Here is a 55,131-nt window from a genome sequence, read left to right on the forward strand (position 1 = left end):
CGGAGGCGATGTCCTCGAGACCGTCGACGACAGCCTCGCCGCCGCCTCCGGTCCTGCTCTGCAGGGTTGCCACGCCCAGGGCATGGCGATCGGTGGGCACAGACATTTCCATCTCCGATAATGTGGGATCGTCACGCACCGCCGAAAGCGACCAAGTCGCTATGCGCGCCGGCTTGCCGCATGACGGCCAGCGGCGCGTACTCCGGCGACGACAGCAAGCCGCGGACGGCGGACATGCTGGGGAACTCCAACAGGATCATGTTGCGCGGAGCCCAATCGCCTTCGAAGTACACGGGCGTCGCGTCGATCGCGAGCGGCTTGCCGCCGAACCTCTCCACCAGCGCAAGAGCCCGACGGCGGTACTCCTCGATCGCGTGCTCGTTGTGTATTTCGACGTTTCCAACCAAATAGGCGGCCATGGCGGCCACTCCTCTATGTCGGCAGGGGCTTACCGCTGCCGGTAAAGCACCATTCCAGCGTGATACAGGACGCCATCGACAAAGTCGCCGTCCGCCGTGAAGCCGGTGTCGTCGACGTAGTCGATGTGATCGCCGGTGACGGCGTAGCGGCCTCGATAGGCGCTTTGCTTGCGGCCCCGCGCCTCGTCGTAACGGCCGTCCGCCGACAGTTCATGGCGGATGTAGCCATCGGCAGTGACCCAAAGGCCCACGTAAGGATGCGTCTTGGCTGCTGGATTCGGCTTCGTCATCGGGACCTCGGTAAGGGCTGGCGGTAGGGCGGTCGAGCGGTGCGCTGACATCGACGTCGTCGGGCGGACCGACGACATCGGCAATGGCTCGGGCGGTGGCCGTGGGTGCCAAGACCACGCGACGAAAGGCCTCGATGACATCGCGCGCGCGGCCATCGCAGACGGAATCGGCCAATCCGGACTCCCCGACGCCCGGCGAAACGACGGCCGCTCGGATTGTGCGAGCGGTCGCCCGGCGACATCGCCGATGCCGCCGCCGGCGCCGATGGGCGGCACGGCGTTGGGCGGAATAGGAGTGTTCCTCAGGGCGTTCATATCGGCAGCGTCGTTGTGGCGGGGTGGCGCCCGGCCGTTCCACCAGGTGCAGCCATCCTAGAAACGCCGCCCCCGCGCGCTAAGACCGGAACGTCTGCGGTTCTTGCCTATTTCTGTCACCGGGGCTGCCGATCAGCGCGCGGTGTGGTGATATATGACCCTCGGGACCGTCCGGAAATCGTCCATGGGCTCATCTTTTTCTCCACCGAAAGGCTTAGTCCGCCAAGCGCGGATGGCCGAGCTTATCGATCAACTCGCGCCCTCGGAGGGGTACACCCGATCCGTGCTCGACGGGGTGACGCTGATGCGATCCAACCAGCCTCTGGCCAAGACGCCCGCGCTGTACGAGCCCAGCATCGTCATCGTCGCTCAAGGCCGGAAACTCGGCTTTCATGGCGGGCAAACCTACATCTACGATGCGCAGCATTACTTGGTGCTGGCTGTGCCGCTCCCCTTCGACATCGAAACTGTCGCCAGCCCGCAAGAGCCCATGTTGGGAGTTGCGCTTAGAATTGATCCGGCGACGACCGCGGAGCTCGCGCTGGCGATCGACCAGAGCGAACCCGGCCGAGGGCCGAAGCCTCAGACGATGTTCGCGACCCCTTTGGATGATCAGATTGGCGACGCCACGGTACGCCTCCTGGAAGCACTGACCCGCCCAATCGATGCGCGCTTGCTGGGGCCCGGCGTCGTGCGCGAAATCACCTATCGCGTTCTTGGCAGCGAACAGGGCGGCAGCCTGCGCGCGGCCCTGACGCAAGGCAGTCACTTTTCGCGAATCGCCAAGGTGTTGCGCCGCATCCACGACCACTACGACGGCGATTTGGACGTAGCCACCTTGGCGAGCGAGGCCAATATGAGCGTTCCGACTTTCCATCTCCACTTCAAGGCCGTTACCGCGACCTCGCCGCTGCAGTACATAAAGGCCATGCGCCTGCATCAGGCCCGCCTTCTGATGATCCGCAAGGGCTTGAGCGCGAGCACCGCATCAGAACGCGTCGGTTACGAAAGCGCCTCGCAGTTCAGCCGGGAATTCAAGCGCATGTTCGGCCGTAGCCCCGCGGAGGAGGCTCGGCATCTCAAGGATGTGCTGAACATCGCGCCGCCCGTCCGGCAAGCCGCGAGCGGACGGCACGCCCTGGCGTCCTGACCGAGCCGCGCTCCGCTATGGTCGCCGGTATACGCCAAAGCTCCTCTGAGGCGCTCGACGAACTGGTCCCCGGCACGCGCGTGGCGGCGGCCAAGGGACGAGCGTGGAAAGACCTTCTGGTTCAGGTATTCGAGCGCAACCCAAGCCAGGATTGCCTGCTGATCCCGGCGGTACCGGAACCGCTCATCGTCTGGATTCTATCCGGCGCGGCCTTGGTGGAGGAGCGAGAGTTAGGAGGGCAGTGGATCGGAAACCATGTATCTGCGGGCGATTTCTTCTTAACCAACGCGCCCGAGCCCTACGAACTCAGATGGGCCGTCCAGGGAGACGAACCCTTCGCCGTCATGCACTTGCACCTTGGACTTCAGTTGCTGCAGCGCGCCACGGCGGAGGTCCTGGGAAAGGACGCCGCGCTGGAACTACGCGACGTTTCCGGTGCCCAGGACCGGATTCTCTCCGCGCTGCTGGAACCGCTTCGCGCGGAACTGATGTCCTCCGGCGAGCCCAGCGCCCTGTTCGTGCAAGGGATAGCGCAGAGCCTGGCGGTCCACCTGATACGCCGCTATGGCAGCGCGACCGGTGCCCAGACGCGCCCTCGCGGCGGCTTGCCCGCCTTCAAGTTGCGCCGCGTCACCGAACTGATGGACGCGCATCTGGATCGGGAGTTCCATCTCGGCCGACTCGCCCGCAGCCTGGGCCTGAGCGAATTCCACTTCGGTCGCGCGTTCAAGAAGAGCACCGGATACACGCCGTCGCACTATTTCATCCGACTGAGAATGGACCGCGCCCGCCGACTGCTTCGCGAAACGACGCGCCCGGTGATAGAGGTCGCCCTGGAGGTCGGTTACACGAGCGCCAGCCACTTCGCCCAGGTGTTCCGCCGCGAAGTGGGCGTTACGCCGAGCGAATATCGCGACCGAATCTGACCGCAAAATCGCGATAGCGACGGCAAGACTGCCGGAGATGCACCTGAAGGAAAGGCGCAACCTGCGCTTCGTGCTCAAGCCGGCCCCTTGTCCGCCGGCGGCACCATTCCAAGGTGAACCCATGAATCTCAACGGAAAAACCGCTCTCGTTACAGGCGCTTCCAGCGGCATCGGCGCCGCCACCGCGCTAAAGCTCGCTGCCCATGGCGTGAAAGTCGGCTTGGCCGCACGCCGTATCGATCGACTCGAAGCCCTGGCCGCCCGGATCGAGGCCGATGGCGGCGAAGCGATCGCCATCCAAATGGACGTGGTCGATCCCGCATCGGTGCAGGCGGGCGTCGATGAACTGGTCAAGACCTACGGCACCGTCGACATCCTGTTCAACAATGCGGGCCTGATGCCGATCTCCGACATCGAAACTCTCAAGACGGACGAATGGGCGCGCATGGTCGACGTGAACCTCAAGGGCCTGCTCAACAGCACCGCAGGCGTCCTGCCTTACATGCAGAAACAGCGCTCCGGCCACATCTTCAATACGTCGTCTATCGCCGGCCGCAAAGTGTTCCCAGGCCTGACGGTGTACTGCGCCACCAAGCATGCCGTCACCGCCTTTTCCGAAGGCCTGCGATTGGAAGTCGGCAAGAAGCACAACATTCGCGTCACCTGCATCCAACCCGGCGCGGTCGACACTGAACTGTTCGAACACGTCACGGACAAGGGCTACCGCGACCAGATGGAGAGCCTGCGAGATCAGATGGCGTTCCTGAAGGCCGACGACATCGCGGACACGATCCTGTTCGCGCTGCAGGCTCCGGACTACGTCAATGTTGCCGAGTTGTTCGTTCTCCCGACCGACCAGCCTTGGTAATCATCGATTGGCGTTTCCACCGCGTCCGCCGCAGATACGCGGCGGACGCTCACTGGAGCTTCTATGCACACGGTTAGCAAAATCGCATTCTTCGCGGCTCTTCCCGGCCAGGAGGAGCAGTTGGGCAAGCAGCTGTTGGCATTGGTCGGACCATCGAGGACCGAAGCAGGCTGTTCGCGCTATGAGATCCTTCAGGACGCTGGTAGCGACGGCTTATGGATCGCCGTCGAGGACTGGCGCTCGGAGGCCGACTATCAACTGCACATGGCAACGGACTATGTCCAGGCGTTCCTGGCGATGGTGCCGTCGCTATGCGATGGCGAGCCCGATATTCGCAGCTATCGCGAACGGTCCACCCCCATGCTCCGAGAGCCTAGCCCCCTACGTCCACGACTCAACCTCGAAGAGACGTCATGAACACCGCGAGAAAAACAGAACTCCCGCTCACCGAAGTGCGGCGCTATCTGGAGCCCGGCCCCATTGTCCTGGTGAGTTCCCATTGGAAGGGCAAGGACAACATCATGGCCATGGGGTGGCACATGATGCTGGGATTCTCCCCAGCGCTGTTTGGGTGCTATATCTGGGAAGGCAACCATAGCTTCGAGATGATTCGGCGCAGCCGGCAATGCGTGATCAATCTTCCGACCGCCGACATGGTCGACACGGTCGCGGGGATCGGCAACTCCAGCGGCTCCGAGCGCTTCGACAAGTTCGCGCAGTTCGGACTCACCGCCGCCAAGGCCGAGTTGGTCGACGCCCCCCTGATTGCCGAGTGCCACGCAAACTTCGAATGCCGACTCGCGGACGATCGCCAGATCGACCAGTACGGCCTGTTCATCTGGGAGATCGTAAAAGCGCATGTGTCGCCGCGACCTAAGCGACCTGAGACTTTGCACTATCGCGGCAACGCCGAATTCATGGTGTCCGGCCGACGTATCAGCCGGCGAAGCCAATTCAAGCCGCAGAATCTGTGAGGGCTGGTTGCCGGCAAGGCCTGGACCCGCCTCACGCCGCGTCGTGCGCCCGCCAAGCGATCTGGATCTGCGGCGTTTGTTTGTTGCCGCTCGCTTTCGAGCGAGCGGCGCCTGCCCCGTCGACCAGGTCTACGGCCATCAGGGAGCGACTCAGACAGGCAAAGAATGGCGATCGATGCCCGCCGCAGCGCTTTAGATTGACAGCGCTCGAGCGATTGCCCCGCCGCCGGCGCGACAGCCCTGGCCCGCGGATCGCTGAGCCGTCCAAGCCCATGCGGTGGCGGCCCCATCGACACAGGCGCCCTCTCCAAGCAGCGCTGTTGCTCCATCCCGGCGCGCCCGAAAGATGGCGCGCGCGAAGCGGCGGCGATCCGAGCCCGATCAGGCCAGAGTCGCCGAGGGGCGCGGCGCACGCTCGCCTGCGCCGGCAGACGGCGGATCCGATCAAATTTGCTCGTTGGCCGGCCCGGCGCGCTATCCCGGCGGTAGAGACCGTGCGCCGCCCTGGCCGGCGACTGCGCCGCCGTCAATGCGCGTAGGCGTCCGTGCGCCAAGGCGCGAAAAAGGGCTCCGAAGAGCCCTTTTTGCCGTCGTCAAGACTCGAACGCCACCCGCATCTCCGGCACGCAAACGCTCCATTCGGCAGCAGCTGCTAGGTTGCCCCGTAGCGACGCATGCAGGCCAATCGCAGCTCATGGGCGCCGCGCAGGCACTCGCGCAGGCCGTTTCACCCGCCGAACATCAACCGCACTTGCTGTACCCGCAATTCAAACAGGTCGCGCAGCCGTCCATGATCACCACCGCCTTGGTGCTGCACTTGTGGCACATGGTCGCGGTGGGCGGGAACGAGGCGCCTTCGCCGGTGACGGCGACGTCTTCGCTGCGGGCCTCGTCGCCGGCCGCGCCGGCGGGGCTCACGTCAGAGTTTTTTTTTGCGCGGTCTTCGTAGGCGCGGCGCTTTTCGGCGATCAGCGCGCGCTGGGCGTCGCTCATTTCCGGGTCGTGCAGCATGCCGATCGACTTGAGGTGGTCTTCGACGATGGCGCCCATCTCGGCGACCAGCGAGGGCATGTACACGCCGCCGGCCTTGAAGTAGCCGCCGCGCGGGTCGAACACGGCCTTCATCTCGTCGACCAGGAAGGTCACGTCGCCGCCCTTGCGGAACACCGCCGACATGATGCGGGTGAGCGCCACGATCCACTGGAAGTGGTCCATGTTCTTGGAGTTGATGAAGATCTCGAACGGGCGGCGCGATTCGTGTTCGGTGCCGGCGTTGAGCACGATGTCGTTGATGGTCACGTACAGCGCGTGCTCGAACAGCGGCGATTTGATCTTGTAGGTGGAGCCGATCAGGATCTCGGGGCGCTCGATGCGCTCGTGCATCTGGATGACGTTGTCGGCCGGCGCTTCTTCCGCCTTCGCCGACGGGGCGCTGGCAGCGGCCGCCTTGGCCGCTTCCTTGGCCTTGTCTTCCGGGGTGACGACGCTGTAGCCCTTGATTTTCTTCTCGATCTTGACGGCCATGGGCCCGACTCCTGGTGCTGTATTGCTTGTTCTTGTGGGTGTAGCGGCGGGTACGGCCGCGGATCGGCCGGTCCCGCCCTAAGCCCTCTCCCGCAGCCGCGGGAGAGGGAGGGTGCCGATCAGCGCTTGGCGGCCTTCTTGGCGGCCTTCTTCGCCGGCGCCTTCTTGGCCGCCTTCTTTACCGTCTTCTTGGCTGCGGCCTTCTTGGCCGGCGCCTTCTTGGCTGCGGCTTTCTTCGCCGGAGCCTTCTTGGCGGCCGCCTTCTTGGCCGGGGCCTTCTTCGCCGCCTTCTTCACCGCCTTCTTGGCGGTGGCCTTCTTGGCGGCTTTTTTGGCCGCTTTCTTGGCGGTCTTCTTGGTGGCCTTCTTCGCGGTCTTCTTGCCGGTCAGGTCGGACACTTCCTTCTTGGCCTTGGCGCTGGCCTTGGCGAGCTTCTTCTTCGCCGTGCCTACCGCCTTCTTGGCGGCCTTGCGCGCCTTGGTCGCGGTCTTCTTGACCGTGGCCACGGCCTCCTCGGCGCGCGTGGCGATCGCGCTGCCGATGTTGGACGCGGTTTCCTTCACGTTCTCGGCGGCCTGGGTCAGCGTCGCCGTCACTCCATTACCGTTGCTCATGGTGCCCTCCTGGTGGGCAGACTGCTCTGGGCGATGAATGCGGTTACTGCAATCGGGGTGTTGCGTTGACGATGCTATACCTGCTGCGAGCGTGCGGAACAGTGGCCGGTTCCGCCCACCCGGGCCTGGCTGAATGTGCCCGCGGACCGGCCCGGGTTCCGCGTGCGGGCGGTGCGGCCGCCGACCGGACGGAGCGCCGTCGCGCGCCCGCCCGCCGAGCGGCGGACGGGGCGGCGGCGGACGCCGTCAGAACTTGCCGTAATACCCTTCCTTGAGCGCGTCGAACAGGTTGGCTGCGGTGTGCATCTCGCCGTCGTATTCGATCTGTTCGTTGCCCTTGACCTCGAGCACGCTGCCGTCTTCGAGCTCGAAGCGGTAGGTGGTGTTCTCCAGGTCCGCTTCCTTGACCAGCACGCCCTGGAAGGCGGCCGGGTTGAAGCGGAAGGTCGTGCAGCCCTTGAGGCCCTGCTCGTGGGCGTAGCGGTAGATGTCCTTGAAGTCCTCGTAGGGGTAGTCGGTCGGGACGTTCGCGGTCTTGGAGATCGAGCTGTCGACCCACTTCTGCGCGGCGGCCTGGACGTCGACGTGCTCCTTCGGGGTGATGTCGTCGGCGGCGATGAAGTAGTCGGGCAGCTTGGCCTCGGCTTCGTCGCTGAACGGCATCGCCTTGGGATTGATCAGCTCGCGGTAGGCCAGCAGCTCGAACGAGTAAACGTCGACCTTTTCCTTGGATTTCTTGCCTTCGCGGATCACGTTGCGGCTGTAGTGGTGCGCGAACGAGGGCTCGATGCCGTTGGAGGCGTTGTTGGCCAGCGACAGCGAGATGGTCCCGGTCGGGGCGATCGAGCTGTGGTGGGTGAAGCGGGCGCCGACGTCGGCCAGCTCCTCGACCAGTTCCGGGGCGACCTCGGCCACCCGCTGCATGTAGCGCGAGTACTTGGCGTGCAGGACCTTGCCCGGGATCTCCTGGCCGACCTTCCAGCCGTCGGCCTTCATCTCCGGACGCTTGCGCAGCATCTCGGCGGTCACGGCAAAGATCTCGTCCATGATCGGCGCCGCGCCCTTCTCCTTGGCCAGGGCCAGGGCCATTTCCCAGCCGGCCACGGCCATTTCGCGGGCGATGCGCTCGGTGAACTCGCACGACTCCTTGGAGCCGTACTTCATCTTGAGCATGGTCACGGTGCTGCCCAGGCCGAGGAAGCCCATGCCGTGGCGGCGCTTGCGCATGATCTCGGCGCGCTGCTGTTCCAGCGGCAGGCCGTTGACCTCGACCACGTTGTCGAGCATGCGGGTGAACACGCGCACGACTTCCTTGTACTCCTCCCAGTCGAACTCGGCCCGGTCGGTGAAGGCGTTGCGGACGAACTTGGTCAGGTTGACCGAGCCCAGCAGGCAGGCGCCGTACGGCGGCAGCGGCTGCTCGCCGCAGGGGTTGGTGGCGCGGATGGTCTCGCACCACCAGTTGTTGTTCATCTCGTTGACGCGGTCGATCAGGATGAAGCCCGGCTCGGCGTAGTCGTACGTCGAGACCATGATCATGTCCCACAGGTGGCGGGCGCGGATGTGGCCGTAGATCTTGCACGCCACCAGGCCGTCGTCGCGGACGATGTAGTTGCGGTGGGTCGGCCAGTCGCGCCAGACCACGTGCTCGGCGTCGTCCAGGTCCAGGTCGCCCTGCTCCTTGATGTTGACCGGGAACACCAGCGGCCAGTCGGCATCGGTCTTGACCGCGTCCATGAAGCCGTCGGTGATCAGCAGCGACAGGTTGAACTGGCGCAGGCGGCCGTCTTCGCGCTTGGCGCGGATGAAGTCCTTCACGTCCGGGTGGCTGACGTCGAAGGTGCCCATCTGGGCGCCGCGGCGGCCGCCGGCCGAGGACACGGTGAAGCACATCTTGTCGTAGATATCCATGAAGGACATCGGACCGGAGGTGTAGGCGCCGGCGCCGGCGACGAAGGCGCCGCGCGGGCGCAGGGTGCTGAACTCGTAGCCGATGCCGCAGCCGGCCTTGAGGGTCAGGCCGGCCTCGTGGACCTTCTCCAGGATCCCGTCCATCGAGTCTTCGATGGTGCCCGAGACGGTGCAGTTGATGGTCGAGGTCGCCGGCTTGTGCTCCAGCGCGCCGGCGTTGGAGGTGATGCGGCCGGCCGGAATCGCGCCGCGGCGCAGGGCCCAGACGAAGCGCTCGTACCAGTACTGCTGCTTCTCGGCGCTGGGCTCGGCATCGGCCAGGGCGCGGGCCACGCGCTGGTAGGTCCCGTCGATGTCGGCATCGACCGCCTCCCCGCTCTTGGTCTTGAGGCGGTATTTCTTGTCCCAGATGTCCTGGGACGCGGGTTGCAGGGCGATGTCTCGTTCCACCGCCGCGTTCTTGACCGCCTCGAGGCGCACCGTGCTCATGCCTGTTTCGTCTCCTCAATCTTGACGGCGGGCCGTTGGGTTGCGCCCGCCATCGGTGGTTTCTTATGTACGTGGCAACCGGGTCGGGGCTCGGCGCGCGCGGCGGCGAGGGGTCTTAGCGGGTGCCGGAACGTCTTGTGTAACGCTTGTTTCGTCTAGGTCGTGTCGCGGTGTTGCGGCCGGCCCCCGGAAGCGCGTCCCGGACCCCGGCCCACCGTCGGCCCCCCGCCGACGGCAATGCGCGCGATCGCGTGGTTACGCGCCGCGTGCGGCTGTTTATCGTCGTGTTTTGAGGTTCGCGCCGGTACTCGTCATGCGCCCGCTCGCTGTCAAGGCGACGCCTAACCGACCCAAGCCGAACCCCTAAGCTTGGGCTCCCTCTGCGGGGCCAACCACTAGATGTTGTGGCCTCGCAGGGACCTCAAGCTACGCCCGGCGTTGCGGGAAGTCAACGTCTTTTTGATGGCTATCACGCTTTGTCCGGAGCCGCGCGGGCACGCATCGCAGTTCCGGCGCGGGCCCGGAGAAGTGTGCCGACCGGTCCCGCGCGGCCGCGCCGGACACCCTGGGCGGGGGTCACTTCATCGGCTATTTATTGCCGCTCTCCGACACTGGGGCGACGGAACCAGATCGGGCCGGCACGGTCCAAGCCGGCGGCGTGTGCGGGCTCGTCCGAACCGGCACCGCCCTTGATCGACCCCGCTGCCGCCACGATCTCGTCCCCGACAGCCCCGCCCCCGACCACCGCCGACCGGAACCGCTACGCGATGCGCCCCTTGCCGACCCTGCTGACCCTCGCCCTCGCCGCCGCCTTCGGCGGTTTCGCCGCCACCGCGATCCGCGAAGGCCTGCAGGCGCCGGCGCAGGCCTCGCCCGCGGCCGCGGCCCTGCCCCTGCCGACCGCCGCGGCCCTGCCGGCCTCGGTCGGCGGCCAGGCCCTGCCGTCGCTGGCGCCGATGCTGCAGCGGGTCACCCCGGCGGTGGTCAGCGTGCACACCAAGCAGACGGTGCGGATCCGCAATCCCTTCGCCAACGATCCGTTCTTCCGCCGCATGTTCCCCAACATCCCGCAGGAGCGGATCAACGAGTCGCTGGGCTCGGGCGTGATCATCGACGCCACGAACGGCTACGTGCTGACCAACCACCACGTCATCGAAGGCGCCGACGAGGTGTCGGTGACCCTGGCCGACGGGCGCACGGTCAAGGCCGAGTTCCTCGGCTCCGACCCGGACACCGACGTGGCGGTGATGCGGATCCCGGCGCAGAACCTCAGCGCGATCGCCCTGGCCGACTCCGACGCGCTCAAGGTCGGCGACTTCGTGGTCGCGGTCGGCAACCCGTTCGGGATCGGCCAGACGGTCACCTCGGGCATCGTCTCGGCGGTCGGCCGCAGCGGCCTGCGCGGCCTGGGCTATCAGAACTTCATCCAGACCGACGCCTCGATCAATCCGGGCAATTCCGGCGGCGCCCTGGTCAATCTCAACGGCGAGCTGATCGGCATCAACACCGCCAGCTTCAACCCGCAAGGCAGCATGGCCGGCAACATCGGCCTGGGCTTCGCGATCCCGGCCAACCTGGCGCGCAACATCAAGGACCAGCTGATCGCCAACAACGGGGTGGTCCGGCGCGGCACCCTGGGGCTGGAATCGCAGGACGTGACCGCGCAGCTGGCGGCCGCGCTCAAGCTGGCCGAGCCACGCGGCGCGCTGGTCTCGCGCGTGTTCGGCGGCAGCGCCGCGGCCGCCGCCGGGCTCAAGCCGGGCGACGTGATCCTCAGCGCCAACGGCCAGCGCATCGACAACCGCGATGCGCTGCGCAACTTCGAAGGCCTGCAGGCGATCGGCAGCAAGATCGCCCTGGAGGTGCGCCGCGAGGGCCAGACCCTGCAGCTCAACGCCAGCCTGCGCGAGCAGCCCAAGGCGGTGGCCGGCACCGAACTCGATCCGCGCCTGACCGGCGCGACCTTCGCCGAGATGCCCGAGCGCCTGCGCCAGGCCGGCTATTCCGGCGTGCTGGTCGAAAGCGTCGCCCGCGGCAGCCGCGCCGAGGCCAACCAGTTGCGCAAGGACGACATCGTCGTCGCCGCGACCAGCGGCGAGTTCGACGATCTGCCGGGCTTCCGCGCCAGCTTCACGCGTACCCCGGCACAGTTGGTGTTGCGTATCGTGCGCGGCAACCGCCGCGGCGACTTGCAAATGCAGTAACGTCGCGGGGCGCACGCGCCGCCGCGAACGGCATGAACGCGCGTCGCACGATGCGACGACGACCACCGCCGCCTAGGCACGGGCACCGCCCGCGTCCGACCGCGGTCCGCCAGAACCCTGGATTTGTTCCGCGGTTCGTCCCTTGCACGGAGGAAGACCCCGATGACCCCCACCTCGACCGACGCGATCAAGAGCAACCTCGGCCAGGCCGGCTCCCACCTCAAGCAGGCCGCGGTCGACGCCGGCGACGCGCTGCGCAGCGCCGCCAGCGTGGCCGGCGACGAACTCAAGATCGGCAAGGCCAACGTCAAGTCCGACCTGGCCGACGGCGCCCTGGCCGGGATCGCCGCCGCCGAGCACGCCGGCGGCGCCGCGCGCGAACAGGTCGATGCGCTGATGGACAAGGGCCGCGACCTGATCGAAAGCGCCGCCGACCTGGTCCGCGAGCGTCCGCTGGCCTCGTTCGGCATCGCCTTCGCCGCCGGCTTCATCATCGCCAAGCTGGCCCGCGGCAGCGACAAGTAAGCGTGAGCGATCCGCACCGCACCGCGGACGACCCCGCGCCCGACGGCGGCGCGGCGCCGGACCCGGCCGCACCGGGCCCGCGCTCGCCGTCGATCGAGGAGTCCTACCGCGAAATCCGCGACGCCGGCCGCGAAGGCCTGGACGCGGCGATCGACACCGGCCGCGCCCTGCGCGGCCTGTTGATCGCCGACTTCGCCCTGGCCCGCAGCGCGCTCGGCCGCGCCCTGCTCTGGGTCAGCGTGGCGATCGTGTTCGGCGCCTCGTCCTGGCTGCTGCTGATGGCGGCGCTGATCGCTCTGCTGCAGGGCGTGCTGGGCTGGTCGTGGATGGCCTCGATGGCCGCCGCCTCCGGGCTCAGCCTGATCGTCGCCGCGGTCGGGATCTGGCAGGCCCTGCACTACTTCGAATACACCCGCCTGCACGCGACGCGTCGGCAATTGCGCCGGCTCGGCCTGGGCGATCTGGACGAAGAAGAACTGCAGGCCAACTTCGCCGCCGACGCCGCGCGGCGCCAGGAGCGCGCATGAGCCGGTTCCAGCGCCTGCAACGCCGCGTCGCCAAGCGCGAGCAACTGCTCCAGGGCCGCTACGAACAGGCGCTGGAGCGCAAGGACACGCTCAAGGCGCGCTGGCGCGAGGCCTGGACCCCGGGCCGGATCGTCGTCGCCGGCGTGGTCGCCGGCTTCGTCATGGGCCGCGCCGAGCCGGTCAAGCTGGCGGCGAAGAGCGGCAACCTGATGCAACTGGTCACCCTGCTGTCGGGCCTGTTCGCCGGCAGCAGCGCGCAACAGGCCGCCGACCAGGCCGGCCGCGCCGCCGGCGAAGCCGGACAGGCCGCCGACAACGCCGAGGCCGCGGTCGAAGCGGTGGTCGCGCCGGGCTACGCGGCAGTAGCGTCCAAACCCGGCAAGGCGCACAGTTCCACCACCGAACAGGCCTGACGGTCCCGCCTTGAGCACGCCCTCCCCACCGTCGGCCGCGGACGCGCCGGCGCCGCCGGCCGCCGACGAGCCCGCGCCCCCGCCCGCCTCCGAGCCGCCTCCGGCGCGGCCGCGCGCACCGCTGTCGCTGCGCATCCTCGCCGCGCTGGCGGTCGGCTTCACCCTGTGGGCGGCGCAGGAGCTGATCCTGCCGATCCTGCTCGCCGCGTTCTTCGCCCTGGTCGGCAACCCGATCCTGCGCCTGCTGCAGCGGCTGTACCTGCCGCGCTTCGTCGGCGCGGTGCTGGTGCTGGCCGGCGGCCTGGCGGTGTCCGGCGTGCTGGCCCTGCAATTGGTCGAACCGGCCGGCGAATGGGTGCGCCAGGTGCCGCGCGAGATGAAGCAGCTGGCGCCCAAGCTGCGGCAGATGACCAAGCCGATGCAGGAGGCCAACCGCGCCGCGCAGAACATCGCCCGCGCCGCCGGCGGCGAGAGCACCAGCAAGCCGGTGCAGGTGGTCAAGACCGAGCTCAACGACCCCTACCGCTCGCTGACCGCGACGCCGAAGTACCTGGCCCAGGTGCTGGCGGTGATCCTGCTGACCTTCTTCTTCATGGTCTACGGCGAGTCGCTGCAACGCAACGCGATCGCGCTGCTGCCGGGGCCGCAGCAGAAGAAGCTGACCATCGACATCCTGCACTCGATCGAGCGCGAGATCTCGCGCTACGTGCTGACCATCAGCCTGATCAACACCGGCCTGGGCCTGGCCCTGGCCGGCGCGCTGTACGCGCTGGGCGTGCCGCTGCAAGAGTCGCTGCTGTGGGGGACGATGGCGGCGATCCTCAACTTCGCCCCCTTCGTCGGCCCGCTGATCGGCATGATCATCATGCTGCTGATGGGCTTCGTCGCCTTCGACGAGCTGTGGCCCTCGCTGTTGCCGGCCGGGGTCTACCTGTTGCTGCATACGATCGAGTCGCAGGCGGTGACCCCGATCGTGCTCGGTCGGCGCATGCGCCTGTCGCCGCTGGTGCTGATCCTGGCGCTGATGCTGTTCGGCTGGCTGTGGGGCATCGTCGGCCTGCTGCTGGCGGTGCCGCTGCTGGTCTGCGTGAAGTTGGTGCTGGCGCGGATCGACGGCCTCGAAGGCTGGTCGCGGCTGCTGGAATGAATGCGGCGGCGGCCTTGCCGAAGCGGGCCGACCGGCTGGCCCGCGACGGCGCCTGAAGCCGCGCCCGCGCCGGTCCGCGACCGCGGAGCCGGCCGCCGGCGCCGGGCGCGCTAAACTGGCCGCATGAGCTTTCCCGTCCGCGCCATCACCCTGGACCTCGACGACACCATCTGGCCGATCGCGCCGGTGATGGTGCGCGCCGAGGCGGCCCTCGACGCCTGGCTGCGCCGGCACGCGCCGGCGACCGCGGCGCGGTTCCCGGTCGAGGCGATGCGCGCGCTGCGCGACCGCATCGCCGCCGAGCGTCCGGACCTGGCCCACGACTTCACCCAGCAGCGCCGGCTGACTCTGGAGCATGTGCTGCGCGAATCCGGCGACGACGTCGCCCTGGTCGACGCCGCCTTCGACGCGTTCTTCGCCGCGCGCTGCGAGGTCGAGCACTACGCCGACAGCGAGGCCGCGCTGGCCCGCCTGGCCGGGCGCGTGCCGCTGGCCGCGCTCAGCAACGGCAACGCCGACCTGGTCCGGATCGGGTTGATGCCGCTGTTCCGCTTCCAGCTCGGCGCGCGCGAGCACGGCCGGGCCAAGCCGGACCCGAGCATCTTCCTGGCCGCCTGCGATCGCCTCGGTGTCGAGCCGGCGCAGGTGCTGCATGTCGGCGACGACATCGAGCTGGACATCGTCGGCGGCGCCCGCGCCGGGCTGCGCACCTGCTGGATCAACCGCGAAGGCCGCGCCTGGCCGCACGCCGGGCTGCGCCCGGACCTGGAATTCACCACCCTCGCCGCGTTGGCCGACTGGCTCGACGCGGGCCACCGCACGGATACCGCTGCCGCATGACTCTGCCCCTGGGTTTCACCGACGACGCCAGCGACGCCCTGCCGCTGGTCCTGGTCAGCCGCAACAGCCTCAAGGCCTGGCGCGAATCGCTGGCCGATACCGCCGCCGCCTGGCTCGACAGCCAGGGCTTCGACGGCACGCCCGGCACCGCCGTCATCCTGCCCGGCAGCGACGGCCGGATCGTCGCCGGCGTGCTCGGCATCGGCGATCCGCTGGACCCGTACTCCTACGGCCACGGTCCGTTCGCCCTGCCTGCCCGGCGCTGGCGCGCCGAAGGCCAGTACGACGCGGCCACCCTGGACGCGCTGCACATCGGCTGGGGCCTGGGCAGCTACCGCTTCGACCGCTACAAGGCCGCGCCGCGCGCGCCGGCGCAACTGGTGATCGACGCCGCCGACCACGCCGAAAGCTTCGCCGTGATCGCCGCCAGCCTGCGCGTGCGCGACCTGATCAACACCCCGACCGAACACATGGGCCCGGACGAACTGGAAGCGATCGCGCGCGAGATCGGCCAGCGCCACGGCGCCGCGGTCGAGGTGGTCGCCGGCGACGACTTGCTGAAGCAGAACTTCCCCGCGATCCACGCGGTCGGCCGCGCCTCGCACCGCGCGCCGCGCCTGATCGCGCTGCGCTGGGGCGACGAGCGCCATCCGCACATCGCCCTGGTCGGCAAGGGCGTGTGCTTCGACACCGGCGGCCTGGACCTCAAGCCGGCCGACGGCATGCGCTGGATGAAGAAGGACATGGGCGGCGCCGCGCACGCGATCGGCCTGGCCGAGCTGATCATGGCGCGCAAGCTGCCGCTGCGCCTGACCCTGCTGGTGCCGGCGGTGGAAAACGCGGTCGGCCCGAACGCGTTCCGCCCCGGCGAAGTCATCGCCACCCGCCAGGGCGTCAGCGTCGAGATCGACAACACCGACGCCGAAGGCCGGGTGATCCTGTGCGACGCGCTGACCTACGCCGCCGAACAGGCGCCGGAGCTGCTGCTCGACTTCGCCACCCTGACCGGCGCAGCGCGCATCGCCCTGGGCCCGGACCTGCCGGCGCTGTTCGCCAATCGCGACGAGGTCGCCGAGGCCTGGCTGCAAGCCGGCCAGGCGCAGCGCGACCCGCTGTGGCGGATGCCGCTGTGGCGCCCCTACCTGCGCTACCTGACCAGCCATATCGCCGACCTCGCCAACGGCGGCCCGTCGAAGATGGCCGGCTCGGTGACCGCGGCGCTGTACCTGGAGCGCTTCGTTCCCGCCGAGCTGCCGTGGGCGCACCTGGACGTGTACAGCTGGAACGACGCCGACCGCCCGGGCCGCCCGGCCGGCGGCGAGGCGCAGGGCCTGCGCGCGGCGTACGCCATGCTCAAGGCGCGCGCGACGGGCTGACGACCCGCACACCGCATCCGCCGGCCGCGACCGCCCCTACCCCGCCTTTGCCGCGCCCCACTTTTGAAAAAGGGGGCAAGGGGGATTTGCTTTCGACCATCCCCCGCAAAGCAAATCCCCCGCGCTCCGCAAGCCACTCAGAAACGCACCGGCGCCGGGCGCTAGCCCCCTTTTGCAAAGGGGCAGTAGTTCGCGGCCCTCTCTGCAGACAACGGCTCGCGCGGCCTTTGCGAGCCGTGGATCGCACCCCTGCCTTTGCCGTTCCCCCCTTTGAAAAAGGGGGGGCAGGGGGGATTTGCTTTTGCCCTTCCCGCCGCGAAGCAAATCCCCCGCGCTCCATCGGCCACTCAGAAACGCACCGACGCCGGGCGCTGGCCCCCTTTTGCAAAGGGGGCCATGGCTCTCGCGCGCCACGCAGCCACCCCGCGCCCTTGCTGTCCCCCCCTTTGAAAAAGGGGGGCAGGGGGATTTGCTCTTGCTCTTCCCGCCGCAAAGCAAATCCCCCGCGCTCCATCGGCCACTCAGAAACGCACCCACGCCGGGCGCTGGCCCCCTTTTGCAAAGGGGGCCTCTGTTCGCGCGCGCGGCGCACCACCGCCCCGCCCTCGCCGTTGCGTGACACCTGTCATGAAAAACCGACGACTGCAGGGCTGACAGTTCCTGACTTTCCGCAGGTTGGCGTGCCATCGCGCCACGGTCACACTAGGCCGGTTCTGGCGTCCTGGTTGAGATCATGAGTGCATCGGCTGATCTACTGAAGGAACTTCGCATCGACCGCAACCGGCCGCCGGAGCGATCCGGCCCCGGGCGCGGCCTGGTCATCGGCCTGGTCGGCCTGCTCGCCCTGGTGCTCGGCGTCGCCGCCTGGGCGCTGTTCGGGCGCAATGCCGCGACCCAGGTGGACACCGCCACGGTCACCGCGATCGGCGGAGGCAGCGGCGCCGGCGCTTCGGTGCTCGACGCCACCGGCTACGTGGTCGCGCGGCGCATGGCCACGGTCTCGGCCAAGATCACCGGCAAGGTGCGCGAGGTGCTGATCGAGGAAGGCCAGCGGGTCGAGGAAGGCCAGGTCATGGCCACCCTGGACCCGATCGACGCCAACGCCCAGCGCGAGCTCAGCGCCGCCCAGCTCGGCGCCGCGCAGAGCGAGACCGCGCGCGTGCAGGCCCAGCTCAAGGAAGCCGAAGCCAACGCCGGCCGCCTGGCCCCCCTGGCCAAGCAGCAGTTGGTGTCCAAAGCACAGTACGACCAGGCGGTGGCCACCCGCGACGCGCTGCGCGCGCAGTTGCTGACCGCGCAGCGCAACGTCAAGGTGTCCGGCGACAGCCTGCGCATCGCCGACATCGGCGTCGACAACACCGTGGTGCGCGCGCCGTTCTCCGGCGTGGTCACCGCCAAGGCGGCGCAGCCGGGCGAGATCGTCTCGCCGCTGTCGGCCGGCGGCGGCTTCACCCGCACCGGCATCGGCACCATCGTCGACATGGACTCGCTGGAGATCGAAGTCGACGTCGGCGAGGCTTACATCGGCCGGGTGCAGCCGAAGATGCCGGTCGAGGCGGTGCTCAACGCTTACCCGGACTGGAAGATTCCGGCCGAGGTCATCGCCATCATCCCGGCCGCCGACCGCGGCAAGGCCACGGTCAAGGTGCGCATCGCGATCAAGCTGCGCGACGCGCGCATCGTCCCCGACATGGGCGTGCGGGTCAGCTTCCTGGAAGCGGCCAAGCCGGCCCAGGCGGTGCAGGCCAAGCCCAGCGCGATGGTGCCGGCGGCGGCGCTGGCCCAGCGCGACGGCCGCGACGTGGTGTTCGTGGTCGAGGACGAAAAAGTCCGCCAGACCGCGGTGACCCTGGGTCGCAAGCTCGGCGAGGACCGCGAAGTCACCCAGGGCCTGAGCGGCGGCGAGACCGTGGTGCTGTCCCCGGCCGACGGCCTGGGCGACGGCGCCGCGGTGCGTGTCGAAAACGCCGACGCCGGTTCGTCGGAAAAGAGCGACTGATCGCGATCGATTCACCCGGACGGCGCGGCAAGCGCGCCGCGCTTCCTATCCGCAACACGTACGAGGACTTCGACGATGGCCGACACCTTGGTTTCGATCCAAAACCTCACCAAGACCTACCAACGCGGGCCGGAAAAGGTCGAAGTCCTGCACGGCATCGACCTGGACATCGCCAAGGGCGATTTCGTCGCCCTGATGGGGCCGTCCGGCTCGGGCAAGACCACCCTGCTCAACCTGATCGGCGGCCTGGACACGCCCAGCAGCGGCGAGATCACCGTCGAGGGCGAGCGCATCGACCGGATGAGCGCCGGCCAGTTGTCGCAGTGGCGCAGCCGCCACGTCGGCTTCGTGTTCCAGTTCTACAACCTGATGCCGGCGTTGAGCGCGCAGAAGAACGTCGAGCTGCCGCTGCTGCTGACCCACCTGGGCGCCGCCCAGCGCCGCCGCAACGCCGAGATCGCGCTGCAGCTGGTCGGCCTGGCCGAGCGCGGCAAGCACCGCCCGAACGAACTCTCCGGCGGCCAGCAGCAGCGCGTGGCGATCGCCCGCGCCATCGTCTCCGACCCGACCCTGCTGATCTGCGACGAACCCACCGGCGACCTGGACCGCCATTCGGCCGAGGAGATCCTCAACCTGCTGCAGTTGCTCAACCGCGAACACGGCAAAACCATCGTCATGGTCACCCACGACCCGAAGGCCGCCGAGTACGCCACCCACACCCTGCACCTCGACAAGGGCACCCTGGTCGAGCAGCAGTCGCACGCGGCCTGAGCCGGGAGCGTCCGAGATGAAATATTTCCATCTGATCTGGGCGGAGCTGATGCGGCGCAAGACCCGCACTGCGCTGACCCTGATGTCGATCATCGCCGCGTTCCTGCTGTTCGGCCTGCTCGACGGCGTGCGCGAGAGCTTCGAACAGGCCGGCCAGAGCGCCAACGGCGCCAAGCGCCTGCAGACCGGTTCGCGCCTGTCCTTCATCCAGACCCTGCCGCAGGCCCTGCACGGCCGGATCGGCCAGGTCGACGGGGTCAAGCAGGTCACTTACGCCAACTGGTTCGGCGGCGCGTATCAGGACCCGCACAACCAGATCTTCAGCTTCGCCGTGGCCGACAACTACCTCGATCTCTACCCCGAGATGAGCGTGTCCAAGGCGCAGCGCGCGGCTTTCGCCCAGACCCGCACCGGCATCCTGGTCGGCGAAGGGCTGATGAAGCGCTTCGGCTGGAAGGTCGGGCAGAAGATTCCGCTGCAGTCGACCATCTTCCCCAACCGCGACGGCAGCAAGAACTGGAGCTTCGACATCGTCGGCACGCTCGCCGTCGCCGACAAGAAGTCCGGCGGCTGGTACGACCAGATGCTGCTGATGCACTGGAAGTACTTCGACGAGTCCACGCCCTACAATCGCGGCACGGTCGGCTGGTACGTCAGCGAAGTCGCCGACGTCAACCGCGCCGACCGCGTGGCCAAGGCGATCGACGCGCTGTCGGCCAACTCCGACCACGAGACCAAGACCCAGACCGAGCAGGCCGCGACCGCGTCGTGGATGAAGCAGATGGCCGACATCGGCCTGATCGTCGGCTCGATCATGGGCGCGGTGTTCTTCACCCTGGTGCTGCTGACCGGCAACACCATGGCCCAGGCGGTGCGCGAGCGCACCTCCGAGCTGGCGGTGCTCAAGACCATGGGCTTCCCCGACCGCAGCGTGCTGCTGCTGGTGCTGGCCGAATCGGTGCTGCTGATGCTGATCGGCGGCGTGATCGGCGTGGCCATCGCCGGCGCGCTCGGGCCGATCGTCGCCACGATCAGCGGCGGCGCGATCAACGTGCCGCCGATCGGCCTGAACAGTTGGGCCCTGGGCCTGAGCCTGATGCTCGGCATCGGCGTGCTGGTCGGGCTGTTGCCGGCGATCCGCGCGATGCGTTTGAACATCGTCGATGCGCTGGCCGGACGCTGAGGAGAACGCACTCATGAAGAAACTCAAATCCCTGCTCCGCGGCGCCTTCACCGGCCTGTGCCTGATCGTCGCCCTGGTCGCGTGGTCGCTGTTGCCCTGGCCGGCCCTGCTCGGCCTGGCCGCCGCGTTCGCGCTGTGGATGCTGCTGACCCGCAGCGGCCGCCAGGCGGCCTCGGTCGCCGGCGTCGGCATCAGCACCCTGAGCCAGCGCCTGGGTTCGTCCTCGGTGGTGGTGATCGGCATCGCCGGCGTGGTCGCGGTGCTGGTGGCGATGCTGTCGATGGCCGAGGGCTACCAGCAAACCCTGCGCCGCACCGGCAGCGACGACAGCGTGATGGTGCTGCGCGGCGCGTCCGCGGCCGAGGTGATGTCGACCCTGGACCTGGCCAGCATCAACGTGATCGAACAGGCCCCGGGCATCGCCCGCGGCGCCGACGGCCGGCCGCTGGCCTCGCCGGAAACGGTGGTCGCGGCCAACCTGCCGATCAAGGGCGGCGCCCCCGACGAGGACGGCAGCGTGCAGTTGCGCGGCGTCGGCGACCGCGCCTGGCAGGTGCGGCCGCAGGTCAAGATCGTCCAGGGCCGGCGCTTCGAGACCGGCAAGCGCGAAGTGGTGGTCGGCCAAGGCGCCCAGCGCCAGTTCGCGGGCCTGGAGGTCGGCAAGCAGATCCGCCTGGGCAACGAGCGCTGGAACGTGGTCGGCGTGTTCAAGTCCGGCGACGCGATGGACTCGGAAGTCTGGGCCGACGCGCAGATGGTCGCGGCCACCTACGGCCGCGGCGCCTCGCGCAACTCGGTCGTGGCCAAGCTGTCCGACGCCAAGCAGTTCAAGGGCTTCAAGGCCGCACTGGCCGGCGACCCGCGGCTGCAGGTGGATACCAGCACCACCGCCGAGTATTTCGCCAAGCAGAGCGAGGCGATGACCAAGGTGATCCGGGTCATCGGCATCGTGGTCGGCTCGATCATGGCGATCGGCGCGGTGTTCGGCGCGCTCAACACCATGTTCGCCACCGTCGCCACCCGCGCCCGCGAGATCGCCACGCTGCGCGCGATCGGCTTCCGCGGCGTGCCGGTGGTGGTGGCGGTGATGCTGGAGACCATGCTGCTGGCGCTGCTCGGCGGCCTGATCGGCGGCGCCCTGGCCTGGCTGGTGTTCAACGGCTACACCGCCTCGACCATCGCCGGCGGCGTCGGCCAGCTGACCTTCGACTTCCAGGTTACCGGCGCGCTGCTGTGGAGCGGGCTGAAATGGGCGCTGGCGATCGGCTTCGTCGGCGGCCTGTTCCCGGCCCTGCGCGCGGCGACCCTGCCGGTGACTACGGCGCTGCGCGCGCTGTAAGCCGCAGCGCCGCATCGGTTCGGCATCGGGGCCCTCTTCGCAAGAAGAGGGCCTTGTCGTTTGCGCGTGGCATATCGGTGGTTCGACGGCGACGAAACGCAGGGCCAAAGCCGAAGCAAATCCCCCGCCCCCCTTTTTCGAAGGGGGAACTACTGTCGCCAGGGAATCGTTGCGGCTGCGCTTGCGGTCCCGCAAATCGCCGCACATGCAGCCCTGTGAAGCAGATGCGGTTCTCCCCCTTGGAAAAGGGGGGCTGGGGGGATTTGCTCTTCGCCCGCAACCTTGGCCGCAGCGCCGCCGCGCTCAGGCCGCCTGCGCCGCCGCCGCGAGCCGGCGCGAGCGCAGCATGCCTTCGCCGACGAACAGGATCAGGCCCAGCCAGATGATCGCAAAGCCTATCGCGCGGGTTTCGTCGAACGGCTCGCGCAGCACCCACACCCCAATCAGGAACTGCAGCGACGGCGCCAGGTACTGCAGCAGGCCGATCGCGGTCAGCGACACCCGCCGCACCGCGTAGGCGAAGCCGATCAGCGGCAGCGCGGTCAATGCGCCGGCGATCACCAGCAGCAGGTCGGTGCCCAGGCCCCATGCGCCGAAGAAACCGCCCTGGCCGTGGCTTTCGCCCCACAGCATCAGGCCCAGCGCGGGCAGGAACAGGTACACGTTCTCGACTCCCAGTCCGGTCACCGCCTCGACCGCGACCAGCTTGCGCACCAGGCCGTAGATCGCGAACGACACCGCCAGGCCGAGCGCGATCAGCGGCGGCTGGCCGTAGCGCAGGGTCAGCCACAGCACCCCGGCGAAGGCCAGCGCGATCGCCACCCACTGCACCGCGCGCAGGCGTTCGCCGAGGAACAGCACGCCCAGCATCACGCTGACCAAGGGCCCGATGAAATAGCCCAGGCTGCCTTCGAGCACGTGGCCGGCGTTGACCGCCCAGATGTACAGGCCCCAGTTGAACGCGATCAGCACCCCGCTCAGCGCCAGCATCGCCGCCTTGCGCGGCTGCGCCAGCACCTCGCGCAGCCAATGCCGGCCGACCTTCCAGCACAGCCAGGCGGCGACCAGCAGGGTGCTCCAGACGATGCGGTGGGCGACGATCTGCAGCGACGGCACCGACTTGAGCAGGTGCCAGTACAGCGGCATCACGCCCCATAGCGCGAACGAGGCGATCGCGATCCACAGACCGCGGCGGTCGACGGCGAGGTTCATGCGCGTTCCTTTTCCTGCGCCGGCAGCGGCGCCGCCGGCTTGGCCGCGCGCGCGCGGGCCAGGGTGATGATGACCACGCCGGCCAGGATCACCGCCATCGCGCCCAGGTCGTGCGAAGTGAAACGTTCGCCGGCCAGCAGCGCGCCGAACAGCACCGCGATCGGCGGGTTGACGTAGGCGTAGCTGGTGGCCAGCGCCGGGCGCACGTGGTGCAGCAGCCAGATGTAGGCGGTGAAGCCGAAGATCGAACCGGCCACGACCAGGTACAGCAGGGCCGCGGTGGCGCCGACGCTGGGCACGGCGACGATGCGTTCGCCGGTCAGCAGCGCCGCGCCGAGCATCCACACGCTGCCGGTCAGCATCTGCGCGCTGGCGGACATGAACGGCGACGGCAGGTCCTGGTCGCGGCTCCAGATCGAACCCCAGGCCCAGGCGATCGGCGCCACGATCAGGCACACCAGGCCCAGGGTCGAGGCCGCCAGCTTGCCGCCGGCGTTGAGCCAGACCACGCCGACGAAGCCGATCGCCAGGCCGATCCATTCGATCTTCGACGGGTGGCGCCCGCGCAGCATCGCGAACACGCCGGCGAACAGCGGCATCGACGCCACCGCGATCGCGGCCAGGCCGGAGTCGACCTGGGTCTCGGCCAGGTTCACCAGGCCGTTGGACAGCAGCACCATCCAGATCGACAGCACCCACAAGGTGCGCCACTGCTTGCGCGTCGGCGGCGCGACGCCGCGCCAGCGCAGCACCGCGTACATGATCGCGCCGGCCAGGGCCATGCGCCCGGCGCCGAGCAGGAACGGCGGATAGCTGGCCAGGGCGAAGCGGATCGCCAGGTAGGTCGAGCCCCACAGGACGTAGACCGAGGCCAGGGCGAAGGCGACGGCGAGGGGACCGGGGGCGAGGCGTTCGGCGGTGGGGGCGGCGGCGCTCATGACGCGGGGTTCCGAAGGCGAGAGACGGCGGGAGCAACCGGCCGACGGGATCGGCCGATGGGGTTAGTGCGAGTCGGGTCGCGCGAGAGCGAACGCGCGACGCAGTGCAGCGGTGGTTCCTCGCCGCCGGATTCGCTGGCGCGAGCCGGCGGCGGCCAGTCTAGGGATGGGGTTGGTAACGCGACACCGCGGTCCGGCGGCTGCCTGCGTCGCGGCGGCGCGGATCGTCGAACACGTCGATGACCACGAAACCGGCCTTGCGCATCATCCCCGCCGAGCCCTCGTTCTCCTCGTGGCGCTCGACGTAGATCTCGCTCATCCCCATCTGCCGCAGGCGCGCGACCGCGGCCTGCAGCAGTCGCGAACCCAGGCCCTGGCCGCGGTGTTCGCGGTGCACCACGGCCTCGCGGACGTGCCCCTGCCACTCGACTTCGCGTCCGGCCGGTTGGTAACGATGGAACGCATCGCTCGGCTCGAACGTGACCGCGGCCACGATCGCACAATCGCATACGGCCACCACCGCCTGGGTGCGTCCGCGCCGGATCGCCGCCAGGTGCTCGGCCAACTCCAACTCGGGCAGGAAGTTCCAGGGGTTGGGGCCGTGCTCGCGGATCAGGGCGAGGATCTCGCCGATCTGCTCTGGCGCGGCGGCTTGCGTCACGTACCGGGACATCCCGCGGGCGTCCGTCTTGGGGGGTGGGGAGCGAGTCATCACATAAAAATTCTTCATGCGATGAGATCAAGAATAGCGTATCGATGTCAGTCAAATTGCGGTTGAAAATTTGCCCGCATCGACGCAAAAATCTTGCATGACCGCACCCCTGGCCCTGGACGAGTTCGACCACAAACTGCTGGAGCTGCTGCAGCGCGACGCCTCGGCCACGCTCAGCGAGCTCGGCGACGCCGTCGGCCTGTCGCCGAGCGCGGTCCAGCGCCGCATGACCCGCTACCGCCAGGAAGGCCTGATGCGCCAGGTCGCGGTGCTCGACCCGATGGCCCTGGGCAGCACCCTGGCCGCGGTCTGGGTGACCATGGAGCGCGAGTCGGCCGAACGCCACGCCGCCTTCCACGCCCGCGTGCGCGCCGCCCCGGAAGTGCAGCAGTGCTACACCCTGGCCGGCGAATGGGACTACCTGGTGATCCTGGCCACCACCGGCGTCGCCCACTGCCGCCAGGTGGTCGACCGCCTGTTCCTCGACGAAGGCAACGTCAAGCGCTACGACACCCACCTGGTGTTCGACGTGGTCAAGCATGGCCTGGAGCTGCCCACGCGCGATGCGCCGCGGGCGGCGCGCAAGAGGCGCTGAGGCTAGTCGGGACTCGGGACTGGGGACTCGGGACTCGTAAAGGCAAAAGCCGCCGCGTCCCGCTTTGCGAGTCCCGAGTCCCGAAGTCCCGACTCAAGCAACCCGCTCGCGCTCAAGCAACCGCTCCTTGAGCGGCAGCCCCCAGCGATAGCCGCCGAGCGAGCCGTCGCCGCGGACCACGCGGTGGCAGGGCACGACCACGGCGATGCGGTTGTTGGCGCAGGCCTGGGCCACCGCGCGCGCGCCGCGTGGGGCCCCGATCTGTTCGGCGATGTCGGCGTAGCTGCGGGTCTGGCCGGGCGGGATCTTCATCAGCGCGTCCCAGACCTTCTTCTGGAAAGCGGTGCCGATCAGGTCCAGCGGCACCTCTTCGCGGCGGCCGTCGAGGGTGTCGGCGACCGCGCGCAGGCGCGGGGCGAGGAACTCGTCGCGGCCGGCGTCGACGCGCTCCAGCTGCGCCTGCGGGAACTCGCGGCGCAGCTTGGCCTCCAGCGCAACCGGATCGTCGCCGAGCTCGACCATGCAGATGCCGCGCGCGGTGGTCGCGACCAGGGCGATACCGATCGCGGTCGGCGCCAGGCTCCAGCGGATCTGCTCGCCGGCGCCGCCGGCGCGGTAGCGGGCCGGAGTCATGCCGAGCCTGGCCGCGCCGGCTTCGTAAACCCGCGACGGCGAGCCGTAGCCGGCGTCGTACAAGGCCGCGCTGACCTCCTGTCCCTCGCGCAGGGCCGAACGCAGGCTGCCGAGCTTGCGCTGGGCCAGGTACTCGGCCGGGCTGAGCCCATAGCGCGCGCTGAAGCGGCGCTGCAGGTGCGAGGCGCTGAGGCCGACCGCCGCGGCCAGTTCGTGCAGGCTGGGCTCGCCGGCATCGAGCAGGACGCGGGCGCGCTCGAGCTTATCGGCGGCCGGGGTGCCGGCCGGAGCCGGTCGAAATGCGGACTTGGCGTTCATGGCGCCCAGACTAGGCCGCGGCGGCAAGCCCGGCTATCCGCTTCTTGCGCGCCGGCGCGGGCGTTCAGCCTGGCCTGCATGCCGCGGGCTTCGGCCGCAACGCTGACGCACGCCGCTGCGGTGGTCGCGGCTTACGCCGCTCCTACAAGCGCCGGCGGCGTCGCTCCCCTGTAGGAGCGGCGTAAGCCGCGACAGCCGAAGAGGACGAATACCACGCCGTCCGCAGAAACGAGGATGGCGGCGCGCGAGCGGCGCTCACCGGGCCGGGCTTCGGCACGAACGCTGGCGCACGCCGCTGCGGTGGTCGCGGCTTACGCCGCTCCTACCAGGGCCGGCGGCGTCGCTCCCCCTGTAGGAGCGGCGTAAGCCGCGACACCCGAAGAGGACGGATACCGCGCCGTCCGCAGAAACGAGGATGGCGGCGCGCGAGCGGCGCTTACCGGGCCGGGCTTCGGCACGAACGCTGGCGTACACCGCTGCGGTGGTCGCGGCTTACGCCGCTCCTACCAGGGCCGGCGGCGTCGCCCCCCTGCAGGAGCGGCGTAAGCCGCGACCACCGAAAGGCCGACAGCGCCGCAACGACCGTGGCGACGCGGATGCTCCGGGCAAAAAAGAAACGCGCCCGGTGGGCGCGTTTCGGTGCTGCGATGCCCACGCGCTCGGCGCGGGCGTCTCCGATCGATGCGGCGGCCTCAGTCGGCCCAATGCCCCGGCCGGGTCGCGGTCGGCAGCACCTGCGCCGACAGCTGGCGGTCGTTGTTGAGCAGGCGCACCGCGTCGGCCAGGATCGTCGCCGATTCGCGCAGCAACGGATCCGGGCGCTTCTCGGCCAGCTTCTCGCGCGCCGCGTCCTTGACGATGTCGCGCTCGTTGCCGGACAGGCCGTCGTCGTTGGCGTCGTCGGCCAGCGGGTCCAGGGCCAGGCCCAGTTGCTTGCGCTCGGCCTGGCGCTGCTTGCGCTTGGCGTCGTCGCGGTCGCGCTCGGCGCGGCGCTCGGCCTCGTTGAGCGAGACCGACTTCTTGGCCCGTTCGGCGCGGAACTCGGCCACGTCCTGCGACCACCACTGGAACTCCTTGTCCGAGCCCATGCGCGCGCTGTGCAGGCCTTCCAGCTTCGGCAGCAACGGCGCGAAGTTGCCGTAGCTGGTGTGGTCTACCGCGGCGATCTTGGTCCACGGCAGGGCGTTGTCGTAGGTGCTTTCGCCGTATTCGGTGGCGTCGACCGAGACCGGGAAGGCGATGTCCGGCACCACGCCCTTGTTCTGGGTCGAGCCGCCGCTGACGCGGAAGAACTGGGCGATGGTCAGCTTGACCTGGCCGAAGCGCGCGTTCTCGTTGGCCGGCCAGCGGTCGAGGTCGACCAGATTCTGCACCGTGCCCTTGCCGAAGCTGGTCTCGCCGATGACCAGGCCGCGGCCGTAGTCCTGGATCGCGCCGGCGAAGATCTCCGAGGCCGAAGCCGAGCCGCGGTTGATCAGCACCGCCAGCGGGCCTTCCCAGGCGATGCCGGTGTCGCTGTCGCCTTCCACGCTGACCCGGCCGCCGGATTCGCGCACCTGCACCACCGGGCCGCGGTCGATGAACAGACCGGTCAGCTCGATGGCCTCGTTGAGCGAACCGCCGCCGTTGTTGCGCAGGTCCAGCACCACGCCGTCGACCTTGTCGCCGCGCAGCTTGGTCAGCAGCTTGGCCACGTCACGGGTCGCCGAGGCGTAGTCGTTGGCGTTCTTGCGCCGGCCTTCGAAGTCCTGATAGAAGCCCGGCAGCTTGATCACGCCGATCCGCTTGGCCGGCGCGTCGCCGGCCGCCGGGATGTCGATGATTTCGGACTTGGCGGCCTGGTCTTCCAGGCGCACCTTGTCGCGCACCAGGACGATGCGGTTGGGCTTGCTGTCCAGGCCCGACTCGGCCGGAACCACGTCCAAGCGCACCTTGGTGCCCTTGGCGCCGCGGATCTTGGCGACCACGTCGTCGATGCGCCAGCCGATCACGTCCTCCATCGTCCCGCTCTCGCCCTGGCCGACGCCGACGATGCGGTCGCCGGCCTTGAGCAGGTTGCTGCGCGAGGCCGGGCCGCCGGGGATGATCTCGCGGATCGCGACCACGTCGTCCTGCTTCTGCAACTGCGCGCCGATACCGTCCAGCGACAGCGACATGGTCATGTTGAAGTTGTCGGCCGACTTCGGAGTCAGATAGTCGGTGTGCGGATCGATCGCGTTGGCGTAGCTGTTGACGAAGGTCTGGAACACGTCCTCGCCCTTGAGCTCGGCGATGCCCTTGCTCAGGTTGGCGTAGCGCTTGTCCAGAGTCTTGGCGATGTCGTCGCTCTTCTTGCCGGCCAGCTTCAGGCGCAGCCAGTCGTTGCGCACCGACTGCTTCCACAGCGCGTCGAGCGCGGCGCCGTCGGCGACCCACGGCGCGTCCTTGCGGTCGTACTCGTAGCGGTCGCTGCCGTCGAATTCGAAATTGCCCGGCTGCTTGAGCAGGCCGCGGGCATAGGCGACGCGTTGGTCGACGCGCTGCTTGTAGGTGGCGAACATCGCATACGCCGGGCTCAGGTCGCCGCTCTTGATCGCGTCGTCGAGCTTGGTCTTGTAGGCGTCGAAACGGGCGATGTCGGCGGCGGTGAAGAACTGCTTGCCGGCGTCAAGCGCTTCCAGGTAGCGCTTGTACATGTCGGCCGACAGCGCGTCGTCGAGCGCGCGCGGGCGGTAGGCGTAGCGGCTGTCGGACAGCAGACCGTAGACCAGCTTGGCGGCCATGGTCTGGTCGGCGGTCGGCGCGGTCGGCAGCGCCGCCGAACCGGCGGCCGGGGCCGTCGTCTCCGGCCGCGCCAGCAGCGCCAGCGGGGCGGTCAGCAGGAGCCCTGCGAACAGGGTAAGGGCACGCGTGTTCTTGGGGGTCATCGCGGAATCTTCTCGGCGTGGGCCGGCGTCGAAAGCATGGTCCGGCCTTGGACAGGCCCACAGTGCCGAAAGTTGCCGGCCCTGTCACGCCCGTCCGGCGCGATTGCCTGTTGCAGCCGTGAAAGCGGTTCAGTTTGGCCGGGCGAAGCGTTAGCGATCGGTTACACCGCCGTTTGCGGACCCCCGCCCGTGTCTGCGGCGGCGCATGAATGCGAACGACAACGGCCGGGCGTTCCGGCCGGACTTGCGCCGCCGCCGCCCGGCATGCGCCAATTCCGCGGTCGCGGCCCGGCCGCGCTCCAAGGATCCGGAATGACCGCCCTGCCCCAGCGCCCGCTGCGCGCCCTGAGCTGGCTCGCGCTCGCGGCGCTCCCCGCCCTGCTCGGCGCCTGCGGCGGCGACCCGCTCCGGGACGAGGTGCAAACGCGGATTCAGCGCCTGTTGCAGGCGCGCGACACCGCGGCGGTGCCGGCGGCGGAGCTGACCGGCTTCGCCTGGCACCGGCTTTGTTTCGGCCAGGACACCCCGCCGCAGCTGCGCTTGCGCACCGGCGACGGCGAACGCGTCGCGACCCTGGACCGCGACTATTTCATCGCCGAGGGCTATGTCGCCGGCTCGCCGGCCGGGCGCTGCCTGGGGCCGGAGACGCGCCTGCGACTGCTTCGCCGCCAGGCCGGCGGCGAGGCGGCGATCGAACTGCGCCTGGCGGACCCGCCGGCTCAGTGATTGGCGGTGTCGGCGAAGCCGGCTTCGATCGCCTGGCGATCGGCGTGATAGGACGAGCGCACCAGCGGGCCGGAGGCGACGTGGGTGAAGCCCAGCGACATGCCGTAGACCTCGAGCTGCTTGAACTCGTCCGGGGTCCAGTAGCGCAGCACCGGGTGGTGGTGCGCGGTCGGCTGCAGGTACTGGCCGATGGTGATCATGTCGACGTCGTGGGCGCGCAGGTCGCGCAGGGTCGCCTGCACCTGCTCCATGGTCTCGCCCAGGCCGAGCATGATCCCGGACTTGGTCGCGACCTGCGGGTGCTGGGCCTTGAACATCTGCAGCAGGGTCAGCGACCACTGGTAGTCGGCGCCCGGACGCACGTTGGCGTACAGGTCCGGCACGGTCTCGACGTTGTGGTTGAACACGTCCGGCGGGTCGTTGGCCAGGATCTCCAGCGCCCGTTCCATCCGGCCCTTGCCGCGGAAGTCCGGGGTCAGGATCTCGATCTTGGTGCGCGGGCTCTGGGCGCGGATCGCGGCGATGCAGTCGACGAAATGCTGGGCGCCGCCGTCGCGCAGGTCGTCGCGGTCGACGCTGGTCACCACCACGTACTTCAGCCCCATGTCGGCGACGGTATTGGCCAGGTTGACCGGCTCCTGCGGATCCGGCGGCTTGGGCCGGCCGTGGGCGACGTCGCAGAACGAGCAACGGCGGGTGCAGACCTCGCCGAGGATCATGAAGGTGGCGGTGCCGTGGCCGAAGCACTCGTGGATGTTCGGGCAGCTGGCTTCCTCGCACACCGTGACCAGGCGGTTCTCGCGCAGCTTGGCCTTGAGCTGGGCGACCGAATTGCCGGACGGAATCCGCACCCGGATCCACGACGGCTTGCGCAGCACCGGCGCCTGCGCGAACTGCACCGGCGAACGGTTGATCTTGTCGCCGCCGAGCTGCTTGGCGCCGGGGGTCATGGTGGTGGATTGCAACACCGCCGGGGCCGCGACCGGGTCGGCCGCGCCGACGACGGTGAGCGGGATGGTCTTGGTCGCGGTGTCGCTCATGGGTGCATTCGACTCTGGAGATTGAACCCCCTCTCCCGCGGACGGGAGAGGGCTGGGGTGAGGGCATCGGCGGCCGGCGTCATCGCGGCGGCGGGCGGATTCGCTTGCCCTCATCCGCCCTGCGGGCACCTGCTCCCGCACGGCGGGAGCCGGGATAAACCGGCGCCCTAGGCGAAACTCAACGGCGCCGCGTCCTCGACGGTCAGCCCGAACTGGCGCGCGATCTGCGCCACCAGCACCGGCTTGACCTGGTCCATGCCCGAGGGGCCGCCCAAGTCTACCACCGAGGTCACCTGCAGCCCCTGGTAGCCGCAGGGGTTGATCCGGCGGTAGGGCTCCAGGTCCATGGCGATATTGAAGGCCAGGCCGTGGAAGGTGCAGCCGCGCCGGACCCGGATGCCCAGGGCCATGACCTTGGCCCCGGCCACGTACACGCCGGGGGCGCCGTCGCGGCGCGCGCCCTCGATGTTCCATTCGGCCAGGGTGTCGATCACCGCCTGCTCGATCCGGTCGACGTACTCGCGCACGCCGACCTTGAGCCGGCGCAGGTCCAGCAGCGGGTACAGCACGATCTGGCCGGGGCCGTGGTAGGTCACCTGGCCGCCGCGGTCGACGTGGATCACCGGGATCTCGCCCGGCATCAGCACGTGCTCGTCCTTGCCGGCCTGGCCGAGGGTGAACACCGGGTCGTGCTCGACCAGCCACAGCTCGTCGGCGCTGTCGCCGTCGCGGGCGTCGGTGAAGGCCTGCATCGCCCGCCACACCGGTTCGTAGGGCTGGCGGCCGAGGTCGCGCAACTGCGCCGGCGGCGGCGCCGCGGCGCCGGCGCCCAGGACCTCGGCGACGGTGTCGATCAGAGCGTCCACTTCACTTCCGGATGCTCGCGCAGCACCTGATGGGCCAAGTCGTACTGGGCGCGGTCCAGGGCGCGGAAGCTGATCCGTACCGACACGTATTTGCCGGTCGAGGAATGCTTCCATTGGATGGTTTCGGTCAGCACGTCGAGCCCGGCCTGCAGCAACAACTGCGGCAGCTCGCGCTCCAGCCCGGCGTCGGCCGAGCCCATCGTGCTGAGCTCGAAAACGCCGGGAAACTGGAAGCCGTGGTCGGGATTGTCGGAATGAGGGTCCATGGCGGCCATTATGGGTCCGCCGCCGGGGCAACCCAAGCGCAGCGGTGGGACGGCGGCGTGCCGGGCTTGGAACGGCGGGCGCACCGCGCCGGATGCCGCCAGGATCGGCATGGAGCGGGGCATGTCAGCCGACCAGGAGGCGACAGGCAACGGCTGCGGCCACCTGCCGCGCTATCTCCCACGCCCCCCGTTGGCGCCGCAAGTCGTGCAAAACTCCAATCATGCCCCCCGCTTGCGACCGCCTGCTGCTGGTGCTCGATCTCGACGAGACCCTGATCCATGCCAGCGAGGTGGAACTCGACCGGCCGGCGGATTTCCTCGCCCTGCACTATCACGTCTACCGCCGGCCGCATCTGCAGCGCTTTCTCGACCACGTGCTGGCGCGCTACGACGTCGGCGTATGGACCTCGTCCGGCGAGGTCTACGCCGCGGCGGTGGTCGCGGCCCTGTTTCCGCCCGGTGCGCTGCGCTTCGCCTGGGCTTCGCCGCGCCTGACCCTGCGCCGCAACTGGGACACCGGCGAGTACGAAGGCCGCAAGCGCCTGAGCAAGCTCAAGCGCCACGGCTACCGGCTGGAACGGGTGTTGGCGGTCGACGACAGTCCGTTCAAGCACGCCGACAACTACGGCAACCTGGTGCGCGTGCGCGAGTACCTCGGCGAGGACGAGCACGACGACGAACTGCTGCGGCTGACCGAATACCTGGACCGGCTCGCCGACGAACCGAACGTGCGCCGGATCGAAAAGCGGCGTTGGCGGGGCTGATGGCGGGGGAGCCGCTGCAAACCCCACCCACCTCATTCCCGCCCAGGCAGGCTCCGCTTCGCTTCTGCGCAACCGAACATCCAGGACTTCGCCGAAGCACGGCTCTGAAGTCTCGGGATCCCCGCCTGCGCGGGGATGACGGCCCGGAGACCCACCGGGCCCGATCGCCGCCGTTCATGGCCGAAGCGGCTGCGGCCTGCAACCGCTTTCTCACTATCCGCCGCGCGGTTCTCAACGCCTGCAATCCCCATCTGCTATCACTGTGGACCACCGACCACAGAACGGCGCCCCCGCGCCGTCGGGATTCAGCGCCATGCCCGTCGCCCAATCCACCGCCCTGTCGCTGCGCGGCCAGTTCCGCAGCCTGTACGCCTCGCTCAAACGCACCGGCCTGCTGCAACGCACGCCGGTGGTGTTCTGCGAGGGCGACTCCTGGTTCTCGACCCCGCTGGCGATGAACCTGCTCGACTGGATCGTCTCGCCGGCGCCGGACGAGGAGGAACGCGGTGTGCCGCTGTTCGGCCAGGGCGGGCTGTTCTTCCGGGTCGAGCGCAGCGGCGACCATGCCGCGCGCAACCCCGAGGCGCCCAAGCGCTCGATGTTCGTGCGCGAACACATCGACGAGTTGATGGGCTGGTATGCGCGCTTCGAATTCGACCTGATCCTGCTCAGCGCCGGCGGCAACGATTTCGTCGGCCCGTTCCTGGCCCGCACCTTCGCCGGACAGAGCGGCCTGGACGCGGACGCGGCGTTCCAACGCGTGCTCGGCAGCGGCCAGTACCAGCGCGTGCGCGAGGCCTATGCGCTGTTCCTGCAGGCGGCGATCGCGGCGCGGCCGCGCGTGCCGGTGCTGGCCCACACCTACGACTACCCGCGCCTGATCGGCCGCGCCGGCCCGCTGACCCTGGGCAATATCGGCGTGGCCGCGGCGTTGAAGAAGAGCGTCGGGCCGTGGATCGGCCCGCACCTGGGCGCGATCGCACAGGCCGACCCGGCGCGCACCGCGGCCGAGCGCAGGCGCTTCGCCCGCCTGCTGATCGACGGCTTCGAGCTGCATGTGCTGCGCGCGCTCAAGGCCGACCCGCGCTTCGCCGCCACTTTCGACTACGTCGACTTGCGCGGCGTGCTCGCCGACGACGGCGACTGGTTCGACGAGATGCATCCCACCGAAGCCGGCTTCCACGACCTGGCGGTGCGGTTCCGTCCGCGCATCATCGCCGCCCTGCCCGCGTCCAAGCGCTGACCGCGCCGCAGGCGATCCCGCCGCGACGTTCACAGCCGCCGCGCCGGGACGCTTGAACCGGTACCGCCGCGCGCTGCGCGGCGGCGCGCGCGCCCGCGCGAACGGTGCGCGCGCTCGTCGCCACTACGCGGGATTCCCTCATGAGAAACGTGTTCTTCGGCCTCGGCCTGAAATACGCCGACGATGCCGCCTATCCGCGCATCGCCCTCGGCGACGACGGCCGCCTGATCGCCGTGCACCAGGACCAGGGCGCCAACCTGGGCTATCGCATCGGCCGGCTCGACCAGATGGCGATCGTCTGGGGCGACGGCGCCGACTACGGCCGCGGCCAGCGGCCGGCGATCGCCCTGCACGGCAACCGCCTGGTCGAGGTCCACCGCGGCGAGGACCGCGACGGCCTGTACAGCCGGATCGGCCTGTGGACCGAAGAAGACGGCGTCGCCTTCGGCGAAGCCCGCCGCTACGCCAGCGGCACCAAGCCCGCCGTGGCGATGAACCGCGAGTGGGTGATCGAGGTGCACGAGTCGTCCTGGAACCCGACTTTGTGGTGCAACATCGGCCGCTTCAGGCTCGACCGCGACGAGATCGAATGGAGCGGCAACCTGCACTTCGACGACGGCGCCCGCCCCAGCGTCGCGATCAACCCGGCCGGGCAGATCGTGATCGCGCACGAGTCGGCCGACGGCGGCGAGCTGTATCTGCGGGTCGGCCAGATCGAAGCGCTCGACGACGACCACGGCCTCGACCCGCAGATCGTCTGGGGGCCGCCGCAACGCTACGCCGCCGGCGCGCGGCCGAGCGTGGCGATCAACCACGACGGCGACGTGATCGCGCTGCACGAGTCCGGCACCAGCGCCGCGCTGATGCAGATGTTCGGCCGCATCGTCGAGGGCGGGGTCGAGTTCGCCGGCGAGCCGGTGCAGTTCGACGACGGCCTGCGCCCGGCGGTGGCCTGCCGCGGCAACAAGGCGGTGCAGGTGCACGAGTCGGAGAACTTCTACACCGTGTGGGCGTCGAGCTCGCGCATCGTCGACCGCGCGCGCTGGATGCAGGACCACCTGCCGCAGATCGGCGCGCTGACCCTGCCGCAGCTGACCACCGGCGCCTCGCACGACGCCGGCATGTACCAGCACGGCGCCCTGATGACGCTGGGCAAGACCCAGGACCTGGACCTGTACCAGCAGCTCGGCAACGGCATCCGCTACTTCGACCTGCGGCCGAAGTGGAGCGACGGACGACTGTACGTCGCCCACGGCCCGATCACCGGTCCCGCGCTGAGCCAGATCGTCGACGACGTCGCCCGCTTCATGGCCGAGGGCCACCGCGAGCTGGTGATCCTCAAGTTCTCCCACTACGCCGGCTTCGACAGCCCGGTGTACGAACGCCTGGTCGAACTGCTGCAGAGCAGGCTCGGCCCCTGGCTGTACCGCGGCCTGCCGCGCGGCCGGCGCCTGGCCGAGGTTTCGCTGCGCGACTTCGTCCACCACAGCGGCGTGGTGCTGGCGGTCTGCGACGAGGAATACCCGGTGCGGATCCCGGCCGCCGGGATCTGGGTCTACCGCGATTCCGAATCGGCCACGGTCGCGCAAGGCGACTTGCGCGTGTTCGACCGCTATTCCAACACCACCGGCTTCGACAAGATGAGCGCCGACCAGCTGCAGAAATTCGCCGAGTACGACGGCCGCTGCATCGGCGACCCGGAGCTGCCCTGCGACCAGTTCCTGCTGTCGTGGACGCTGACCCCGTACACGGGCGTGTGGCTGGTGTCGCAGGAGGCCAACCGCCGGCTCGGCGCGTGGATGGCCAAGACGCCGCGCGAGAACGAACACGACCGGGTGATCAACCTGCTCTACGTCGACTACGTCGAATACGCCCGCGCCACCGACGTGGCGATGAGCATGAACGGCATCGACTGAGCCGCGCGCGCAGGGACGGAGGCGCGCGCGCAGGGACGGAGGGGGTTAAGCCCGTGCTTAACCCCCTCCGTCCCTTTCTCGTTCCAAACGACAACGAGCCGGCAATGCCGGCTCGTCGCGGTGTCCCTTGCTGTTGCCGTTCCCCCCTTTGAAAAAGGGGGGCTAGGGGGGATTTGCTCTTGCTCTTGCTCTTGCTCTACCTCAGCGCAACAGCCTCAAGACTCCCACCACATCCAGAACTCGTCCCACAGCCGCTTGAAGAAGCCGCCTTCCTCGACCGCGGCCAGCGCCACCAGCGGACGCTGGGCGACCACCTTGCCGTCGAGCATGACCTTGACCGAACCGATGGCCTGGCCCTTCTTGATCGGCGCGACCAGGGTCTTGGGCACGTCCATGCTCGGCTTCAGCAGCGGGTACTTGCCGCGCGGCACGGTCACCAGCAGCGGCTCGGCGACGCCGAGCTGGATTTCCTCGGACGCGCCCTTCCACACCTTCTGCTTGGCGATCGCCTTGCCGGCGTCGTAGAGCTTGTGGGTTTCGTAGAAACGGAAGCCCCAGTTCAGCAGCGCCTGGCTGTCGGTGGCGCGCTGCGCCTCCGAGGTCGAGCCCATCACCACCGAGATCAGGCGCTGGTCGCCGCGCTTGGCCGAGGCCATCAGGCAATAGCCGGCCTTGGAGTGGTGGCCGGTCTTGATGCCGTCGACCGAGCTGTCGCGCCACAGCAGCAGGTTGCGGTTGGGCTGGGTGATCGGCCCGACCGTCAGTTCCTTGATCTTGTTGTAGGAATACGCGACCGGGAAATCGCGCACCATCGCCCGGCCGAGCAGGGCCAGGTCGCGCGCGGTCGAGAAGTGGTTCGGGTCCGACAGGCCGTGCGGATTGACGAAGTGCGAGTTCTTCAGGCCGATCCGCGCGGCGTACTGGTTCATCAGCGCGGCGAACGCGTCCTCGCTGCCGGCGACGTGCTCGGCCAGGGCGATCGCGGCGTCGTTGCCCGACTGCACCACCATGCCCTTTTCCATCTCGACCAGCGGCGCGCTCTTGTTGACTTCGAAGCCCGAGTAGCTGCCGTCGGTGCCCGCGCCGCCCTTGCGCCAGGCGTTCTCGGTCATCATCACCTGGTCGGTGTCCTTGACCTTGCCGCCGGCCATCTCGGCGGCGATCACGTAGCTGGTCATGACCTTGGTGATGCTGGCCGGCTCGACCCGCAGGTCGGGGTTGTGGCTGGCCAGGACGTTGCCGCTGGCGGCGTCCATCAGCACCCAGGCGGTGCCCTGGATCGCCGGCGGCGGCGGCACCGGCAGCGCGTCGCTGGCCGGCGGCTGCGCGGCGGCGGGGGCGGCGGTCGCCGCGGCGGGCGCCTGCGCCGCGGCCAGGCCGGCGGCGGTGGTGACCAGGAAGGCCGAGGACAGCGCGAGGACGGCCGCGCGCGGGGTGAAGCGGAATTTCATCGTTGAACTACTCCGGGGGCCGCTGGCGCAGCGGCCGGGGACGGGAAAGGTCCGGCGCCGCCGTCCTGGCGCGCGCTGCGGATCGGGCCGGACCGGGCGCTCCTACCCGGTCCGCGAAACCGTGCATCCTGCCTCAGATCGACCGAGCTTGCAGCCCAAAAGGCCGTTGACGCCCGCTACGCGCGCTCAATCGCGCACGCGCTGGGGCTGGCCGAAACCCAGACCGACGATACGCGCGGCAAGTTCCGGCGCGGCCGCGGCCTGCAGCGGGCCGACCCGCAGACGCCAGACCTTCTGGCCGTTGGCGGCGTTGCCGTCGAGCAGCCGGGCCTCGTCGATGCCGGCGCCGCGCAGCATCGACAGGGCGCGGTCGGCATTGCTGCGGGCGGAGAAACTGGCCACCTGCAGGGTCACGTCGCCGTCGCGCGGGGTGGCCGCGGCGACCACCGCGGCGGCCTTGGCCGGGCTCGGCGGCGGTGGCGCGGCGGCCGGCGCCGGCAGCGCCGCCGCAGCGGCGGCGGCCGTCGCGACGGTCGCCGGAGCGGCCTTGCCGGCCTTCTTGGCGGCCTTTTCGGCCGCGGCCAGGGCCCGCGCCTGTTCCTTCTGCTGCTTGGCCAGGGCGCGCTTTTCGGCCCGGGTCAGCGGCTTGGGCGGCTCGAGCTGCACGCCCTTGCCGGTGGCGACGCGGACCTGGCGCGACTTCATCCAGGCGTCGAATTCGTCGGCCGTCATCGACTTGCCGTTCTGCATCATGTCGAAGCGGTAGTCGCGGGCGCCGCCGGCCGGCTTGGCCGCGCTCGCGGTCGCGGCGGTCGCAGCCACGGCGGCCGGCTTGCCAGTCGCGACCGTGGCCTTGGCCGGGGCGGCCGCCACCGCGACCGGCGCCGGCTTGCCGGTGGCCACGCGCACGCCCGGCGGCAGTTCGCCGGCGTTGGCGCTGGCGATCGGCATCGCCGAGACCAGGCGGTCGATCGCGCTCGGCGCGGCCGGCTTCTCGCTGCCCGGCGGCGGGTTGTTGCCGGCGCGGGCGTAGACCGGCGGCGGCGCTTCGCCCGGATGCAGGGCGCGCACCTCGACCCGGCCGGTGCCGCGCTGGGTGATGCCGAGCTTGACCGCGGCGGCGTAGCTGAGATCGATCACCCGCCCGTCGTGGAACGGGCCGCGGTCGTTGACCCGCACCGTCACCGCCTTGCCGTTGTCCAGGTTGGTGACCCGGGCGAAGCTCGGCAAAGGCAGCGACTTGTGCGCAGCGGTGAAGGCGTACATGTCGTACACCTCCAGGTTGGAGGTGCGGCGGCCGTGGAATTTCTGTCCGTAGTAGGACGCGGTGCCGGTCTCGACGTAGTCCTCGTGCGAGTCCAGCACCTTGTAGCTCTTGCCCAACACCTTGTACGGCGAACGGTTGCCGAACTGCGAGCGCGCCTCGGCGACGACCTCCGGCTCGGGGATCGCGTCGACGTCGGGAATGTAGTCCGGCGTGGTGTCCTTGACCCCGGGCGCGTACAGGCCGCCGGCCTTGTAGTTGCCGCGCTTGCTCAGGTCTTCCTGGGCCGGCGCGTACGGCGACTTCTTGCCGCGCGCCGGCGCATGCGCCGGCAGGCCGCTGGCGTGGACGCGGTCGCGCTCCGGCAGGGCCAGGGCTTCGGAGTTGGATTTCTTCGGAGCGCTGGCGCAGGCGGCCAGCGCCAGCGGCAACACAGCGGCGGCCAGCCGCCCGATCGTCGCGATCGGCGGCCGCTTCATGCCGTCGCCGCTCATGCCTGCGGCGCCTGGGCCGGGTTGGCGACGGCCGCCGGGCGGGCCGGCGCGGGAGCTGCGGGGTTAGCGCTATCGGTGGCCAAGGGATTCTCCCGTCCGGCGATCGCTTCCGCCAACTGGTACACCGCCATGCCGTAATGCTTGGAGATGTTGTAGCGGGTGATCGCGTAGAAGTTGCGGAAACCGAGCCAGTACTCGGGACCGTTGACGCCGTCCAGGTTCAGCAGCGTCGCGGTCTCGCTCGGCGCCACCGGGGTCAGCGGACGATAGCCGCGCGCGGCCAGGTCGCTGAGCGAGTACACCGGGTCCAGGTTGTCCGGCACGAAGTCCTGCGCGGTCGCGTCGCGGTTGGCGCGCGCCACCACCGGGCCGCCGCGCACCCAGCCGCCCTTCTTGACGAAGTAATTGGCGACCGAGGCGAACACGTCGTCGAGATCGGTGAACAGGTCGCGCTTGCCGTCGCCGTCGCCGTCGACCGCGAATTCGCGATAGCTCGAGGGCATGAACTGGCCCCAGCCCATCGCCCCGGCGTAGCTGCCGGTCAAGGCGCTGATGTCGATCTTCTCTTCCTTGCCGAGCGCGAACAGCTGCGCGAGCTCGCCGCGGAAGAAAGCCTCGCGGCGGTTCTCGCGATCGGCCTTGGCCGGGTCGCCGCTGCGCGGATAGGCGAAGGCCAGGGTGTACAGCGCGTCGACCACGTTGTACTTGCCGGTGTTCTTGCCGAAGCTGGTTTCCACGCCGACGATCGCCACGATCACTTCGCCCGGCACGCCGGTCGCGGCCTCGACCCGCGCCAGTTGCGCGCGATGCTCGGCGAGGAAGGCCTTGCCGCCGTCGATCCGGGCCTGGGTGATGAAGATCGGCCGGTAATCGCGCCACGGCTTGGCCTCGGCCGGCCGCGACATCGCCGCGACGATGCTGTCGCGGATCTGCGCCTTGGCCAGCACCGATTCGATGTAGGCCGGGTCGATCGCGTACTTGGCCGCGGTATCGCGCACGAACAACGCGCGCGCCTGCTCGATCGGCATCGGCACCACCGGGTCGGGCAAGGCGGGCGTGCCGACCACCGGGGTCGGCGCCGCAGCCGGAGCCGGGGCCTGTTGCTGGACGGGGGTGGAAGCGATCGGCGCCGTCGGCGCCTGCGTAGCGCAGGCGGCCAACGCCAAGGTGAGGGCGCCGAACACGGCGCAACGGGCGTAGGGACGTCGGGTCATCGGGGCGAGGTTAGCACGCGACCGCGACCGAAAAAACCTTGGCCCTTCGGGACTTAACGGATTTTATTCATGTGAGGTTGTCGAAGCGGAACACCAGGAGCGACGGCCCGGGCGGCCCGCTCGCGCCCCGGCGAACATGAACAGGCTGAGCGGCAAGGCAGACCGGGCGCCCGCTCTGGGCTGAAGGGGGACGCAGCGGGTTAAGCGCTCGCGCTTACCCTCCTGGGCCCTTGCGCGGCGCGGTCTCGATCATCCGCCCGCCGAGCTCCTTGACCAGCTTCGCCGCCACCACCGCGGTGAGGTTGGAGAGGTCGCAGCGCGGGTTGTACTCGACGATGTCGCCGGCGACGATCGGCTGGGCGATACCTTGCAGCAGATCGATCACCTGCCGCGGCGAGGCGCCGCCGGGCTCGCGGTGCGACACGCCCGGCGCATAGGCCGGGTCCAGGCCGTCCAGATCGATCGACACGTAGACCGGCGTATCCAGTTGCAGGCGCAGGCCCTCGCGCCATGCTCCCGCTTCGATCACCTCGACGCCGAAGCGCGCGAACTGCGCGCGATGCTCGTCGTTGATGGTGCGCAAGCCGATCTGGATCAAGCGGTCGGCCAAGCCTTCCTCCATGATCCGCGCGAACGGCGAGGCGTGCGAACGCGGATTGCCCTGGTAGGCGTGGTACAGGTCGGCGTGCGCGTCGACGTGGACGATGGTCAGGCGCGAATGACGGCGGCGCACCGCGCGCAGGATCGGATGGGTGATGGCGTGGTCGCCGCCCAGGCACAGCAGGGGGCCGCCCGCGGCCAGCGCACGTTCGACGCCGCGCTCGATCGTCCGCCACGGGTCGACGCCGTCGTCGAAGCGCAGATCGCCGTGGTCCAGCAGCCGCCCGGGCGCGCCGAAATCGATCCCGCTTTCGCTGCGTATGCTGTAGGCGTCGCAGTGCAGTTCGCGCCGGATCAGCGGCGGCGCCAACGCGCTGCCTTTCAGGTACGAGGAGTTGTCGTCGTTGGGAACGCCCAGCAGCGATAGCGCGGTCATGGCATGAGTCTCGCAAGGCGGTGAAAGCACCGGCGGCGACCTTAGCCCCGGCCTTTGCGTAGGTCCACTTCGCAAAACTGATCGATAGCGTTAGATTTTCTTCATGTTCGATCTGACCCGGCTGCGCCTGCTGCGCGACCTAGCCCGCCTGCGCACCATGACCGCGGTGGCGCAGGCGCATCGGCTGACTTCCTCGGCGGTGTCGCAGCAATTGGCGACGCTGCAGCGCGAGGCGCGCACGACCTTGTTCGAACAGGTCGGCCGGCGGGTGCGCCTGACCGGCGACGGCGAACGCCTGGCCGCGCATGCCGACGCCATCCTGCAAGCGGTCGAGGCCGCGGCGCTGGACCTGCGCGGCGCCGCGCGATCGCCGCAGGGCGAGCTGCGGGTCGCCTGTTTCGCCAGCTACGCCAAGCAGCATCTGCTGCCGGCGATCGTGCGCCTGCGCCAACGTCATCCGGCGCTGCGCGTGGCGCTGCGCGAACTCGAACCGCCCGATGCCCTGGACGCGGTGCGCGACGGTCGCTGCGACCTGGCCTTCGGCTTCGCCTACAGCCTGGTGCCGCGGCCGCCCGTGCCCGGCTTGGACCTGCGCACGGTGTTCGAAGAACCGGTGCGGCTGGCGCTGCCGCCGTCGTGGCGGCGCCGTCGCGGCGCGGTCGCGTTGCAGGACCTGGCCGAGGCCGAGTGGATCGTCGGCTCGCGCCAGAGCGACGACGGTCTGCTCGCCGAGCGCGCCTGCGCCGCGGCCGGCTTCGCGCCGCGGATCGGCCACACCGTCGACGACTACGAGCTGATGCTGCGCATGGTCGCGGCCGGGCTGGGGGTCGGTTTCGTGCCGCAAATGGCGCTGGAACAATCGTGCGTCGAGGGCGTGGCGGTGCGCTCGCCGGCCGGCGCGGCGCTGAGCCGCCGCGTGCAGGCCTCGACCCGCCCGGCCCTGGCCGCCTCGCCGAACCTGCGCGCGCTGCTGGCCGAACTGGGCGCGGCGCCGATCGCCTGAGCGCGCCCGCTCAGACCGTCATCGCGGTCTCGAACACGATCACCGCATCGCCGCCGATCCGCACCGACACCGGCGCCCCGTTCTCGACCGCGACTTCGACCCGCACCCGCCCCGGCCGCCCCATCGCCTCGCCCTGCCCCATCGTCGCCGCCAGGCCGTCGCGGTACAGCGCGCGCTCGATCAGGCCGTAGCGCACCAGGTAGGCGCCGAGCGGGCCGTTGGCGTTGCCGGTGACCGGATCCTCGGCGATGCCGATCGCCGGCGCGAACATGCGCCCGTGGGCGAGCACGCCGGGCTCGGGCGCGTCGAGCGCGAACACGTGGAAACCGTTGCAGCCGATCGCGCGGCTGATCGCCGCCAGCCGGGGCCCGTCCGGCACCAGCGCATCCATGCGCAAGCGCGAACGCAGCGGCACCATCACCTTGGAGTGGCCGGTGGACACGACCTGGATCGGGCCCTCGCCGAACTCCGCAGGCTCGATGCCGAGCGCGAGCGCCAACGCCTCGCGCTGCGCCGGATCCAGTTCGTGTTCGAACGCGGGCGGGTTCTGCCGCATCCACACCCGCACCTCGCCGTCTTCTACCGGCTCGATGTCGATCTGCATCACCCCGGCGCCGGTCAGCTGGCGCAGCCGGCCGCGCGCGCCCAGGACCTGCGCGCGCACGTAATGCGCGGCGACGGTGGCGTGGCCGCATACCGGCACCTCGACGGTCGGGGTGAAGTAGCGGATCCAGACCTCGTGGCTGTCGTCGCGCGGCGCCAGCACGAAGGCGGTTTCGGAATTGTTGAGCTCGCGCGCGATCGCCAGCATCTGCGCCTGGCTCAGGCCGTCGGCGTCGAGCACCACCCCGGCCGGGTTGCCGGCGTAGCGCTGGCGGGTGAAGGCGTCGACCTGGAATACGCGGTAGCTGCGGCTCATGAAGTGAAGGGACGCGACAGGGACGGAGGGGGTCAAGCGAGCTTAACCCCTGCGTCCCTGCGCGTCAGTGCGGCGCCTTGGCCCGCGTCGCCACCGTGTCGGCGCTGGCCGGCTCGCGCAAAGGCAGCAGGTACATGCGCCAGATCGACGGCTGTTCCGGGCCGATCCCGGTCTGTTCGACCGCGCCGCGGCCGTAGGTGCCGAACAGGCGATCCCAGACGATGGCGTTGCAGGCGTAGTTGCTGTTGCTGTGCTCGAACACCTGCGAGTGGTGGCGGCGGTGATGGTGGCCGGCGGTGAAGAACAGGTTCCACAGCGGCGTGTGCAGGCGCAGGTTGGCGTGGGCCAGGGTGGTGTTGAGCAGCGACAGCATCGCCGCCGCGGCGACGATCTGCGCCGAGATCCCGGTCAACGCCGCGACCAGGGTCAGCGGCAGGGCCAGGAACACCGCCTCGAAGGGATGGTTGCTGCCGACGTTGAGCGCGTGCAGGTTGTGGAAGCCGTGGTGGAAACCGTGCCCGGTCAGCCGCCACAGCCAGGCCCAACGGTGGATCGCACGGTGGATCCAGTAATAGATCAGGTCGCCGACGAAGAACAGCAGCAGCGCCTGCAGCGGCCATGGCCAGGTCTGCGGCCACAGCGCCGCGGCCACCGGCCCGCGCGCGCCGGCCAGCCACCGCGGCAGCCAGGCCTCGTACAAGCCGATCAGCACCGCGGCGACCGCGACGCCGAACAGATACACCCCGACCAGCTTGAGCTTGGCCACGCCGCTGAGCCGCCACTGCGGCATCGCCGGCAGCCAGCGTTCCAGCCCTTCCATCGCCAGCAACAAGGCGGCCGCGGTCGCCAGCATGGCGCCTTCGCCGCCGCCCAGCGCCCACCACAGCGCCAGACCGGCGGCGATCAGCAGGGGGTGGCCGCAACGTTCGAACAGACGCACGAACAGCGGAGGCTGGGACATCGCGGACGATCCATCGGCGGGCGCGCGCCACGGCGGCGCGCATCCCTGGCCAGAACGCACGATAGCGCCTGCGCCGGCCGCCGCCTTGGCCCGCGATTGCGAATCGGCGCCAGAGCGGGCGGTGCCGGCTAACCGTTGGCATTGCCGATGGTCAGGTGCAGCGCCGGCTGCGGCTCGCGCGGCAGGCCCAGTTCCTCGCGCAGATCGAGCAAGGCCGGGCAGCGCACCGGGCACCAGACATAGCCCTGCGCCTCGTGCACCTGCGGGTCGTAGTCGAAACCGACCGTCGCCCCGTCCAGGCGCTTCCACGCCGCCGGCCGCGGCGGCGTCTCGCCGCGGATCACCGAGATATGCGGCCCCCACAGCGGCGCCTGCAGCCCGCGCGTGCGCCGATGGCCGAGCAGGTATTGATGGCGCAGATAACGGCCGAGCTCGGGATCGCAGTCCACGATCAGCCACCACACGGTACTGCCGCCGTCGCGGCGCCGATGGCCGCCGCGGCCCAGTTGCGGGCTGTAGCGCAGGGTGCCGGTGGAGGGGAGCCAGAGAGGCGTCATGGGAATGCGACAGGAGAATGCGACAGGGACGGAGGGATTAAGCGCACGCGCTCAGCCCGCTGCGTCCCTACCGGCGCGCTGGAACGCCGCCTGCACGAAGCCCAGCCCGGCCAGGATCTGCGCCACCCGCTGCGGCGACAGCGCGCCGATGCGCTCGCCCAGCCGCGCCTTGTACAGCGACGACACCTGCGACACCACCACCACGCTCTGCCGCGGCAAGCCGCCCTCGCCCGGCGCCAGCAACACGTTGCCCGGCTCGCTGGCCCGGCCCAGGTTCGAACTCAGCGCGCACACCACCACGGTCGAAATCCGCGAAGCGTTGAACAAATCGTCCTGCACGACCACGTGCGGATGCGGCACCCCGGGCACCGAACCGCGCGAGGGGTCGGCTTCGATCCAGAAGAGGTCGCCTTGGCGGATGAGGCTGTGGCGGGGGCGGTCCAGGGCGGCGGGGTCTCGATCCATGGCAAGCGCAAATAAGGGACGGAGTGCATCGAGAGATGCCTAATGCTCTCACGTCACTCTTAACGCAGAACGAGAAAGCAGGCACCCGAGGTCGATGACGTACGAGCGGCTGGTGCCGCGCCTACGTGCGGCCCACGCATGGCGCGCATGGTCCGCGGTCGCGGCTCGCGCCGTCCCTGCCCCTGGGGATCCGGGAGCGACGCGAGCGGCCGCCTCAGCGGCCGCTATGCACGGGGCGGTGCGCCTTGACCGCCATCACCACGCCCAGGCCGGCCAGCAACGACACCGCCGAGGTGCCGCCGTAGCTGAGCAGGGGCATCGGCACGCCGACCACCGGCAGCAGGCCGGAGATCATGCCGCCGTTGACGATCACATAAACGAAGAAGGCCAGGCCCAGGGCGCCGGCGATCAGGCGCGAGTAGCCGTCGCGGGCCTCGGCGGCGATCCACAGGCAGCGGCCGACCACGAACAGGTACAGGGCCAGCACGGTGGCCACGCCGACCCAGCCGAACTCTTCGCTGAGCACGGCGAAGATGAAGTCGGTGGTGTGTTCGGGCAGGTAGTTCAGGTGCGACTGCGAGCCCTGCAGCCAGCCCTTGCCGGTCATGCCGCCGGCGCCGATCGCGATCTTGGACTGGATGATGTTCCAGCCGGTGCCGAGCGGGTCGGTTTCGGGGTTGAGGAAGGTCAGGATGCGGTCTTTCTGGTACGGCCGCAGCAGCCAGAACCAGGCCACCGGGGCGATCGCGGCGACCGCGCTGAAGCCGGCGCCGAACCACCACCACGGCAGGCCGGCCAGGTACAGGGCGAACGCGCCGCTGATGCCGACCAGCATAGCGGTGCCGAAGTCGGGCTGGAGCAGGATCAGCCCGGTCGGCGCGCCGATCAGCACGCCCGCGATCAGCACCGTGCCCAGCTTGGGCGGCAGCGATTGGCGGTTGAGGAACCAGGCCACCATCATCGGCAGGCTGAGCTTGAGCAGCTCGGCCGGCTGGAAATAGAACACCTTCAGGTCGATCCAGTGGCGGCCGTGCTTGCCGGTGCCGATCAGCAGCACCAGCAGCAAGGGCACCATCGAGAACGCGTACGCCATCGGCGTCCAGTTGCGCAGCTGCGACGGCGGCAGCCGCGACAGGCCCCACATCGCCGCCAGCCCGACCGCGAAGCGCGAGCCCTGGGCGAAGACCATGCGGGTGGAGTGTTCGCCGGCGCTGTACAGCACCGCCAGGCCGATCGCCATCAGCGCCAGCAAGGCGCCCAGCAGCGGCAGGTCGAGGGTGCGGGCGAAGCGCTGGATCAGGTCCCACAGGTAGCGCAGGATCACTCTCATCGCTGCGGCTCCGTCGCCGGCGCGGCGCCGCTGTCGGCGGCGGGCTCGGCCGGCGCTTCGGCGGCCGGTGCAGGCACGGTTGCGGACTCGGCTGCGGCGTCGCCGCCCTCGCCCGCCGCGCCCGGCTGCGGCGCCAGCAGGCCCGGCAACGCCGGCCGCGCCAGCGCCTGCGGCGCGCGACCGGGTTGCGCGGCCACCCGCGCATTGGCCTGCGCGACCGCCGCCGCCCAGGCGCCGTTGACCGGCACCGGCATCACCGCCGGTTCGGCCGCGGCCACGGTGGCGGCCTTGACCGAGACGTCGGCGAAGCTGGGCACCGCCGGCGCGTCCTTGGACGGCTCGGTCTCCGGCATCTTGCCGAGCAGCCAGGCGTCGAAGATCTTGCGCGCGATCGGCGCCGCGGTGCTGCCGCCGTAACCGCCGTGCTCGACCACCACCGCGACCGCGATGGTCGGGTTCTCGGCCGGCGCGTAGCCGACGAACAGCGCCTGGTGGCGCAGGTGGTAGGGCAGCGAATGCGGGTTCATGCTGACGTTGCCCTTGCGGCTGACCTTCTGCGCGGTGCCGGTCTTGCCGGCCATGCGGTAGGGCGCGCCGCGGGCCATGATCCGCGCGGTGCCGCGGCCGCCGTGGATGGTCGATTCCATGCCCTCGCGCACCGCGCGCAGGTGCTGCGGGTTGTCGGTGATCAGGCTCGGCGGCTTGACCACGTTCGGCACCCACGGCTGCTCGTAGCCGGTGCGGATCTCGCGCACCAGGTGCAGTTGCTGCAGGTGGCCGCCGTTGGCGATCGCCGCGGTGCCGCGCGCCAGCTGCAGCGCGGTCACCACCCAATAGCCCTGGCCGATGCCGGCGATGACGGTTTCGCCCGGGTACCAGCCTTCCTTCTTGTTGCGCTTGGCCTTCCACTCCGGCGACGGCAGGATGCCGACGTTCTCACCGGCCAGGTCGATGCCGGTCTGCTGGCCGAAGCCGTAGCGCAGCATGTACTGGTCGAAGCGGGCGATGCCCATCTCCAGCGCCAGCTTGTAGTAGTAGGTGTTGACCGACTGGGCGATCGACTCGCGCAGGTCGACCCAGCCGTGGCCGCCGCCGTGCGAGTCGCGGTAGCCGCGCTTCTGCCCGGGGATGTGGAACTCGCCGGTCGACAGGGTGCGGTCCTCGGCCCGGCGCAGGCCGCTGTCGAGGCCGGCCAGGGCCACGAACGGCTTCATGGTCGAGCCCGGCGGGCCGCCGCCGAGTACGTTGCGGTTGAACTGCGGCCGCGAAGGGTCTTCGTTGAGGCGCTTGTAGTCGGCGCTGGAAATGCCGTTGACGAACAGGTTGGTGTCGTAGCTGGGCAGGCTGACCATGCCCAGCACTTCGCCGGTGCGCGGGTCGACCGCGACCGCCGAGCCGTCCATTTCGCCGAACGCGGCCACCATCGCGCGCTGCAGGTCCATGTCGATGCTCAGGCGCAGATCGGCGCCGGGCTTGGCCGGGACGTGGCCGACCTGGCGGATCGGCCGGCCGTCGACGTTGGTCTCGATCTGCTCGTAGCCGATCTGGCCGCGCAGCTGCGATTCGTAATAGCGCTCCAGGCCGGTCTTGCCGGTGTGGGTCAGCACCCCGGCGTTGGCGCCCATCGACTCCTGGTCCTTGGTGTCGACCCGGCCGACGTAGCCGATCACGTGCGCGAACAGGTCGCCGTAGGGATAACGGCGGTTGAGATAGGACACCAGCTCGACGCCGGGAAAGCGCCAGCGGTCGACCGCGAACGCGGCGACTTCCTCGTCGCTGACCCGCATCTTCAGCACGATCGGCTTGAAGCCGCGGGTGGCCTTGCGCTCGTTCTGGTAGCGCTTGATGTCCTCCGGCGACAGGTTCACCACCGAGGCCAGCTGCGGCAGCCACTTGTCGCTGTCGCCGGCCTCCATCGGGGTGACCTCGAGCCGGAACGCGGGCACGTTGTCGGCCAGGATCCGGCCCTGGCGGTCGTAGATCAGCCCGCGCCCGGGCACCACCGGACGCAGCTTGACCCGGTTGGCCTCCGAGCGCATCGCGTAGTCGGCGTGCTGCCAGACCTGCAGGCGGAAGTACCAGAAGCCCAGCCCGATCACCCCCAGCAGGACGAAGCCGAAGGCGATCGCGGCGCGGGCGCGGAACTGGTCGGCCTCGGCCGCGTTGTTTTTCAGCACCCGTCGGCGCGGCCGCATCTCAGCGCCTCCGCCAGCTGCCCAGGCGCAGCGCGTCCAGCAGCAGGAAGATCGGCGGCCACAGCAGCATGCCGGCCACCGGCGCCAGCCAGAACGCCGCCGGCAGGGTCGGCTCGCGCAGCACGGTGTGGATGGCGAACACGACGATGCGGTCGTTGAGCATCAGCCCGCCGATCGCCAGCGCCTGCTGCGACAAGGGGAAGAAGCGCAGGCGGGCGCGGAAGCGCTGCAGGATGAAGGCCATGATGACCAGCCGCAGCGCCTGCTCGCCGAGCAGGCCGTCGGAAACCAGGTCGCCGGCCAGGCCGACCAGGAACGAGAAGCCCAGCCCGACCCGCTCGGGGTCTTCGATCACCCAGTAGGCCAGCACCAGGCCGAGCCAGAACGGCCGCAGCGGCTGCAGCAGTTGCGGCAGCGGCAACAGGCTCAGCGCGAGCGCGACGACCAGGCTGGTCGGCAGCACCCAATGGTGGCGGGCGCGGGTCACTGCGTGCTCTCCGAAGTGATCGGCTCGGCGGCGGCGGGCGCGGCCGGGGTGGTCGCGGGCGAAGCGGGGCGGCGCGACGGCGCGGCGCGGCGCTCGGCGGAGGGTGGGTTGCGCGGCGGCGTGGCGGCGTTGCCTGCAGGCGCCACGACAGCGTCGGGCCGGGCCGCGGCGTTCGCGGCGGCGGCCTGGTTCGCGGCGGGCGCCGCGGGCGCGCCCTCGGCCATCGCCGGCTGGGTGTCGAAGGGTTCGCTGGGCGCCGGCGCGGGCGGCAGCGACAGCAGCACCAGCACTTCGCGGCCGCGATCCAGCTGCGCCGCCGGCTGCACTTCGCCGACCAGGAAGGCGCGGCTGTCGTCCGGCTTGAGCGCGGTGATGGTGCCGACCGGGAAGCCCGGCGGGAAGCGCCCGCCCAGTCCGGAGGTGACCAGCACGTCGCCCTCGCGCACGTCGCTGGACAGCGGCACGCTGCGCAGGGTCAGGTGGTCGCTGCGGCCTTCGCCGTACACCACCAGGCGCACGCCGTTGCGCGCCACCGCCACCGGCACCGCGTGCGAGGGATCGGTGATCAGCAGCACGCTGGCGTGCATGGCGGTGACGCCGGTGATCTGGCCGAGCAGGCCGCCGGCGTCGATCACGCTCTGGCCGACCCGGATCCGGTCGCGGCTGCCGGCGTCGAGCACCAGCCTTTGCTTGCTCGGGTCCAGGTCGATGTCCAGGATCGGCGCCAGCACCACGTCCAGGTTGCCGCGCTCGGCCGCTTCCAGCAGCCCGCGCAGGCGCTGGTTGTCGGCGGCGACCGACTGCAGCCGCGCCATCCGCGCCTGGTTGACCAGGGCCTCGTTGCGCAGGCGGCGGTTCTCTTCGGTCAGCCGGCTCAGGGTACCGGCGTCGTCGCTGACCCGTTCGATCAGGCGCCCGGGCATGCCGGCCACCGCCCACAGCGGCGCCACCGCGGTGGCGACCTGCTTGCGCGCCTGGCTGAGCCAGCCGCCGCGATGGTCGAGCACGATCAGCACCACGGCCAACGCCAGGTACGCCAGCAGGCGCAACGTGTCGGCGACTTCGCCGCTACGGGCTGCGGTGGGGGGACCGGCGTAGGGGGGCATGGGGTGCCGGGACTCGGAACTCGGGACTGGGGACTCGGGAAAGCGAAAGCGCGGCGAACTTGCGCCGCGCACCGATCATGCCTGGACGAAGCGGTCGAGCTGACGAAGCGGGCCGAGCCTCGATCCGCAGGCTCTTGCGAGTCCCGAGTGCCGAGTCCCGAGTCGCGCCCTCATTCCGGCGCGAAAAACTCGTTGCCGTGCATGTCGACCAGCTCCAGCGCGCGGCCGCCGCCGCGGGCGACGCAGGTCAGCGGGTCGTCGGCGACCTGCACGTGCAGGCCGGTTTCCTCGCTGATCAGCCGATCCAGGTCGCGCAGCAGGGCGCCGCCGCCGGTCAGGACGATGCCGCGCTCGGCGACGTCGGCGCACAGCTCCGGCGGGGTCTGCTCCAGCGCCAGCTTGATCGCCGAGACGATGCCGGCCAGCGGCTCGCGCAGGGCCTCGAGCACTTCGTTCGAATTGATGGTGACCATCTTCGGCACGCCCTCGGCGAGGTTGCGGCCGGAGATCTCGATGGTGGCGGCGCGCTCCTGCGGGTAGGCGCAGCCGATTTCGAGCTTGATCCGCTCGGCGGTGGCTTCGCCGATCAGGGTGCCGTAGGTGCGGCGCACGTAGTTGATGATCGATTCGTCGAAGCGGTCGCCGCCGATCCGCACCGAGGCCGAGTAGACGATGCCGTTGAGCGCGATCACCGCCACCTCGGTGGTGCCGCCGCCGACGTCGACCACCATCGAGCCGCGCGCCTCGGTCACTGGCATGCCGGCGCCGATCGCCGCGGCCATCGGCTCCTCGATCAGGTAGACCTCGCGCGCGCCGGCCTCTTCGGCCGATTCCTTGATCGCGCGGCGCTCGACCTGGGTCGAGCCGCAGGGCACGCAGACCAGCACCCGCGGGCTGGGGCGCAGGAAGCGCGACTTGTGCACCTTGCGGATGAAATGCTTGAGCATTTCCTCGGTGTAGGTGAAGTCGGCGATGACGCCGTCCTTCATCGGCCGGATCGTGGTGATGTGGCCCGGGGTACGGCCGAGCATCTGCTTGGCCTCGCCGCCGACCGCCGCCACCGTACGGTTGCCGCCGATCATCCGGTCCTGGCGCACGGCGACCACGGACGGCTCATTCAGCACGATCCCCTGGCCGCGGACGTAAATGAGGGTGTTGGCCGTGCCCAGGTCGATGGACAGGTCATTGGAAAACATGCCGCGAAACTTCTTGAACATCGGGGGATTGGGCCGTCAAAAGTAAGGGCGAAGCGGGGCCGTTAGCCTAGCAATCGCCCCCCCTGCGAGCAAGGAAAATCAACGGTTTCACGGCTGCCCGGCTGTTCAGGAGCGGCGCCCGCCCCCTGGGGATAACCCTGGGTCGGCGGCCCCCGCCGGGCCGGTCGCGGGCCGGTCCAGGGACGGGTCGCGCGCCGTCGGCGGGCCGGCCCGGCGGGTCCGGAAAACCCGCCCGCGGCCCCTCGCCCATCCCCCGCCGTACGCAAAAACTGGCCGCGCGCCGCCTCAGCCGCTACCCTACGCCGCCGGGCGGTCCTGCGACCGCCCGCTTTTGCGTCGCGACTTCCAAAATCTTCGGGGTGAACATGTCTGCGCTGATCTGCGGCTCGCTGGCCTACGACACCATCATGGTGTTTCCGGACCAGTTCAAGAACCACATCCTGCCGGACAAGGTCCATATCCTGAACGTCTCGTTCCTGGTCCCGCGCATGCGCCGCGAGTTCGGCGGCTGCGCCGGCAACATCGCCTACAACCTCAAGCTGCTCGGCGGCGATCCGATCCCGATGGCCACCGTCGGCCAGGACTTCGGCCCGTACCGCGAGTGGTTCGACGAACAGCAGATCCGCCTCGACCACGTCAAGGAGATCCCGGAGCTGTTCACGCCGCAGGCCTTCATCACCACCGACCACGACAACAACCAGATCACCGCCTTCCATCCGGGCGCGATGATGCGTTCCTACGAGAACCACGTGCGCGACGTGCAGGGCGTGAGCTTCGGCATCGTCAGCCCCGACGGCCGCGAAGGCATGCTGCAGAACGCGGTCGAGTTCGCCGAGGCCGGCATCCCCTTCATCTTCGATCCGGGCCAGGCGATGCCGCTGTTCAACGGCGAAGAGCTGCGCGCCTTCATCGAGCAGGCCGACTACGTCACCGTCAACGACTACGAGTCCAACCTGCTGCAGGAACGCACCGGCTGGAGCGAGAGCGACATCGTCCAGCGGGTCAAGGCCTACATCACCACCCGCGGCCCGCACGGCTCGCAGATCCACACCCGCGAGAAGACCTACGACATCCCGCCGGCGCACGAGCGCCGGGTGACCGACCCGACCGGTTGCGGCGACGCCTTCCGCGCCGGCCTGATCTTCGGCATCGAGAAGGGCTACGACTGGCTGACCGTCGGCCGCATGGGCAACCTGATGGGCGCGCTGAAGGTCGAGCACCCGGGCACCCAGAACCAGCGCTTCGACTACGACGAATTCGCCGAGCAGTTCAAGCAGCAGTTCGGGTATGCGCTTTAAGCCGGGATCGGGGATTCGCGCTTGAGGATCGGTTTGAGGCGGTCGCTCGCGGACTGAGTCTGCGTCCCGGTGCCCGTGCCGTATCGCCATCGAAAAATCCCGGCCCCGGCCGGGATTTTTTTCGCCTGCGATTCGTTCGCGCCGCCCGCTCCGCTGTAGGAGCGGCGTAAGCCGCGCCGAGACCGCACAGAACCCCAACCACGACGTCCCCCAACCGAACCAACGCCCCCCGCCGTGGGTAGGAGCGACGCAAGTCGCGACCGCGCCCCAACGACAACCCCAGAGCTCGTCGCAGCCCTTGTAGGAGCGGCGTAAGCCGCGACAGGGAACGCGCAGCCCTTAAAGCAACGACACCGCCTCCGAAGCGACAGCCCCACCCTGGGGTAGGAGCGACGCAAGTCGCGACCGCGCCCCAACGACAACGACGCAACCTGCGGCACCACGGCCGCGACTCGCGTCGCTCCTACCCCCTCGAATCGTCGCCTGCGCTACAGGCGCTTGCGGAACACCGCCACCTGCACGTCGTGCTGCGGGGTGGTGTCCAGATACTCCCAGCCCAGCCGCCGCATCAGGCTGCCGGCGGTCGCGGTGCCGGTGTAGATCGCGCGATGGCCCAGCCGCATCGCCTGCGCCTCCAGGGCGACGATCAGCTGCGCGCCGATGCCGCGGCCGCGCCAGGCCGGCGCGACGCACGCCGCGGCGGCCCAGGGCGAGAACTGCGGGTAGGCGTCGATCGAAGCGGCCTTGAGCGCGGCCACGCCGACCGCCTCGCCGTCGAGCAAGGCGACCAGCCCCAGCGGCAGCGCGTCGTCGCGACAGAACGACGCCAGGTCCGCCGCCGCATCGCCCGGGCCGTCGCCGCCGTAGTAGTCCGGCCACTCGCTCTCGAACGAGCGCTGCAAGGCCGGCAACGCCCAGCGATGCGCGGCCAGCAGCCCCACCCGCACCGGCACGCCGCCGCGGCTCATGCGCGCCCTGCGGCGGCGCGACGCATGCGCAGCCTCGTCGTCGAATCGAAAACGGCATCCATGGCCTCGATCATATCGGCCGCCCTGCCCGCCTCCGCCGCGCCGAGGTCACAGTTCGCTCAGCGCGCCACCGCCACGCCCGCGCGCCAGGCCGCGAACGCCGCCGCATCGCCGACGTACACGTTCAGATCCACCGGCCCGTCGATGCCCGCGACCCGCGCCCTGTTGTGGTACTGCCACAGCGTCCACGCCGCCGACGCATCCGGTGCGCGCAGGATCGAGCGCCGCCACAACGGCCGCGCCGGCAATGCGGCGCGATAGGCCTCGAAGAACTCCGGCGTCACGTACAGCAAGGCCGGCTTGGCGTACGCCGCCTCGACCGGGGCCAGGAACGCGTCCAGCTCGGCGCGCATCGCCGCGGCGCCGGGCCGCCGGCCGCAATTGCCGCCGAACTCCAGATCCACCGCCGGCGGCAGCGCGTCGGCGCGCGCCGGCGCGGCGGCGAGGAAGTTCGCCGCCTGCTCGGCGCCGCTGCGGCAGAAGGTGAAGAAGTGGTAGGCGCCGACCGCGATCCCGGCCGACCGCGCGCCGCGTTCGTTGTCGGCGTAGCGACGGTCGCGATGATCGCCGCCTTCGCTGGCCTTGAGGTACACGAACGCGACGTCGTCGCGGGCGACGCTGCGCCAATCCACCGCGCCCTGATGATGCGAGACATCGAGACCGCGCAAGGGATGCAGCGCGCGATCGGGTTGCCAGTGCAAGAACCAATAGCGTGCCGAAACCAGCGCCGCACCGACCAACAAGCCGGCGACGGCCGTCCCCGCCAGCCATTTGCGGGCGCGACTCATGGGACGGCGTGCGACCGGCATGCGACATCGCCGCCCGAGTTCGCGCGTGCGCCATCCCCGCTATCGGCAGTTTGCGAAGGCCGGTCAGGCATCAATCTGGTTTCGCCGCCAACGCGATTCCGGCCCGGGCGAGGATCCCGTCCAGAGCGGCCTCCTCGCCCATCGCGTGGGTTTGCCCTCGATCGTATCGACCCTTCGCAGTGGATTGCCTTCGATCATCCGAATCGCCATCGACGTACACCGCGACTTGACCGCAGCCGTAGCATAACAACACGTCGTAGCGCTTGCCGGCACTGACAAAAGCCACGGCGTGACGGAATTCGGGGACGCAGGCTGCCGCGTAATCGGGCACTTGCCCCAGCGACTCCTGCAGGGCTCG

Annotated in this window: 52 protein-coding genes and 1 pseudogene (2 of these 53 running past the window's edge); 23 read left to right on the forward strand and 30 right to left on the reverse strand. The window is 69.7% G+C overall.

Translation table 11 applies throughout. The features are described 5' to 3' along the window. The 3 genes in view from AC3A57_RS00525 to AC3A57_RS00535 are tightly spaced (at most 29 nt apart) and all read right to left on the reverse strand, a layout consistent with a single transcriptional unit that may run on beyond the window. A protein-coding gene (locus AC3A57_RS00525) for a carboxymuconolactone decarboxylase family protein (RefSeq protein ID WP_487577083.1) crosses the window boundary here: on the reverse strand, positions 1-106 show its start. The gene continues 290 nt to the left of window position 1, outside the view; the window shows 106 of its 396 coding nt (coding positions 1-106); it begins with the start codon at positions 104-106; its stop codon lies off the left edge, out of view. 25 nt (positions 107-131) lie between these two features. Beyond that, on the reverse strand, positions 132-419 hold the full coding sequence (locus AC3A57_RS00530; protein WP_487577084.1) for a DUF1330 domain-containing protein: 288 nt from the start codon (positions 417-419) through the stop codon (positions 132-134). Positions 420-448: 29 nt separating this feature from the next. After that, on the reverse strand, positions 449-709 hold the full coding sequence (locus tag AC3A57_RS00535) for an Atu4866 domain-containing protein (RefSeq protein WP_487577085.1): 261 nt from the start codon (positions 707-709) through the stop codon (positions 449-451). Positions 710-1,256: 547 nt separating this feature from the next. Here AC3A57_RS00535 and AC3A57_RS00540 point away from each other — a divergent pair. From AC3A57_RS00540 to AC3A57_RS00560, 5 genes are all read left to right on the forward strand, one after another. Beyond that, positions 1,257-2,174, forward strand: a complete 918-nt coding sequence (locus AC3A57_RS00540; RefSeq protein WP_487577086.1) for an AraC family transcriptional regulator — start codon at positions 1,257-1,259, stop codon at positions 2,172-2,174. 17 nt (positions 2,175-2,191) lie between these two features. Beyond that, the gene (locus AC3A57_RS00545; RefSeq protein ID WP_487577087.1) at positions 2,192-3,100 is read left to right on the forward strand and encodes a helix-turn-helix domain-containing protein; all 909 of its coding nucleotides are present in this window, start codon (positions 2,192-2,194) and stop codon (positions 3,098-3,100) included. A gap of 37 nt (positions 3,101-3,137) precedes the next feature. After that, positions 3,138-3,968: an SDR family oxidoreductase gene (locus AC3A57_RS00550; RefSeq protein ID WP_487577088.1), complete on the forward strand. Its 831-nt coding sequence runs from the start codon at positions 3,138-3,140 to the stop codon at positions 3,966-3,968. A gap of 63 nt (positions 3,969-4,031) precedes the next feature. Continuing rightward, positions 4,032-4,385 carry a putative quinol monooxygenase gene (locus AC3A57_RS00555; RefSeq protein ID WP_487577089.1) on the forward strand — a complete coding sequence of 118 codons (354 nt, stop codon included), beginning with the start codon at positions 4,032-4,034 and terminating at the stop codon, positions 4,383-4,385. Next, a complete protein-coding gene (locus AC3A57_RS00560) occupies positions 4,382-4,942 on the forward strand; it encodes a flavin reductase family protein (RefSeq protein WP_487577090.1) in 561 nt (186 codons plus the stop codon). Before AC3A57_RS00555 ends, AC3A57_RS00560 begins: the two co-directional genes overlap by 4 nt. Positions 4,943-5,683: 741 nt before the next feature. Here AC3A57_RS00560 and AC3A57_RS00565 read toward each other — a convergent pair. From AC3A57_RS00565 to AC3A57_RS00575, 3 genes are all read right to left on the reverse strand, one after another. Further along, positions 5,684-6,466, reverse strand: coding sequence for a TSCPD domain-containing protein (locus AC3A57_RS00565; RefSeq protein WP_487577091.1), 783 nt, complete (start codon positions 6,464-6,466; stop codon positions 5,684-5,686). A gap of 119 nt (positions 6,467-6,585) precedes the next feature. Next, positions 6,586-7,080 carry a hypothetical protein gene (locus tag AC3A57_RS00570; protein ID WP_487577092.1) on the reverse strand — a complete coding sequence of 165 codons (495 nt, stop codon included), beginning with the start codon at positions 7,078-7,080 and terminating at the stop codon, positions 6,586-6,588. Positions 7,081-7,326: 246 nt separating this feature from the next. Further along, entirely contained in the window at positions 7,327-9,480 is a 2,154-nt protein-coding gene (locus AC3A57_RS00575; RefSeq protein WP_487577093.1) for an adenosylcobalamin-dependent ribonucleoside-diphosphate reductase, read from the reverse strand. 767 nt (positions 9,481-10,247) lie between these two features. On the opposite strand from AC3A57_RS00575, the gene AC3A57_RS00580 reads away from it, so the two are divergent. The 11 genes from AC3A57_RS00580 (at position 10,248) to AC3A57_RS00630 (ending at position 21,804) form a co-directional block, all read left to right on the forward strand. After that, positions 10,248-11,684: a Do family serine endopeptidase gene (locus AC3A57_RS00580; protein ID WP_487577094.1), complete on the forward strand. Its 1,437-nt coding sequence runs from the start codon at positions 10,248-10,250 to the stop codon at positions 11,682-11,684. 162 nt (positions 11,685-11,846) lie between these two features. Then, positions 11,847-12,209 carry a hypothetical protein gene (locus AC3A57_RS00585; protein ID WP_221670048.1) on the forward strand — a complete coding sequence of 121 codons (363 nt, stop codon included), beginning with the start codon at positions 11,847-11,849 and terminating at the stop codon, positions 12,207-12,209. A gap of 2 nt (positions 12,210-12,211) precedes the next feature. Then, a complete protein-coding gene (locus tag AC3A57_RS00590) occupies positions 12,212-12,736 on the forward strand; it encodes a phage holin family protein (RefSeq protein WP_487577095.1) in 525 nt (174 codons plus the stop codon). Then, complete coding sequence (locus AC3A57_RS00595) at positions 12,733-13,149, forward strand: hypothetical protein (RefSeq protein ID WP_487577096.1); 417 nt, start codon at positions 12,733-12,735, stop codon at positions 13,147-13,149. Before AC3A57_RS00590 ends, AC3A57_RS00595 begins: the two co-directional genes overlap by 4 nt. Positions 13,150-13,159: 10 nt before the next feature. Next, entirely contained in the window at positions 13,160-14,296 is a 1,137-nt protein-coding gene (locus AC3A57_RS00600; RefSeq protein WP_487577097.1) for an AI-2E family transporter, read from the forward strand. Between the two features lie 123 nt (positions 14,297-14,419). After that, positions 14,420-15,136 (forward strand): HAD family hydrolase, encoded by a 717-nt coding sequence (locus tag AC3A57_RS00605; protein WP_487577098.1) that lies wholly within the window; start codon positions 14,420-14,422, stop codon positions 15,134-15,136. Then, positions 15,133-16,512 carry a leucyl aminopeptidase family protein gene (locus AC3A57_RS00610; RefSeq protein ID WP_487577099.1) on the forward strand — a complete coding sequence of 460 codons (1,380 nt, stop codon included), beginning with the start codon at positions 15,133-15,135 and terminating at the stop codon, positions 16,510-16,512. The genes AC3A57_RS00605 and AC3A57_RS00610 overlap by 4 nt, the downstream gene beginning before the upstream one ends. A 733-nt stretch (positions 16,513-17,245) precedes the next feature. After that, positions 17,246-18,511, forward strand: coding sequence for an efflux RND transporter periplasmic adaptor subunit (locus AC3A57_RS00615; RefSeq protein ID WP_487577100.1), 1,266 nt, complete (start codon positions 17,246-17,248; stop codon positions 18,509-18,511). A gap of 75 nt (positions 18,512-18,586) precedes the next feature. Then, positions 18,587-19,282, forward strand: a complete 696-nt coding sequence (locus AC3A57_RS00620; protein ID WP_221670056.1) for an ABC transporter ATP-binding protein — start codon at positions 18,587-18,589, stop codon at positions 19,280-19,282. A 16-nt stretch (positions 19,283-19,298) separates the two neighbouring features. Then, positions 19,299-20,465, forward strand: coding sequence for an ABC transporter permease (locus AC3A57_RS00625; protein WP_487577101.1), 1,167 nt, complete (start codon positions 19,299-19,301; stop codon positions 20,463-20,465). A gap of 13 nt (positions 20,466-20,478) precedes the next feature. Next, complete coding sequence (locus tag AC3A57_RS00630) at positions 20,479-21,804, forward strand: ABC transporter permease (RefSeq protein ID WP_487577102.1); 1,326 nt, start codon at positions 20,479-20,481, stop codon at positions 21,802-21,804. A 303-nt stretch (positions 21,805-22,107) separates the two neighbouring features. On the opposite strand, the gene rarD is transcribed toward AC3A57_RS00630, so the two are convergent. The 3 genes from rarD to AC3A57_RS00645 form a co-directional block, all read right to left on the reverse strand. Then, positions 22,108-23,016 (reverse strand): EamA family transporter RarD, encoded by a 909-nt coding sequence (gene rarD / locus AC3A57_RS00635; protein ID WP_487577103.1) that lies wholly within the window; start codon positions 23,014-23,016, stop codon positions 22,108-22,110. Next, on the reverse strand, positions 23,013-23,954 hold the full coding sequence (gene yedA, locus AC3A57_RS00640; RefSeq protein ID WP_487577104.1) for a drug/metabolite exporter YedA: 942 nt from the start codon (positions 23,952-23,954) through the stop codon (positions 23,013-23,015). Before yedA ends, rarD begins: the two co-directional genes overlap by 4 nt. 160 nt (positions 23,955-24,114) lie before the next feature. Next, the gene (locus AC3A57_RS00645) at positions 24,115-24,627 is read right to left on the reverse strand and encodes a GNAT family N-acetyltransferase (protein WP_255594972.1); all 513 of its coding nucleotides are present in this window, start codon (positions 24,625-24,627) and stop codon (positions 24,115-24,117) included. 136 nt (positions 24,628-24,763) lie between these two features. Between AC3A57_RS00645 and AC3A57_RS00650 the strand changes: the two genes are divergently transcribed. Next, positions 24,764-25,261 carry an Lrp/AsnC family transcriptional regulator gene (locus AC3A57_RS00650; protein WP_064745868.1) on the forward strand — a complete coding sequence of 166 codons (498 nt, stop codon included), beginning with the start codon at positions 24,764-24,766 and terminating at the stop codon, positions 25,259-25,261. Positions 25,262-25,354: 93 nt separating this feature from the next. Here AC3A57_RS00650 and AC3A57_RS00655 read toward each other — a convergent pair whose 3' ends face one another. Both AC3A57_RS00655 and AC3A57_RS00660 read right to left on the reverse strand, forming a co-directional pair. Further along, on the reverse strand, positions 25,355-26,212 hold the full coding sequence (locus AC3A57_RS00655; RefSeq protein WP_487577105.1) for a methylated-DNA--[protein]-cysteine S-methyltransferase: 858 nt from the start codon (positions 26,210-26,212) through the stop codon (positions 25,355-25,357). Positions 26,213-26,904: 692 nt separating this feature from the next. After that, a complete protein-coding gene (locus tag AC3A57_RS00660) occupies positions 26,905-29,118 on the reverse strand; it encodes a carboxy terminal-processing peptidase (protein ID WP_487577106.1) in 2,214 nt (737 codons plus the stop codon). A gap of 312 nt (positions 29,119-29,430) precedes the next feature. On the opposite strand from AC3A57_RS00660, the gene AC3A57_RS00665 reads away from it, so the two are divergent. Further along, positions 29,431-29,844: a hypothetical protein gene (locus AC3A57_RS00665; protein ID WP_487577107.1), complete on the forward strand. Its 414-nt coding sequence runs from the start codon at positions 29,431-29,433 to the stop codon at positions 29,842-29,844. Here AC3A57_RS00665 and lipA read toward each other — a convergent pair. The 3 genes from lipA to AC3A57_RS00680 form a co-directional block, all read right to left on the reverse strand. Then, positions 29,838-30,884 (reverse strand): lipoyl synthase, encoded by a 1,047-nt coding sequence (lipA, locus tag AC3A57_RS00670; RefSeq protein WP_487577108.1) that lies wholly within the window; start codon positions 30,882-30,884, stop codon positions 29,838-29,840. The two genes, AC3A57_RS00665 and lipA, sit on opposite strands and share 7 nt — an antisense overlap. Before the next feature lie 167 nt (positions 30,885-31,051). Beyond that, complete coding sequence (lipB, locus tag AC3A57_RS00675; protein WP_487577695.1) at positions 31,052-31,738, reverse strand: lipoyl(octanoyl) transferase LipB; 687 nt, start codon at positions 31,736-31,738, stop codon at positions 31,052-31,054. Next, positions 31,738-32,016 (reverse strand): DUF493 family protein, encoded by a 279-nt coding sequence (locus tag AC3A57_RS00680; protein WP_487577109.1) that lies wholly within the window; start codon positions 32,014-32,016, stop codon positions 31,738-31,740. The genes lipB and AC3A57_RS00680 overlap by 1 nt, the downstream gene beginning before the upstream one ends. A gap of 221 nt (positions 32,017-32,237) precedes the next feature. On the opposite strand from AC3A57_RS00680, the gene AC3A57_RS00685 reads away from it, so the two are divergent. The 3 genes from AC3A57_RS00685 (at position 32,238) to AC3A57_RS00695 (ending at position 35,939) form a co-directional block, all read left to right on the forward strand. Continuing rightward, positions 32,238-32,780, forward strand: coding sequence for an NIF family HAD-type phosphatase (locus AC3A57_RS00685; RefSeq protein WP_487577110.1), 543 nt, complete (start codon positions 32,238-32,240; stop codon positions 32,778-32,780). A 313-nt stretch (positions 32,781-33,093) separates the two neighbouring features. Continuing rightward, positions 33,094-34,023: a hypothetical protein gene (locus AC3A57_RS00690; RefSeq protein WP_487577111.1), complete on the forward strand. Its 930-nt coding sequence runs from the start codon at positions 33,094-33,096 to the stop codon at positions 34,021-34,023. Between the two features lie 140 nt (positions 34,024-34,163). Then, positions 34,164-35,939, forward strand: coding sequence for a PI-PLC domain-containing protein (locus tag AC3A57_RS00695; RefSeq protein ID WP_487577112.1), 1,776 nt, complete (start codon positions 34,164-34,166; stop codon positions 35,937-35,939). A 215-nt stretch (positions 35,940-36,154) separates the two neighbouring features. On the opposite strand, the gene AC3A57_RS00700 is transcribed toward AC3A57_RS00695, so the two are convergent. From AC3A57_RS00700 to AC3A57_RS00715, 4 genes and pseudogenes are all read right to left on the reverse strand, one after another. Then, the gene (locus AC3A57_RS00700) at positions 36,155-37,390 is read right to left on the reverse strand and encodes a D-alanyl-D-alanine carboxypeptidase family protein (protein ID WP_487577113.1); all 1,236 of its coding nucleotides are present in this window, start codon (positions 37,388-37,390) and stop codon (positions 36,155-36,157) included. Between the two features lie 186 nt (positions 37,391-37,576). Next, positions 37,577-39,148, reverse strand: coding sequence for a septal ring lytic transglycosylase RlpA family protein (locus tag AC3A57_RS00705; RefSeq protein ID WP_487577114.1), 1,572 nt, complete (start codon positions 39,146-39,148; stop codon positions 37,577-37,579). A 77-nt stretch (positions 39,149-39,225) separates the two neighbouring features. Next, a pseudogene (gene mltB / locus AC3A57_RS00710) lies at positions 39,226-40,362 on the reverse strand (lytic murein transglycosylase B); the annotation flags it as partial. Positions 40,363-40,576: 214 nt separating this feature from the next. After that, entirely contained in the window at positions 40,577-41,398 is an 822-nt protein-coding gene (locus AC3A57_RS00715) for an agmatinase family protein (RefSeq protein ID WP_487577115.1), read from the reverse strand. Positions 41,399-41,501: 103 nt separating this feature from the next. Here AC3A57_RS00715 and AC3A57_RS00720 point away from each other — a divergent pair, with 103 nt between their 5' ends. Further along, entirely contained in the window at positions 41,502-42,401 is a 900-nt protein-coding gene (locus tag AC3A57_RS00720) for a LysR substrate-binding domain-containing protein (RefSeq protein ID WP_487577116.1), read from the forward strand. A 10-nt stretch (positions 42,402-42,411) separates the two neighbouring features. On the opposite strand, the gene AC3A57_RS00725 is transcribed toward AC3A57_RS00720, so the two are convergent. From AC3A57_RS00725 to AC3A57_RS00765, 9 genes are all read right to left on the reverse strand, one after another. After that, positions 42,412-43,320, reverse strand: a complete 909-nt coding sequence (locus AC3A57_RS00725; protein WP_487577117.1) for a PhzF family isomerase — start codon at positions 43,318-43,320, stop codon at positions 42,412-42,414. Positions 43,321-43,384: 64 nt separating this feature from the next. Then, positions 43,385-44,281, reverse strand: coding sequence for a sterol desaturase family protein (locus AC3A57_RS00730; RefSeq protein WP_487577118.1), 897 nt, complete (start codon positions 44,279-44,281; stop codon positions 43,385-43,387). A 128-nt stretch (positions 44,282-44,409) separates the two neighbouring features. Continuing rightward, the gene (locus AC3A57_RS00735; protein ID WP_487577119.1) at positions 44,410-44,838 is read right to left on the reverse strand and encodes a hypothetical protein; all 429 of its coding nucleotides are present in this window, start codon (positions 44,836-44,838) and stop codon (positions 44,410-44,412) included. Between the two features lie 51 nt (positions 44,839-44,889). Next, the gene (locus AC3A57_RS00740) at positions 44,890-45,303 is read right to left on the reverse strand and encodes a type II toxin-antitoxin system PemK/MazF family toxin (protein ID WP_487577120.1); all 414 of its coding nucleotides are present in this window, start codon (positions 45,301-45,303) and stop codon (positions 44,890-44,892) included. A 214-nt stretch (positions 45,304-45,517) separates the two neighbouring features. After that, positions 45,518-46,633, reverse strand: coding sequence for a rod shape-determining protein RodA (rodA, locus tag AC3A57_RS00745; RefSeq protein ID WP_487577121.1), 1,116 nt, complete (start codon positions 46,631-46,633; stop codon positions 45,518-45,520). Next, entirely contained in the window at positions 46,630-48,828 is a 2,199-nt protein-coding gene (gene mrdA, locus AC3A57_RS00750; RefSeq protein ID WP_487577122.1) for a penicillin-binding protein 2, read from the reverse strand. The genes rodA and mrdA overlap by 4 nt, the downstream gene beginning before the upstream one ends. A 1-nt stretch (position 48,829) precedes the next feature. After that, on the reverse strand, positions 48,830-49,315 hold the full coding sequence (mreD, locus tag AC3A57_RS00755; protein WP_221670084.1) for a rod shape-determining protein MreD: 486 nt from the start codon (positions 49,313-49,315) through the stop codon (positions 48,830-48,832). Further along, a complete protein-coding gene (gene mreC, locus AC3A57_RS00760; RefSeq protein WP_487577123.1) occupies positions 49,312-50,421 on the reverse strand; it encodes a rod shape-determining protein MreC in 1,110 nt (369 codons plus the stop codon). The genes mreD and mreC overlap by 4 nt, the downstream gene beginning before the upstream one ends. A gap of 170 nt (positions 50,422-50,591) precedes the next feature. Continuing rightward, on the reverse strand, positions 50,592-51,638 hold the full coding sequence (locus AC3A57_RS00765) for a rod shape-determining protein (protein WP_221670086.1): 1,047 nt from the start codon (positions 51,636-51,638) through the stop codon (positions 50,592-50,594). 365 nt (positions 51,639-52,003) lie between these two features. Between AC3A57_RS00765 and AC3A57_RS00770 the strand changes: the two genes are divergently transcribed. Further along, on the forward strand, positions 52,004-52,936 hold the full coding sequence (locus tag AC3A57_RS00770) for a carbohydrate kinase family protein (protein ID WP_487577124.1): 933 nt from the start codon (positions 52,004-52,006) through the stop codon (positions 52,934-52,936). A gap of 488 nt (positions 52,937-53,424) precedes the next feature. Here the strand turns inward: AC3A57_RS00770 and AC3A57_RS00775 are convergent, their stop codons facing one another. The 3 genes from AC3A57_RS00775 to AC3A57_RS00785 all read right to left on the reverse strand — a co-directional run. Continuing rightward, positions 53,425-53,904 carry a GNAT family N-acetyltransferase gene (locus AC3A57_RS00775; RefSeq protein ID WP_487577125.1) on the reverse strand — a complete coding sequence of 160 codons (480 nt, stop codon included), beginning with the start codon at positions 53,902-53,904 and terminating at the stop codon, positions 53,425-53,427. Positions 53,905-54,023: 119 nt separating this feature from the next. After that, positions 54,024-54,752, reverse strand: coding sequence for a GH25 family lysozyme (locus AC3A57_RS00780; RefSeq protein ID WP_487577126.1), 729 nt, complete (start codon positions 54,750-54,752; stop codon positions 54,024-54,026). A gap of 91 nt (positions 54,753-54,843) precedes the next feature. Next, positions 54,844-55,131 carry the final stretch of a hypothetical protein gene (locus AC3A57_RS00785; protein WP_487577127.1) on the reverse strand. Its footprint extends 396 nt past the window's final position, so 288 of the gene's 684 nt are visible here — the last part of the coding sequence; its start codon lies beyond the right edge, outside the window; the stop codon is at positions 54,844-54,846.

The sequence above is a fragment of the Lysobacter sp. Soil_C_15 genome (genome assembly GCF_057657315.1).

What these genes read in the sequence shown, in the direction of transcription:
- AC3A57_RS00625 (WP_487577101.1), top strand. Translation starts at nt 19,299, where the DNA reads ATGAAATATTTCCATCTGATCTGGGCGGAGCTGATGCGGCGCAAGACC.
- rodA (WP_487577121.1), bottom strand. Translation starts at nt 46,633, where the DNA reads ATGAGAGTGATCCTGCGCTACCTGTGGGACCTGATCCAGCGCTTCGCC.
- AC3A57_RS00605 (WP_487577098.1), top strand. Translation starts at nt 14,420, where the DNA reads ATGAGCTTTCCCGTCCGCGCCATCACCCTGGACCTCGACGACACCATC.
- AC3A57_RS00775 (WP_487577125.1), bottom strand. Translation starts at nt 53,904, where the DNA reads ATGAGCCGCGGCGGCGTGCCGGTGCGGGTGGGGCTGCTGGCCGCGCAT.
- AC3A57_RS00555 (WP_487577089.1), top strand. Translation starts at nt 4,032, where the DNA reads ATGCACACGGTTAGCAAAATCGCATTCTTCGCGGCTCTTCCCGGCCAG.
- AC3A57_RS00700 (WP_487577113.1), bottom strand. Translation starts at nt 37,390, where the DNA reads ATGAAATTCCGCTTCACCCCGCGCGCGGCCGTCCTCGCGCTGTCCTCG.
- AC3A57_RS00725 (WP_487577117.1), bottom strand. Translation starts at nt 43,320, where the DNA reads ATGAGCCGCAGCTACCGCGTATTCCAGGTCGACGCCTTCACCCGCCAG.
- AC3A57_RS00615 (WP_487577100.1), top strand. Translation starts at nt 17,246, where the DNA reads ATGAGTGCATCGGCTGATCTACTGAAGGAACTTCGCATCGACCGCAAC.
- AC3A57_RS00610 (WP_487577099.1), top strand. Translation starts at nt 15,133, where the DNA reads ATGACTCTGCCCCTGGGTTTCACCGACGACGCCAGCGACGCCCTGCCG.
- AC3A57_RS00655 (WP_487577105.1), bottom strand. Translation starts at nt 26,212, where the DNA reads ATGAACGCCAAGTCCGCATTTCGACCGGCTCCGGCCGGCACCCCGGCC.
- AC3A57_RS00550 (WP_487577088.1), top strand. Translation starts at nt 3,138, where the DNA reads ATGCACCTGAAGGAAAGGCGCAACCTGCGCTTCGTGCTCAAGCCGGCC.
- AC3A57_RS00545 (WP_487577087.1), top strand. Translation starts at nt 2,192, where the DNA reads ATGGTCGCCGGTATACGCCAAAGCTCCTCTGAGGCGCTCGACGAACTG.
- mrdA (WP_487577122.1), bottom strand. Translation starts at nt 48,828, where the DNA reads ATGCGGCCGCGCCGACGGGTGCTGAAAAACAACGCGGCCGAGGCCGAC.
- AC3A57_RS00770 (WP_487577124.1), top strand. Translation starts at nt 52,004, where the DNA reads ATGTCTGCGCTGATCTGCGGCTCGCTGGCCTACGACACCATCATGGTG.
- mreC (WP_487577123.1), bottom strand. Translation starts at nt 50,421, where the DNA reads ATGCCCCCCTACGCCGGTCCCCCCACCGCAGCCCGTAGCGGCGAAGTC.
- AC3A57_RS00735 (WP_487577119.1), bottom strand. Translation starts at nt 44,838, where the DNA reads ATGACGCCTCTCTGGCTCCCCTCCACCGGCACCCTGCGCTACAGCCCG.
- AC3A57_RS00540 (WP_487577086.1), top strand. Translation starts at nt 1,257, where the DNA reads ATGGCCGAGCTTATCGATCAACTCGCGCCCTCGGAGGGGTACACCCGA.
- rarD (WP_487577103.1), bottom strand. Translation starts at nt 23,016, where the DNA reads ATGAACCTCGCCGTCGACCGCCGCGGTCTGTGGATCGCGATCGCCTCG.
- AC3A57_RS00620 (WP_221670056.1), top strand. Translation starts at nt 18,587, where the DNA reads ATGGCCGACACCTTGGTTTCGATCCAAAACCTCACCAAGACCTACCAA.
- yedA (WP_487577104.1), bottom strand. Translation starts at nt 23,954, where the DNA reads ATGAGCGCCGCCGCCCCCACCGCCGAACGCCTCGCCCCCGGTCCCCTC.
- AC3A57_RS00535 (WP_487577085.1), bottom strand. Translation starts at nt 709, where the DNA reads ATGACGAAGCCGAATCCAGCAGCCAAGACGCATCCTTACGTGGGCCTT.
- AC3A57_RS00695 (WP_487577112.1), top strand. Translation starts at nt 34,164, where the DNA reads ATGAGAAACGTGTTCTTCGGCCTCGGCCTGAAATACGCCGACGATGCC.
- AC3A57_RS00780 (WP_487577126.1), bottom strand. Translation starts at nt 54,752, where the DNA reads ATGAGTCGCGCCCGCAAATGGCTGGCGGGGACGGCCGTCGCCGGCTTG.
- AC3A57_RS00595 (WP_487577096.1), top strand. Translation starts at nt 12,733, where the DNA reads ATGAGCCGGTTCCAGCGCCTGCAACGCCGCGTCGCCAAGCGCGAGCAA.
- AC3A57_RS00630 (WP_487577102.1), top strand. Translation starts at nt 20,479, where the DNA reads ATGAAGAAACTCAAATCCCTGCTCCGCGGCGCCTTCACCGGCCTGTGC.
- AC3A57_RS00685 (WP_487577110.1), top strand. Translation starts at nt 32,238, where the DNA reads ATGCCCCCCGCTTGCGACCGCCTGCTGCTGGTGCTCGATCTCGACGAG.
- AC3A57_RS00690 (WP_487577111.1), top strand. Translation starts at nt 33,094, where the DNA reads ATGCCCGTCGCCCAATCCACCGCCCTGTCGCTGCGCGGCCAGTTCCGC.
- AC3A57_RS00715 (WP_487577115.1), bottom strand. Translation starts at nt 41,398, where the DNA reads ATGACCGCGCTATCGCTGCTGGGCGTTCCCAACGACGACAACTCCTCG.
- AC3A57_RS00575 (WP_487577093.1), bottom strand. Translation starts at nt 9,480, where the DNA reads ATGAGCACGGTGCGCCTCGAGGCGGTCAAGAACGCGGCGGTGGAACGA.
- AC3A57_RS00705 (WP_487577114.1), bottom strand. Translation starts at nt 39,148, where the DNA reads ATGAGCGGCGACGGCATGAAGCGGCCGCCGATCGCGACGATCGGGCGG.
- AC3A57_RS00765 (WP_221670086.1), bottom strand. Translation starts at nt 51,638, where the DNA reads ATGTTCAAGAAGTTTCGCGGCATGTTTTCCAATGACCTGTCCATCGAC.
- AC3A57_RS00585 (WP_221670048.1), top strand. Translation starts at nt 11,847, where the DNA reads ATGACCCCCACCTCGACCGACGCGATCAAGAGCAACCTCGGCCAGGCC.
- AC3A57_RS00580 (WP_487577094.1), top strand. Translation starts at nt 10,248, where the DNA reads ATGCGCCCCTTGCCGACCCTGCTGACCCTCGCCCTCGCCGCCGCCTTC.
- AC3A57_RS00730 (WP_487577118.1), bottom strand. Translation starts at nt 44,281, where the DNA reads ATGTCCCAGCCTCCGCTGTTCGTGCGTCTGTTCGAACGTTGCGGCCAC.
- AC3A57_RS00660 (WP_487577106.1), bottom strand. Translation starts at nt 29,118, where the DNA reads ATGACCCCCAAGAACACGCGTGCCCTTACCCTGTTCGCAGGGCTCCTG.
- AC3A57_RS00665 (WP_487577107.1), top strand. Translation starts at nt 29,431, where the DNA reads ATGACCGCCCTGCCCCAGCGCCCGCTGCGCGCCCTGAGCTGGCTCGCG.
- AC3A57_RS00680 (WP_487577109.1), bottom strand. Translation starts at nt 32,016, where the DNA reads ATGGACCCTCATTCCGACAATCCCGACCACGGCTTCCAGTTTCCCGGC.
- AC3A57_RS00740 (WP_487577120.1), bottom strand. Translation starts at nt 45,303, where the DNA reads ATGGATCGAGACCCCGCCGCCCTGGACCGCCCCCGCCACAGCCTCATC.
- AC3A57_RS00565 (WP_487577091.1), bottom strand. Translation starts at nt 6,466, where the DNA reads ATGGCCGTCAAGATCGAGAAGAAAATCAAGGGCTACAGCGTCGTCACC.
- AC3A57_RS00570 (WP_487577092.1), bottom strand. Translation starts at nt 7,080, where the DNA reads ATGAGCAACGGTAATGGAGTGACGGCGACGCTGACCCAGGCCGCCGAG.
- AC3A57_RS00645 (WP_255594972.1), bottom strand. Translation starts at nt 24,627, where the DNA reads ATGTCCCGGTACGTGACGCAAGCCGCCGCGCCAGAGCAGATCGGCGAG.
- AC3A57_RS00530 (WP_487577084.1), bottom strand. Translation starts at nt 419, where the DNA reads ATGGCCGCCTATTTGGTTGGAAACGTCGAAATACACAACGAGCACGCG.
- AC3A57_RS00650 (WP_064745868.1), top strand. Translation starts at nt 24,764, where the DNA reads ATGACCGCACCCCTGGCCCTGGACGAGTTCGACCACAAACTGCTGGAG.
- lipA (WP_487577108.1), bottom strand. Translation starts at nt 30,884, where the DNA reads ATGAGCGACACCGCGACCAAGACCATCCCGCTCACCGTCGTCGGCGCG.
- AC3A57_RS00720 (WP_487577116.1), top strand. Translation starts at nt 41,502, where the DNA reads ATGTTCGATCTGACCCGGCTGCGCCTGCTGCGCGACCTAGCCCGCCTG.
- AC3A57_RS00560 (WP_487577090.1), top strand. Translation starts at nt 4,382, where the DNA reads ATGAACACCGCGAGAAAAACAGAACTCCCGCTCACCGAAGTGCGGCGC.